The organism is Pseudomonas sp. P4_C8, from assembly GCF_056401975.1.
This window is the reverse complement of sequence record NZ_JBFUIH010000012.1, coordinates 1-57,671: the sequence shown is the minus strand read 5'-3', so window position 1 is coordinate 57,671 and position 57,671 is coordinate 1. Positions and strand designations below refer to the sequence as shown.

General features: G+C 59.9%; 46 protein-coding genes (1 of these 46 running past the window's edge). 17 read left to right on the top strand and 29 right to left on the bottom strand.

What is annotated here, in order from left to right; all coding sequences use genetic code 11:
• The 6 genes from AC1DWM_RS09895 to AC1DWM_RS09870 form a co-directional block, all read right to left on the bottom strand.
• Nucleotides 1–1,177 carry the 5' portion of an acetyl/propionyl/methylcrotonyl-CoA carboxylase subunit alpha gene (locus AC1DWM_RS09895; protein WP_477795114.1) on the bottom strand. 785 nt of this gene lie to the left of the window's left edge, so only the first 1,177 of its 1,962 coding nucleotides appear in the window; its start codon is at nt 1,175–1,177; its stop codon lies off the left edge, out of view.
• Between the two features lie 109 nt (nt 1,178–1,286).
• A complete protein-coding gene (locus AC1DWM_RS09890) occupies nt 1,287–2,084 on the bottom strand; it encodes an enoyl-CoA hydratase/isomerase family protein (protein WP_477795113.1) in 798 nt (265 codons plus the stop codon).
• Nucleotides 2,081–3,238: a citronellyl-CoA dehydrogenase gene (atuD, locus tag AC1DWM_RS09885; RefSeq protein ID WP_223519270.1), complete on the bottom strand. Its 1,158-nt coding sequence runs from the start codon at nt 3,236–3,238 to the stop codon at nt 2,081–2,083. Before atuD ends, AC1DWM_RS09890 begins: the two co-directional genes overlap by 4 nt.
• A 66-nt stretch (nt 3,239–3,304) precedes the next feature.
• A complete protein-coding gene (gene atuC, locus AC1DWM_RS09880; RefSeq protein ID WP_223519272.1) occupies nt 3,305–4,921 on the bottom strand; it encodes a geranyl-CoA carboxylase subunit beta in 1,617 nt (538 codons plus the stop codon).
• A gap of 3 nt (nt 4,922–4,924) precedes the next feature.
• Nucleotides 4,925–5,809, bottom strand: coding sequence for an SDR family oxidoreductase (locus AC1DWM_RS09875; protein ID WP_477795112.1), 885 nt, complete (start codon nt 5,807–5,809; stop codon nt 4,925–4,927).
• 12 nt (nt 5,810–5,821) lie between these two features.
• Nucleotides 5,822–7,612, bottom strand: coding sequence for an acyclic terpene utilization AtuA family protein (locus AC1DWM_RS09870; RefSeq protein WP_223519275.1), 1,791 nt, complete (start codon nt 7,610–7,612; stop codon nt 5,822–5,824).
• A gap of 190 nt (nt 7,613–7,802) precedes the next feature.
• On the opposite strand from AC1DWM_RS09870, the gene AC1DWM_RS09865 reads away from it, so the two are divergent.
• The 3 genes from AC1DWM_RS09865 to AC1DWM_RS09855 all read left to right on the top strand — a co-directional run bounded on the left by AC1DWM_RS09865 (nt 7,803) and on the right by AC1DWM_RS09855 (nt 10,436).
• Nucleotides 7,803–8,429 carry a TetR/AcrR family transcriptional regulator gene (locus tag AC1DWM_RS09865; RefSeq protein ID WP_223519277.1) on the top strand — a complete coding sequence of 209 codons (627 nt, stop codon included), beginning with the start codon at nt 7,803–7,805 and terminating at the stop codon, nt 8,427–8,429.
• Between the two features lie 92 nt (nt 8,430–8,521).
• The gene (locus AC1DWM_RS09860; RefSeq protein ID WP_223519279.1) at nt 8,522–9,316 is read left to right on the top strand and encodes a substrate-binding periplasmic protein; all 795 of its coding nucleotides are present in this window, start codon (nt 8,522–8,524) and stop codon (nt 9,314–9,316) included.
• 100 nt (nt 9,317–9,416) lie between these two features.
• Entirely contained in the window at nt 9,417–10,436 is a 1,020-nt protein-coding gene (locus tag AC1DWM_RS09855; RefSeq protein ID WP_477795111.1) for a GNAT family N-acetyltransferase, read from the top strand.
• 160 nt (nt 10,437–10,596) lie between these two features.
• Here the strand turns inward: AC1DWM_RS09855 and AC1DWM_RS09850 are convergent, their stop codons facing one another.
• Nucleotides 10,597–11,145, bottom strand: coding sequence for an RNA polymerase factor sigma-70 (locus tag AC1DWM_RS09850; protein ID WP_223519282.1), 549 nt, complete (start codon nt 11,143–11,145; stop codon nt 10,597–10,599).
• Between the two features lie 381 nt (nt 11,146–11,526).
• Between AC1DWM_RS09850 and AC1DWM_RS09845 the strand changes: the two genes are divergently transcribed.
• Nucleotides 11,527–24,510, top strand: coding sequence for a non-ribosomal peptide synthetase (locus tag AC1DWM_RS09845; RefSeq protein ID WP_477795110.1), 12,984 nt, complete (start codon nt 11,527–11,529; stop codon nt 24,508–24,510).
• A gap of 59 nt (nt 24,511–24,569) precedes the next feature.
• On the opposite strand, the gene dsbG is transcribed toward AC1DWM_RS09845, so the two are convergent.
• The 4 genes from dsbG to AC1DWM_RS09825 all read right to left on the bottom strand — a co-directional run bounded on the left by dsbG (nt 24,570) and on the right by AC1DWM_RS09825 (nt 28,696).
• Nucleotides 24,570–25,340, bottom strand: coding sequence for a thiol:disulfide interchange protein DsbG (gene dsbG, locus AC1DWM_RS09840; protein WP_223519286.1), 771 nt, complete (start codon nt 25,338–25,340; stop codon nt 24,570–24,572).
• Nucleotides 25,316–26,182, bottom strand: a complete 867-nt coding sequence (locus tag AC1DWM_RS09835; protein ID WP_223519288.1) for a TlpA disulfide reductase family protein — start codon at nt 26,180–26,182, stop codon at nt 25,316–25,318. Before AC1DWM_RS09835 ends, dsbG begins: the two co-directional genes overlap by 25 nt.
• Nucleotides 26,182–27,915 (bottom strand): protein-disulfide reductase DsbD, encoded by a 1,734-nt coding sequence (dsbD, locus tag AC1DWM_RS09830; protein ID WP_477795109.1) that lies wholly within the window; start codon nt 27,913–27,915, stop codon nt 26,182–26,184. Before dsbD ends, AC1DWM_RS09835 begins: the two co-directional genes overlap by 1 nt.
• Before the next feature lie 82 nt (nt 27,916–27,997).
• Nucleotides 27,998–28,696 carry a hypothetical protein gene (locus AC1DWM_RS09825; RefSeq protein ID WP_477795108.1) on the bottom strand — a complete coding sequence of 233 codons (699 nt, stop codon included), beginning with the start codon at nt 28,694–28,696 and terminating at the stop codon, nt 27,998–28,000.
• A 293-nt stretch (nt 28,697–28,989) separates the two neighbouring features.
• Here AC1DWM_RS09825 and AC1DWM_RS09820 point away from each other — a divergent pair, with 293 nt between their 5' ends.
• The 4 genes from AC1DWM_RS09820 to AC1DWM_RS09805 all read left to right on the top strand — a co-directional run bounded on the left by AC1DWM_RS09820 (nt 28,990) and on the right by AC1DWM_RS09805 (nt 32,843).
• Nucleotides 28,990–29,670: a response regulator gene (locus AC1DWM_RS09820; protein WP_223519294.1), complete on the top strand. Its 681-nt coding sequence runs from the start codon at nt 28,990–28,992 to the stop codon at nt 29,668–29,670.
• Nucleotides 29,667–30,992: an ATP-binding protein gene (locus AC1DWM_RS09815; RefSeq protein WP_477795107.1), complete on the top strand. Its 1,326-nt coding sequence runs from the start codon at nt 29,667–29,669 to the stop codon at nt 30,990–30,992. The genes AC1DWM_RS09820 and AC1DWM_RS09815 overlap by 4 nt, the downstream gene beginning before the upstream one ends.
• A gap of 130 nt (nt 30,993–31,122) precedes the next feature.
• On the top strand, nt 31,123–32,535 hold the full coding sequence (locus tag AC1DWM_RS09810; protein WP_223519298.1) for an aspartate aminotransferase family protein: 1,413 nt from the start codon (nt 31,123–31,125) through the stop codon (nt 32,533–32,535).
• Between the two features lie 80 nt (nt 32,536–32,615).
• On the top strand, nt 32,616–32,843 hold the full coding sequence (locus AC1DWM_RS09805) for an MbtH family protein (RefSeq protein WP_477795106.1): 228 nt from the start codon (nt 32,616–32,618) through the stop codon (nt 32,841–32,843).
• Between the two features lie 185 nt (nt 32,844–33,028).
• Here AC1DWM_RS09805 and AC1DWM_RS09800 read toward each other — a convergent pair whose 3' ends face one another.
• The 9 genes from AC1DWM_RS09800 to AC1DWM_RS09760 form a co-directional block, all read right to left on the bottom strand.
• Nucleotides 33,029–33,931 carry a metal ABC transporter substrate-binding protein gene (locus tag AC1DWM_RS09800; RefSeq protein WP_223519302.1) on the bottom strand — a complete coding sequence of 301 codons (903 nt, stop codon included), beginning with the start codon at nt 33,929–33,931 and terminating at the stop codon, nt 33,029–33,031.
• On the bottom strand, nt 33,932–34,831 hold the full coding sequence (locus AC1DWM_RS09795; RefSeq protein ID WP_477795105.1) for a metal ABC transporter permease: 900 nt from the start codon (nt 34,829–34,831) through the stop codon (nt 33,932–33,934).
• Nucleotides 34,831–35,667 carry a metal ABC transporter ATP-binding protein gene (locus AC1DWM_RS09790; protein ID WP_477795104.1) on the bottom strand — a complete coding sequence of 279 codons (837 nt, stop codon included), beginning with the start codon at nt 35,665–35,667 and terminating at the stop codon, nt 34,831–34,833. Before AC1DWM_RS09790 ends, AC1DWM_RS09795 begins: the two co-directional genes overlap by 1 nt.
• A complete protein-coding gene (locus AC1DWM_RS09785; RefSeq protein WP_477795103.1) occupies nt 35,664–36,581 on the bottom strand; it encodes a metal ABC transporter substrate-binding protein in 918 nt (305 codons plus the stop codon). Before AC1DWM_RS09785 ends, AC1DWM_RS09790 begins: the two co-directional genes overlap by 4 nt.
• 35 nt (nt 36,582–36,616) lie before the next feature.
• The gene (locus tag AC1DWM_RS09780; protein WP_477795102.1) at nt 36,617–37,189 is read right to left on the bottom strand and encodes a DUF6162 family protein; all 573 of its coding nucleotides are present in this window, start codon (nt 37,187–37,189) and stop codon (nt 36,617–36,619) included.
• Nucleotides 37,186–37,515: a hypothetical protein gene (locus AC1DWM_RS09775; protein WP_223519311.1), complete on the bottom strand. Its 330-nt coding sequence runs from the start codon at nt 37,513–37,515 to the stop codon at nt 37,186–37,188. Before AC1DWM_RS09775 ends, AC1DWM_RS09780 begins: the two co-directional genes overlap by 4 nt.
• Nucleotides 37,512–38,054 carry a thiamine pyrophosphate-binding protein gene (locus AC1DWM_RS09770; RefSeq protein WP_477795101.1) on the bottom strand — a complete coding sequence of 181 codons (543 nt, stop codon included), beginning with the start codon at nt 38,052–38,054 and terminating at the stop codon, nt 37,512–37,514. Before AC1DWM_RS09770 ends, AC1DWM_RS09775 begins: the two co-directional genes overlap by 4 nt.
• The gene (locus AC1DWM_RS09765; RefSeq protein ID WP_223519315.1) at nt 38,051–39,229 is read right to left on the bottom strand and encodes a PepSY-associated TM helix domain-containing protein; all 1,179 of its coding nucleotides are present in this window, start codon (nt 39,227–39,229) and stop codon (nt 38,051–38,053) included. Before AC1DWM_RS09765 ends, AC1DWM_RS09770 begins: the two co-directional genes overlap by 4 nt.
• Before the next feature lie 316 nt (nt 39,230–39,545).
• The gene (locus AC1DWM_RS09760) at nt 39,546–40,004 is read right to left on the bottom strand and encodes a VOC family protein (protein ID WP_223519316.1); all 459 of its coding nucleotides are present in this window, start codon (nt 40,002–40,004) and stop codon (nt 39,546–39,548) included.
• A 264-nt stretch (nt 40,005–40,268) separates the two neighbouring features.
• On the opposite strand from AC1DWM_RS09760, the gene AC1DWM_RS09755 reads away from it, so the two are divergent.
• The 3 genes from AC1DWM_RS09755 (at nt 40,269) to AC1DWM_RS09745 (ending at nt 43,008) form a co-directional block, all read left to right on the top strand.
• Complete coding sequence (locus AC1DWM_RS09755; protein WP_477795100.1) at nt 40,269–41,480, top strand: SfnB family sulfur acquisition oxidoreductase; 1,212 nt, start codon at nt 40,269–40,271, stop codon at nt 41,478–41,480.
• A 3-nt stretch (nt 41,481–41,483) separates the two neighbouring features.
• Nucleotides 41,484–42,149, top strand: a complete 666-nt coding sequence (locus tag AC1DWM_RS09750; RefSeq protein ID WP_123432572.1) for a methionine ABC transporter permease — start codon at nt 41,484–41,486, stop codon at nt 42,147–42,149.
• Between the two features lie 88 nt (nt 42,150–42,237).
• Complete coding sequence (locus AC1DWM_RS09745; RefSeq protein ID WP_477795099.1) at nt 42,238–43,008, top strand: MetQ/NlpA family ABC transporter substrate-binding protein; 771 nt, start codon at nt 42,238–42,240, stop codon at nt 43,006–43,008.
• Between the two features lie 147 nt (nt 43,009–43,155).
• Here the strand turns inward: AC1DWM_RS09745 and AC1DWM_RS09740 are convergent, their stop codons facing one another.
• From AC1DWM_RS09740 to msuE, 4 genes are all read right to left on the bottom strand, one after another.
• Nucleotides 43,156–44,259: a sigma-54 interaction domain-containing protein gene (locus tag AC1DWM_RS09740; protein ID WP_477795098.1), complete on the bottom strand. Its 1,104-nt coding sequence runs from the start codon at nt 44,257–44,259 to the stop codon at nt 43,156–43,158.
• 24 nt (nt 44,260–44,283) lie between these two features.
• Nucleotides 44,284–45,486 (bottom strand): acyl-CoA dehydrogenase family protein, encoded by a 1,203-nt coding sequence (locus AC1DWM_RS09735; RefSeq protein WP_477795097.1) that lies wholly within the window; start codon nt 45,484–45,486, stop codon nt 44,284–44,286.
• Between the two features lie 120 nt (nt 45,487–45,606).
• Nucleotides 45,607–46,752, bottom strand: coding sequence for an FMNH2-dependent alkanesulfonate monooxygenase (gene ssuD / locus AC1DWM_RS09730; RefSeq protein WP_223519326.1), 1,146 nt, complete (start codon nt 46,750–46,752; stop codon nt 45,607–45,609).
• A 10-nt stretch (nt 46,753–46,762) separates the two neighbouring features.
• The gene (gene msuE / locus AC1DWM_RS09725; RefSeq protein ID WP_223519328.1) at nt 46,763–47,326 is read right to left on the bottom strand and encodes an FMN reductase; all 564 of its coding nucleotides are present in this window, start codon (nt 47,324–47,326) and stop codon (nt 46,763–46,765) included.
• A gap of 397 nt (nt 47,327–47,723) precedes the next feature.
• On the opposite strand from msuE, the gene AC1DWM_RS09720 reads away from it, so the two are divergent.
• From AC1DWM_RS09720 to AC1DWM_RS09705, 4 genes are all read left to right on the top strand, one after another.
• On the top strand, nt 47,724–47,993 hold the full coding sequence (locus tag AC1DWM_RS09720) for a YgdI/YgdR family lipoprotein (protein ID WP_223519330.1): 270 nt from the start codon (nt 47,724–47,726) through the stop codon (nt 47,991–47,993).
• Nucleotides 47,994–48,096: 103 nt separating this feature from the next.
• On the top strand, nt 48,097–48,711 hold the full coding sequence (locus AC1DWM_RS09715) for a LysE family translocator (RefSeq protein WP_477795096.1): 615 nt from the start codon (nt 48,097–48,099) through the stop codon (nt 48,709–48,711).
• Between the two features lie 204 nt (nt 48,712–48,915).
• Nucleotides 48,916–50,073 carry a cysteine desulfurase family protein gene (locus AC1DWM_RS09710; protein ID WP_477795095.1) on the top strand — a complete coding sequence of 386 codons (1,158 nt, stop codon included), beginning with the start codon at nt 48,916–48,918 and terminating at the stop codon, nt 50,071–50,073.
• A gap of 65 nt (nt 50,074–50,138) precedes the next feature.
• Complete coding sequence (locus tag AC1DWM_RS09705) at nt 50,139–51,947, top strand: aminopeptidase P family protein (RefSeq protein ID WP_477795094.1); 1,809 nt, start codon at nt 50,139–50,141, stop codon at nt 51,945–51,947.
• Here AC1DWM_RS09705 and AC1DWM_RS09700 read toward each other — a convergent pair.
• A complete protein-coding gene (locus tag AC1DWM_RS09700; protein WP_477795093.1) occupies nt 51,940–52,860 on the bottom strand; it encodes a LysR family transcriptional regulator in 921 nt (306 codons plus the stop codon). The two genes, AC1DWM_RS09705 and AC1DWM_RS09700, sit on opposite strands and share 8 nt — an antisense overlap.
• Nucleotides 52,861–52,964: 104 nt before the next feature.
• On the opposite strand from AC1DWM_RS09700, the gene AC1DWM_RS09695 reads away from it, so the two are divergent.
• Nucleotides 52,965–53,963: a zinc-dependent alcohol dehydrogenase family protein gene (locus AC1DWM_RS09695; protein ID WP_223519339.1), complete on the top strand. Its 999-nt coding sequence runs from the start codon at nt 52,965–52,967 to the stop codon at nt 53,961–53,963.
• On the opposite strand, the gene AC1DWM_RS09690 is transcribed toward AC1DWM_RS09695, so the two are convergent.
• Nucleotides 53,960–54,550 (bottom strand): 2-hydroxychromene-2-carboxylate isomerase, encoded by a 591-nt coding sequence (locus AC1DWM_RS09690; RefSeq protein ID WP_223519341.1) that lies wholly within the window; start codon nt 54,548–54,550, stop codon nt 53,960–53,962. The two genes, AC1DWM_RS09695 and AC1DWM_RS09690, sit on opposite strands and share 4 nt — an antisense overlap.
• 33 nt (nt 54,551–54,583) lie before the next feature.
• Nucleotides 54,584–55,312 (bottom strand): SDR family oxidoreductase, encoded by a 729-nt coding sequence (locus AC1DWM_RS09685; protein ID WP_223519343.1) that lies wholly within the window; start codon nt 55,310–55,312, stop codon nt 54,584–54,586.
• 92 nt (nt 55,313–55,404) lie between these two features.
• Between AC1DWM_RS09685 and AC1DWM_RS09680 the strand changes: the two genes are divergently transcribed.
• Nucleotides 55,405–55,977: a TetR/AcrR family transcriptional regulator gene (locus AC1DWM_RS09680; protein WP_223519345.1), complete on the top strand. Its 573-nt coding sequence runs from the start codon at nt 55,405–55,407 to the stop codon at nt 55,975–55,977.
• Here the strand turns inward: AC1DWM_RS09680 and AC1DWM_RS09675 are convergent.
• Nucleotides 55,964–56,245 carry a hypothetical protein gene (locus AC1DWM_RS09675; RefSeq protein ID WP_223519347.1) on the bottom strand — a complete coding sequence of 94 codons (282 nt, stop codon included), beginning with the start codon at nt 56,243–56,245 and terminating at the stop codon, nt 55,964–55,966. The two genes, AC1DWM_RS09680 and AC1DWM_RS09675, sit on opposite strands and share 14 nt — an antisense overlap.
• Nucleotides 56,246–56,413: 168 nt before the next feature.
• The gene (gene rhtA, locus AC1DWM_RS09670; protein WP_223519349.1) at nt 56,414–57,301 is read right to left on the bottom strand and encodes a threonine/homoserine exporter RhtA; all 888 of its coding nucleotides are present in this window, start codon (nt 57,299–57,301) and stop codon (nt 56,414–56,416) included.
• Nucleotides 57,302–57,671 lie beyond the last annotated feature (370 nt).

Here is a 57,671-nt window from a genome sequence, read left to right as displayed (position 1 = left end):
CGATGATTTTGCCCAGCATCGGGTCATAGAACGGGCTGATGTCCTGGCCTTCAATCAGGCCGTGATCGATCCGTACGCCGCTCAGTAATGTCGGTTCCCACGCCGTGACTCGACCGGTCTGGGGCAGAAAGTCGCGAGTCGGGTCTTCGGCATACAGGCGCACTTCCATGGCATGGCCGTTGAGCTGTACCTGCTCCTGTCGTAATGGCAGCGGTTGTCCTTCGGCGACGAGTAATTGCCAGGCCACCAGGTCCAGCCCGGTGATCAGTTCGGTCACAGGGTGTTCCACTTGCAGCCGGGTGTTCATCTCCAGAAAGTAGAATTGCCCGCGCGCGTCCAGCAGAAATTCCACCGTGCCCGCGCCGACGTAATTCACTGCCCGACCCGCCTTGAGCGCGGCCTCGCCCATGGCCTGACGCAGCTCGCGGGTCATCACCGGGCAGGGCGCTTCTTCGATGACCTTTTGATGGCGCCGCTGGATCGAACAGTCGCGTTCGCCGAGGTAGATCAGGTTGCCGTGCTGATCGCCAAACAGCTGAATTTCGACATGGCGAGGGTCGATCAAAGCTTGTTCGAGGATCAGTTCATCGCTACCAAAACCATGCTGCGCTTCGGAACGTGCGGTGCGCAGTTGTTCACACAACCCGCTGGCGTCCCGCACCAGGCGCATGCCACGTCCGCCCCCGCCAGCGCTGGCCTTGATCATCAATGGATAACCGATACGTTCGGCTTCGCGGCTCAGGGTTGTGTCGTCCTGTTCCGCGCCTTGATAGCCTTTAACACAGGGCACGCCAGCGTCGATCATGGCGATTTTCGACAGACGCTTGCTGCCCATCAGCTCAATGGCTTCGGGGCTGGGGCCGATGAAGGTAATGCCAGCGTCACGGCAGGCAAGGGCGAAGCGGGCGTTTTCCGAGAGGAAGCCGTAGCCGGGGTGGATCGCATCAGCACCAGTGCGTCGGGCGGCTTCGATGATCGCCGGGATGTTCAGATAAGACTGCTGCACCGGGGCCGGGCCGATGTTGACGGCTTCGTCGGCCATTTGCACGTGAAGGGCGTCGGCGTCGGCATCGCTGAAAATGGCGACGGTGCGATAACCCAGCGCCTGGGCGGTGCGCTGGATGCGGCAGGCGATTTCACCGCGGTTGGCGATCAGGATTTTTCTGAGTCCGGGCATGGGTTCTTCCCTTGAGATTTGCGGTGAATGTGATGGCCTCATCGCGAGCAGGCTCGCTCCCACATTTGGAATGCAATCCCTTGTGGGAGCGAGCCTGCTCGCGAAGCTTTTAAAGAGCCCACCCCGGTTTACGCTTTTGCACAAAAGCCATAGTCCCTTCGACTCCTTCAGCCCCAGTCACCGCTTCGCTAAACCACTGCGCCGCGTCATCCAGCAACCCATCCGACGGTTGTCCGGCACTCGCCAGCAGGAGTTTTTTGGTCGTCGCATTAGCACCCGGTGCGCAACACAGCACATGGGCGAGGATTTCATCGAGGCGCTCGGCCAGCGCTTGCGCGTCATGCTCGACAAAATGCACCAGGCCCATCCGCCGCGCCTGTGTACCGTCAAAACGCGCGGCGGTCAGCGCCAGGCGCCGGGCTTGGGTCAGGCCAATGCGCTGGACCACAAACGGCGCTATTTGCGCGGGCAGCAATCCGAGGCTGGTTTCCGGCAACCCGAACTGTGCCAAGTGATCGGCCAAGGCGACGTCGCTGACGCAGGCCAATCCCAGACCGCCGCCCAACACTGCGCCTTGCAGCACCGTGATCACGACTTGGGGCGCGTGTTGCACCTCTTGCAGCAGCGCGCCGAATGCCCGGTTCAACTCGCGATAGGCGCTGGGGCCTTGAGCGCGTGCGCTGGCCATGTCCTTGATGTCGCCGCCGGCACAGAAATGCCCGCCAGCACCGCCGATCACCAATGCCCGAACCGCTCGATCATCGCGCACCGCCGCGAATACCGCACGCAGTTCGGCGACCATTTGCAGGCTCATGGCATTGCGACTTTCCGGGCGATTGAGGGTGATGTGCAACACGCCGTTATGCGACTCCAGCAGCAACGTCTGGCAATCAGGCAGGGTGCTCATTTCTTTTTCCCCGGCAGGATGCCCATGAGTTTGCAGATGATCCCCAGCATGATTTCGTCGGCGCCGCCGCCAATCGACACCAGCCGCACGTCGCGATATGCACGGGCGACCGGGTTGTCCCACATGAAACCCATGCCACCCCAATATTGCAGGCAGCTGTCGCTGACTTCACGGCCCAGACGCCCGGCCTTGAGTTTGGCCATGGAGGCCAGGCGGGTGACGTCCTGGCCTTTGATGTATTGCTCGGTGGCCTGATAGACCAGCGCCCGCAGGCATTCGATTTCGGTTTGTAGCTCTGCCAGGCGGAAGTGAATGACCTGGTTGTCGATCAGCGCATTGCCGAAGGTCTTGCGTTCCTTGCAGTACTCAATGGTGCTGTCGACGCAGTACTCCAGGCCCTTGATCATGTTCGCCGCGCCGAACAGGCGTTCCTCCTGGAATTGCAGCATTTGCATCATGAACCCGGCGCCTTCATGGCCAATGCGGTTGCGCTGCGGCACGCGCACATTGTCGAAAAACACCTGGGCGGTTTCCGAGCTGCGCATGCCGAGCTTGTCCAGGTGCGAACTGAGGCTGATGCCTGGCGTGTTCATCGGCACCATGATCAGTGACTTGTTGATGTGCGGTTTGTCGTCCGACGTGTTGGCCAGCAGGCAGATGAAATCGGCGCTGGGCGAGTTGGTGATCCACATCTTGCTGCCGTTGATCACATAGTCGTCGCCGTCCTTGCGGGCGATGGTTTTCAGCCCGGCGACATCGGAGCCGGCACCGACTTCAGAGACGCCAATGCAGCCGACCTGTTCACCGGTAATGGCCGGGCGCAGAAACTCATCGCGCAACTCATCGGAGCCGAACCGCGCCAGCGCCGGGGTGCACATGTCGGTCTGCACGCCGATGGACATCGGAATGCCGCCGCAATGGATGGTGCCGAACTCTTCGGCCGCGACGATCGAATAGCTGTAGTCGAGCCCCATGCCGCCGAATTTTTCCGGTTTGGAGATTCCTAATAAACCGAGATCACCGGCCTTGCGGAAGATGTCATGGATCGGAAAACGTCCGGCCTTTTCCCACTCCTCGACGTGAGGGTTGATCTCGTGATCGACGAATTGGCGGATGGTGCGACGCAGTGCTTCGTGTTCCTGGGTGAAGATCATTTTTATTGTTCTCCTTGATCGTTCCCACGCTCTGCGTGGGAATGCAGTCTTAGACGCTCTGCGTCGTCAAAATCTAGCGACGCCAAAACTGTTGGTTTGCAGCGGCCGCACGTCGGCCTCGTGGCATATATCCAGCAAGTAGCCGAGCAATGTCCGGGTGTCCCGTGGATCGATCAACCCGTCGTCCCACAAATTGGCACTGCCATAGAGGGCGGTGGACTGACTGTCGAGTTTCTGCGCGGTGACCTGTTCGAGCATGTCGAGCATTTTCGGGTCCGGCACCAGACCGTCCTTGAGCTGTTTGGCTTCGGTGACGATTCGCAGCACCTTGCCGGCCTGAGCGCCGCCCATCACAGCGGTGCGACTGTTGGGCCAGGCGAAGATGAAACGCGGGTCGAGGCCACGGCCGCACATGGCGTAGTTGCCGGCGCCATAGGAACCGCCGACGACAATCGTCAGTTTCGGCACCCGCGCGTTCGCCACCGCTTGAATCATCTTCGCGCCGTGCTTGATCACGCCTTGTTGTTCCGACTCGGTGCCGACCATGAACCCGGTGGTGTTGTGGAAAAACAGCAGCGGCGTCTGGCTCTGGTCGCAGAGCTGGATGAACTGCGCGGCCTTGCTGGCGCCCTTGGGCGTGATCGGGCCGTTGTTGCCGATGAAGCCGCAGGCACGTCCCTGAATTTTCAGTTGGCCGCAAACGGTCTGCTGATCGAACTCGCCTTTGAATTCGAGGAAGTTCGAACCGTCGGCGATACGGGCAATGATGTCGCGTACGTCATAGGGTTTTTTCGGGTCATCGGGGATCAGGCCCAGCAGCTCGTCAATGGGGTAGAGCGGTTCTTCCCAGCGATGTTCCGGGCGCCAGGGCAACTGATCGTTCCACGGCAGCAGGCTGACGATTTCGCGCACCTTGCGTACGCCGTCGGCATCGTTCTCGGCCAGGTACTCGGCGGTGCCGGCAGTTTGTGCGTGCATCTCGGCGCCGCCGAGTTCTTCGTCGGTCGCGACTTCACCGGTCGCCGCTTTCAGCAGTGGCGGGCCGGCGAGAAACAGCTTGGCCTTGCCGCGCACGACCACCACGTAATCCGATAAACCTGGCTGATAAGCGCCGCCCGCAGTGGCCGAGCCATGCACCACGGTAATCTGCGGCAGGCCCATGGCCGACATCCGCGCCTGATTGGCAAAACTGCGCGCGCCTTCGACGAAGATGTCCGCGGCGTAATTCAAGTTGGCGCCGCCGCTTTCGGCGAGGGTGATCACCGGCAGTTTGTTTTCCATGGCGATCTGTTGCAGGCGCAGGGACTTTTTCAACCCGCTGGGGGAAATGGTGCCGCCCTTGATCGCGCTGTTGTTCGCCACCACCAGCACCCGTACACCGGACACGTAACCGATCCCGGCGATCAAACCACCACCGGCCGCGCTGCCGTCCTTATCGTCGTGCAGCTTGTAGCCGGCCAGACTCGCCAGTTCGAGGAACGGCGCGCCGGGGTCAAGCAGCAGGTTGAGGCGCTCGCGCGGCAGCAGTTGCCCGCGCTTGTCGAATTTTGGCTTGGCTTCGGCCGCCTTGTTCAACAGGTTTTGTTCGAGCTGGCGAACGTGTTCGATCACGGCCAGCATCGCTGCGCGGTTCTGGGCGAACTGCGCGCTGAACGGGTCCACTTGCGACTGAATCACCGGCATGGCTTATTCCTTGTCCTGAAGCACGTCTGGCCCGAGCACTTCTGGTAAGTACGCGCGGTGAAAACCGTTATACGATTCGCTGTTCTGCGCCTTGTGGATCGGCCAGGCGCGTCCGCCAAGGCTGGCGGCGCCGTCGATGCGCAAGGTACTGCCGCTGACAAACGCCGCTGCCGGGCTGAGCAGGAACACAATCGCCGCACTGATTTCCGATTCGGTACCGATGCGTTTGAGCGGTACGTGTTCGCGCAAGGTTGGAATCACCGCTTTGAAGGCGCCTTCATAAGTGTCCATGCCACTGGACGCGACCCAACCTGGCGCCACCGCATTGACCCGCACTCCGGCGTAACCCCATTCAAAGGCAGCGGTCTTGGTCAGGTTATCCATGCCCGAGCGCGCCGCGCCCGAATGCCCCATGCCGGGCATGCCACCCCACATGTCCGCGAGCATGTTGACGATGGCGCCGCCATGCTTGCTCATGGATTGGTTGAACACTTCCCGGGCCATCAGGAAACCGCCCACCAGATTGGTGCGCACCACGGTTTCGAAACCTTTCTGATTGATAGAGGCCAGCGGCGCAGGAAATTGCCCGCCGGCGTTGTTGACAAGCCCATGTATCGGCCCGTATTTGCGAATCAGCTCGCTGATCAGGTGCTTGACCGCTTCTTCCTCGCGAATATCGCAGACCGCCCAATCAGCTTTGCCACCGTCTTCGGCAATCTCGACAGCGACGCTTTTCAACTTGTCGGCCTTGCGCCCAACCAACAGCACATGCGCGCCGAGCGCCGCCAGTTCATGGGCGGTGCATCGGCCGATGCCGCTGCCGCCACCGGTGACAATGATGGTTTGGCCCGCAAACAAATCGGTTTTGAAAATCGAATCGTAAGCCATGGCGACAGTCCTCTAGTTGACTTGGTCGGCGATGCGCTGAGGCACCGGAATCTGGATCTCCAGCAGCTGCTGGGCGAAGGCTTTGCCTTGCGGGTCGATCCGCAGGCTGGCCACGCCACCGCCGCCGAGGGCGTTTTCCAGTAGAAAATTAAGGCTGTGGGTGCCGGGCAGATACCAGCGTCCGACACGTCCGTGAACGGGATCGAGGACGTGACTCATCCAGTCGACAATGACCTCCGGCGTCAGCGCTTCGGCGATCCACGGCAGGTATTCGGGTTCGCGAGCCATGACCCCGATGTTGCTGTGATTGCCCTTGTCGCCAGAGCGGGCGACCGCGAGTTTGATCAGCGCCACGCTGGCGTCGGCGCGGTCTGTGGGCTGCGATGGGTCGAACGGGACAGGCAAGTCATCCGGGTCGAGCACATCGACGGCGGGCAGGGCGCAAGCGTGACGCTGGCCGTTGAAATTAATGTCCAGCGTGCAGGCGGTTTTGTCGATAAGGAAGGAGAACAGCCGGATCAGCGGATACACCGTTGGCCGCCCGCCGACGATCCCGGTCAGCCCTGGCGCCATGCCCGTTGCGGCCTGGGCGATTTCCCGGGAGAACACGATCAAAGCTTGTTTGCTCGGGTGGCGCACGGCAAGTTTGATCACCACTTCGCGGCTGTCCTGACGCTGGCCATGGGGGCCATACGTGGCCTCGCTGCCCAGCAGTTCAATGTTCACTTCGCTGTACGGCGCCCAGCCGCGCTGGCTGAAGATCTCCGAGGTCTTGTTGATGATCGCTTCGCTGACCCGCCGCGCCTTGTCGACAGCATCGATGCCCGCGATCAGGCAACTGGCGGTGCAGCGAAAACCGTCCAGATACGTCGCGCTGACCTTGTACTGATCGGTCGGCGGCAGGCCTTTGGCGCCGTGCACCTGAACTGCGTTTTTGCCCTGTTGCTGAAGTTTGACCTGAGTGAAATCGCAGACCACATCGGGCAGCAAGTAAGCTCGCGGATCGCCGATTTCATACAGCATTTGCTCGCCGACGGTCAGTGGCGTGACCAGGCCGCCGGAGCCTTCAGGTTTACTGACGATGAACTGGCTGTCGGCGCTGACCTCAACGATGGGGAAACCGATGTGTTCGTAATCGGGCACCTCGCGCCAGTCGGTGAAATTGCCGCCGGTGCATTGAGCGCCGCATTCGATGATATGGCCGGCGAGCGCGGCCTGTGCAAGTTTGTCGTAGTCGTGCCAGGACCAGCCGAATTCGTGCACCAGCGCAGCGCTGACCACGGCGCTGTCGACCACGCGCCCGGTGATGATGATGTCCGCGCCCAGGCGCAAGGCTTCGACGATGCCTGGCGCACCGAGGTAGGCGTTGGTCGAGACGCACATAGGCGGTAAGGGTGCGCCGCTGAACATTTCATGGAGGCCAAGGCTGCTCAGCTGTTTGAACTGCGGTTGCAGGTCATCACCCAGCAACACTGCGATTTTCAGCGCCACCCCGGCCTTGTCGCAGGCCGATTGCAGCGCGGCGGCGCAGGCCAAAGGGTTGACGCCTCCGGCGTTGCTGATGACGCGGATCTTCTGTTCAGCGAGTTGCCCCAACAACGGGCTGAGGACCTCAATGAAGTCGCCCGCATAGCCGGCCTGTGGGTCTTTCATCCTCGCGCCGGCCATGATCGACATGGTGATTTCGGCCAGATAGTCGAAGACCAGATAATCCAGACGCCCACCTCCCACCAGTTGCGCAGCGGCAGTCGAGGTGTCGCCCCAAAAGGCGCTGGCGCAGCCGATGCGAATCGTTTTAGGCACAGTCAACTCCATAGCCACCTCCCACTGAAGTGAATCGAGACTACCAAGCAAGCGCTTGGTTTGTAAATGCCTGAGATATCTTCTGCCCGAGCGCTTGCTAGGTTGTCGTCGCCAGCTTAAATTGCCCGCGCAACCCCGCAGTTTTAGCGGCAAGCGGTGTATTTGATTGATCGACTGTAGGAGAGAACGGGTGGACGAGCAAAAAGCCCTGAGGGTCATGCGTGAATTGGTCGACAACGGCCAATTGACCGACCCGGACAGCGCCCGCGGCAAACTGCTGCAAGTGGCGGCTCACCTGTTCCGCAATAAAGGTTATGAACGCACCACCGTACGCGATTTGGCGGGTGCGGTAGGCATTCAGTCAGGCAGCATTTTTCATCACTTCAAAAGCAAGGACGAAATCTTGCGCGCCGTGATGGAAGAGACCATCCGCTACAACATGGCATTGATGCGTGCAGCCCTCGATGAGGCCAACACTGTGCGCGAACGTGTGCTGGCGCTGATTCGCTGCGAATTGCAGTCGATCATGGGGGGGCGCGGCGAAGCCATGGCGGTGCTGGTCTATGAATGGCGCTCGTTGTCCGAAGACGGGCAGGCGCAGGTGTTGGCATTGCGTGACATTTATGAAGACATTTGGCTGCAGGTGTTGGGTGAAGCCAAGGAGGCGGGTTTTATTCGCGGCGATGTGTTCATCACGCGTCGCTTCCTGACGGGTGCGTTGTCCTGGACCACCACCTGGTTTCGCGCAGGCGGCAGCATGAGCCTCGATCAATTGGCCGATGAAGCCTTGATTCTCGTACTGGAAGAAAAGCAATAAGGTTGTGCCCGCCTAAGGGAACTGGCTAAGTGGCCGAAACCGCCTAGCTTGAATGCATTGATGCGTATTTTTTCAGGGAGTGCGTTGTTTTGATGTCTTCGCCAATCCGGACTGCTTCACGGTTACTGCTGGCATCGCTTACGACGCTATGGGTATTGCCGTCCCACGCTGCGCAAACGGTTCGGGTGGGCGCCGCCCATTTTCCGCCCTATGCCATCCGCCCGGAATCCGGTGTCGCCACGGGGCTGCTGCCGCAATTGGTCGAGGCTTTGAATCGCCTGCAAAGCGATTATCAGTTTGTCCTGGTGCCCACTTCCATTCCCCGGCGCTTCGGTGATTTGAAGCAGGGCCGGGTCGACATGGCGATTTTCGAGAACCCGAACTGGGGCTGGCAAGATATCCCGCATACCACTGTCGACATGGGCCTGGAAGACGCCGAGATCTTTGTCGCGCAACGCCTGCCGGACCGCCAGCAAAACTACTTTGTCGAGCTTGGCGGCAAGCGGCTGGCCCTGTTCAGCGGCTATCACTACGAATTCGCCAACTTCAATGCCGACTCGAAATTCCTCGCGCAAAACTACAACGCTACACTGACCTATTCCCACGACAGCAACTTGCTGATGGTGCTGCGCGGTCGAGCGGACATTGCCTTGGTAACACGCTCGTATTTTAGTGATTACTTGCTGCACAACGACAAAGTCGCCGATCAGCTGCTGGTGTCCCAGCGTATCGATCAGGTCTATCACCACTACGCAATCCTTCGTCCCGCTGCGCCCATCGGTGGTGTGGCGTTCGGCAAGTTGCTGCAAGAGTTGCGGGATAACGGACAGCTGCTGAAGATTTTCGATCCGTACAAAATTGCCGTGGTGCCGGTGCCCGGTAGCTGAAATCGCACCACAAGTCGCGTATTGAGCGACTTTCCTTAAATTTCCTGCCCCTGCACACGTCACTTCGTTGAACTGTCGACGATTATCGTGAGCCCGACCCATGCCCGATTTGAATGTTCTGACTGACCTGGCCTTGCCATCCGAAGGGATGCTTGTCGCGGATGAAACCGAAAGTCGCCTGCACTTGCATCTGGAAGGGCAGCCATTGATCCAGCTGCGCCTGACCCGTGAGCCCGAGTTGCAGGTGCAGGTGCAAGTAGAAGAATACTTTGGCCATCCCGTCGAACAGGCCATCCGGATGGCCTGTTATTGGCTGTTTGCCCGTGATCCAGCCTGCCAGCGCCTGACCTGGCAACTCGATGAAATTCCCACACAGGCCCTGCTCAGCGGCTTGCTGATTCCCGGCGAAGTCGTCGGCCAGTATGACTGCTTACGCACACTGTTCTGGCAATTGCCTCAGCCATGGCTGGGCGAGTTGCTTCCTTCCATTTATCCACAACACAAGGTCATCAGCGGTGGCAAACGCCATCCGTTGCGCCCGCTCAAACCGTGCGGTGAAGTCTACCGACGTTTTGATGCGCGCCTCGGTGCCTGGATTTCCCTGCGCACGGTGGACATTGAACAGGACCTGGAGCGTTTCAATCGCTGGCAGAACAACCCGCGCGTAGCGAGTTTCTGGCAGGAGGAGGGCAGTCTCGAACAGCATCGCGACTACCTGAGCAAACTGGCGGCGGACCCGCACACGGTGACCCTGATCGGCTGTTTCGATGATCAGCCGTTTGCCTATTTTGAAGCGTATTGGGCCAAGGAAGATCGCATCGCACCGTTCTATGACGCTGGCGTTTATGACCGTGGCATTCACATGCTGGTGGGTGAAGAAAACCACCGTGGTCCACACAAAGTGGCGAGCTGGTTATCGGCGCTGGTGCATTACCTGTTTCTCGACGATCCGCGCACGCAACGGGTGGTGGCCGAACCTCGCGCCGACAACGCCGGGATGATCGGGCACATGCAGGGCCAGGGCTTTTACTGCGAGAAAGAGTTCGACTTCCCGCATAAACGCGCGGCGTTGATGGTGTTGGGGCGGGAGCGGTTTTTTGATCGGTGCCGGTTGGCTTGATGTTTAAGGCTCAAGACCTGTACCGGTCTTGAGTCAGCCATCGCCGGCAAGCCGGTCTCGCTCCCACATTGGATCTGCTGTGAGCACACTATTCGTGAACACTGGAGATCCAATGTAGGAGTGAGCCTGCTCGCGATGGGGGCACCACAGAATCCAGATCTTAACGACGAGCAAAAGTATCCGCACGACTCCCCGATACCTTGCGGCAGTGCACCAGCGCATCGCGAATCATGAAATTCACCAGGGTCGGCGAAACACCGAGTTCCTTGGCAATGTCCTTTTGCGGAACCCCGTGCAGGCGATACATCTCGAAGGCGTAGCGGGTACGGCTCGGCAGCTCTGTCAGAGCATCGGCAATATGCTCAAGAGTCGAGAAATTGATGTGCGAGGTTTCGGGAGAGGCACCTTGAATCACCACGTTCAAGCCTTCCTCTTCAGGGCCGGAATACTTTTGCTCCAGCGCCTGCTTGCGGTAGTGGTCGATTGCCAGGTTGCGCACGATTTGGAACAGATAGCTGAGCTGTGCCTTGAACGAGGACGTGATCGGCGGTGCGGATTGCAACCGGAAAAACGCATCCTGTACCACGTCTTCAGCACGTGACCTGCACCCGGTGATGCGGGCTGCAATCTTGACCAGAATCAGTCGATTGTCGACGAACGCTTGAAGTAGCGGTGAATCGCACCTGCTTGTGGATACTGGTTCCATCATGGAAATCACCCTGCTGCAATAAGGTTGGCGGGACGACTCGCAACCTGAGTCGCCCTGCGCGTCGAGCGACAAATTATTCTGAATGATAATTATTGTCAATTGAGAAACAGAACCAATACGCCTCCGTGGTGCAAAGTGCGAACTACCGCACGTCGATGCCCTTGCATGCAGCACCCATCCCCGCTGGCTATCGGGCCTGCCGACTAATTATTTCAAGATGTCATCCGTTCTCATTGGTGAAAGGCGCAGGCTAAATCCCGGCCACACCCGCATTCCCATTGCCTTGCGCGGTCGGCGAAAACCGCGTCCTGCACGCCTACCCATGGGCGTGACGTTAGAAAACCGATTCCACTTGCAAGCCGAAATCAGGCAGGAAACCTCATGACCGACGCGTTCGAACTCCCAAGCACTCTGGTCCAAGCCCTCCAGCGCCGCGCGGCCCTGACGCCGGATCGGGTCGCCTTGCGTTTTCTCGCCGACACCCCGGATCAGGCTGTTGTACTCAGCTATCGCGAGCTGGATCAGCGCGCGCGAATCATTGCCGGTGCGTTGCAGGCCCAGGCGGAATTTGGCGATCGCGCGGTGCTGCTGTTTCCCAGTGGCCCGGATTATGTTGCCGCGTTTTTTGGCTGTTTGTATGCGGGGGTGATCGCAGTGCCGGCCTATCCGCCGGAGTCGGCCAAACGTCACCACCAGAAGCGTCTGCTGTCGATCATCAGCGATGCCGCGCCGTGCGTGCTGCTGACCAGCGTTGATCTGCGCGACGCATTGAAGCAGATTGAAGACGCGCCGTTGCTGCTCTGCGTCGACACCCTCGATGCGCAGTGGGCGAATCGCTGGATCGAGCCGAACCTCGAAGACGACCACATTGCCTTCCTGCAATACACCTCCGGTTCCACCGCGCTGCCCAAAGGCGTGCAAGTCAGCCACGGCAACCTGGTGGCCAATGAACTGTTGATTCGCCACGGCTTTGGCATCGATCTGAACCCCGATGACGTGATCGTCAGCTGGCTGCCGCTGTACCACGACATGGGGCTGATCGGTGGTCTGTTGCAACCGATTTTCAGCGGTGTGCCATGTGTGTTGATGTCGCCAGCGTACTTCCTCGGTCGGCCATTGCGCTGGCTGGAAGCGATCAGCGAGTACGGCGGCACCATCAGTGGCGGGCCGGATTTTGCCTATCGTCTGTGCAGCGAACGCGTCAGCGAGTCGGCCCTGGAGCGGCTCGACCTGAGAGGCTGGCGTGTGGCGTATTCCGGTTCCGAACCGATTCGCCTCGACACCCTGGAAGGCTTCGTCGAGAAATTCGCGCCGTGTGGTTTTACTCCGGACAGTTTCATGGCGTCTTACGGGCTGGCCGAAGCGACGTTGTTCGTTGCCGGTAGTCCTCGCGGGCAAGGCATTGGCAACCTGCGCGTGGACGATCAAGCCTTGGCACAAAACCTGGCGGAGTCGGGCGAGGGCCGCGCGGTCATGAGTTGTGGCATTAGCCAGCCGGACCACGCGGTGCTGATTGTCGATCCTGTCGCGCTCACTGAACGGGCCGACAATGCCGTCGGTGAAGTCTGGGCCAGCGGGCCGAGCATTGCCCTCGGCTATTGGCGTAACCCCGAGGCCAGCGCCAAGACTTTCGTGCAGCACGACGGCCAGACCTGGCTGCGCACCGGAGACCTGGGCTTTATGCGCGACGGTGAACTGTTCATCACCGGACGCCTGAAAGACATGCTGATCGTTCGCGGACACAACCTTTATCCGCAGGACATCGAACAGACCATCGAGCGTGAAGTGGACGTGGTGCGCAAAGGTCGTGTCGCCGTCTTCGCGGTGCACAACGACGGCCAGGAAGGCATTGGCATCGCCGCCGAAATCAGCCGCAGCGTACAGAAAATCCTGCCCCCCGAAGCGCTGATCAACGCCATCCGCCAAGCTGTGGCCGAGGCCTTTCAGGAAGCGCCGAGCGTGGTGGTACTGCTCAATCCAGGCGCGTTGCCCAAGACCTCCAGCGGCAAGTTGCAACGCTCGGCGTGCCGCAATCGCCTGGCGGACGGTAGTCTCGACAGCTATGCACTGTTTCCGTCAGCGCTCACCGAACGTGAAGGAAAGTCCGAGTCGGCGTCTGAATTGCAAACACTGATCGGCCAGATCTGGTGCGAACAATTGCAGGTCAAGCAGATCAATGCAGACGACCACTTCTTCCTGCTCGGCGGCAACTCCATCGCCGCCACCCAAGTGGTCGCGCGTCTGCGCGAAGCCCTCGGTCTGGAGCTGAACCTGCGCCTGCTGTTCGAAGCGCCGACCCTGGGCGCATTTGCTGTCGCTGTGGCTCAGCAGCAACAGGATGGCGGCGTGGCCCAAGGGGCGATCACCCCGTTGTCGCGCACCGAAGCCATGCCGCAATCGCTGGCGCAAAACCGCCTGTGGATCACCTGGCAACTCGACCCGCACAGCAGCGCCTACAACATACCGGGTGCGTTGCGTTTGCGCGGCGAGCTGGATGAACACGCGCTGCGCGCCAGCTTCCAGCAGCTGATCGAGCGCCACGAATCCCTGCGCACGCGGTTCTTCGAGCGCGACGGCGTGGCGCTGCAACAGGTGGATGCCGCCGCTGAGTTCATCCTGCAAGTGATCGACATCAGCGACCTGCCCGCTACCGAGCGTGAAACCCGCGCAGAGCAAATCCGTGAAGATGAAGCCCGTACTCAGTTCGATCTGGAGAAAGGCCCGCTGCTGTGGGTGACCCTGGTGCGCCTCGCTGACGAGGAGCATCAATTGCTGGTAACGATGCACCACATCATCGCCGACGGTTGGTCGTTGAACGTGCTGATCGATGAGTTCTCGCGCTTCTACTCCGCCGCATCCCAAGGACAAACAGCAGCGCCTGCGGCATTGCCGATCCGGTACGCCGACTACGGCAGTTGGCAGCGCCAATGGCTGGCGCAAGGCGAGGGCGAGCGTCAGTTGGCTTACTGGAAAGCCCGGTTGGGCGATGAGCACCCGACCCTAAGCCTGGCCACCGACCATCCGCGTTCGGCGCAGCACACGCATGGCGCTGCCCGTCATTCCGTCAAGCTGGACGCGACCTTGAGCGATGCCATTCGCCAGACCGCGCAGGCTCATGAATCGACACCGTTCATGCTGTTGCTTGCCGCGTTCCAGAGTCTGTTGCACCGCTACAGTGGCCAGCGCGACATCCGCATCGGTGTGCCGAATGCCAACCGTCCACGTCTGGACACACAAGGGTTGATCGGTTTCTTCATCAACACTCAGGTGATGCGCACCGAGGTGGATTCGCGGCAGCCTTTCGCTGAGTTGTTGGCGCAAGCCCGTCAGAGCGCATTGGGCGCCCAGGCGCATCAAGACCTGCCCTTTGAACAACTGGTCGAAGCGTTCCCGCAAGCCCGTGAACAAGGCCTGTTCCAGGTCATGTTCAACCACCAGCAACGGGATTTGAGCGCATTGCGCCGTCTGCCGGGATTACTTGCCGAAGAGCTGCCGTGGCACAGCCGCGAAGCCAAGTTCGACCTGCAACTGCACAGCGAAGAAGACCAGAGGGGGCGCCTCAGCCTGTCCTTCGACTACGCCAGCGAACTGTTTGACGCGGCGACCATCGAGCGTCTGGCCGAACACTTCAGCAACCTGTTGCGCGCCATTTGCGAACAACCCGACACCGCCATCGGTGACCTGCCACTGCTGACCCCGAAGGAACTCGACCAGCAAACAGCCTGGAGCGAGGCGCCTTGCATGCCAGCCGGCCAATGGCTGCCGCAACTGCTCAACGAACAGGCACGCCTGTTGCCTGAACGCACCGCCCTGATGTGGGACGGTGGCTCCATGGACTTCGCCGACCTGCACACCCAGACCAACCGCCTCGCTCATTACCTGCGCGACAAAGGCGTCGGCCCGGACGTGTGCGTGGCCATCGCGGCCGAGCGTTCGCCGCAACTGTTGATCGGCCTGCTGGCGATCATCAAGGCCGGTGGCGCGTACGTGCCGCTGGACCCGGACTACCCGGCCGACCGCCTGGCCTACATGCTCAGCGATAGCGGTGTCGAATTGCTGCTGACCCAAACCGCACTGCTCGAGCGTTGGCCGGCCGCCAATGGCGTCAGCGTAATTGCCATGGACGCGCTCAATCTCGACCGTTGGCCAAGCCATGCGCCGGGACTGCATGTGCACGGTGACAACCTCGCCTACGTGATTTACACCTCGGGCTCCACCGGCCAACCCAAGGGTGTCGGCAACACCCACGCGGCGCTTGCCGAGCGGCTGCAATGGATGCAGAACACCTATCGCCTGAACGACACCGATGTGCTGATGCAAAAGGCGCCGATCAGTTTCGACGTATCGGTGTGGGAATGCTTCTGGCCGTTGATCACCGGCGCACGTTTGCTGATTGCCGGCCCCGGCGAACACCGTGATCCGCATCGCATTGCGCAGCTTGTTCAAGAGCACGGCGTCACCACGCTGCACTTTGTACCGCCGCTGCTTTCGTTGTTCACCGACGAACCGCTCACCGCGCAATGCACCAGCCTGCGCCGTGTGTTCTCCGGTGGCGAAGCCTTACCGGCGGAACTGCGCAACCGCGTGCTGGAACAGTTGCCCGCTGTGCAACTGCACAACCGTTATGGCCCGACCGAAACCGCGATCAACGTCACCCATTGGCATTGCACCACGGCCGATGGCGAGCGCTCGCCAATTGGCCGTCCGTTGGGAAATGTCATTTGTCACGTTCTCGACAGCGACCTCAATCCTGTACCTGCGGGCGTACCCGGCGAGCTGTGCATCAGCGGTATCGGCTTGGCGCGCGGCTATCTGGGCCGTCCGGGCCTGACCGCCGAACGTTTTGTCGTCGATCCGCTGGGCGAGCAGGGCGCGCGTCTGTACCGCACCGGCGACCGCGCGCGCTGGACCGCTGATGGCGTGATCGAATACCTCGGTCGCCTCGATCAGCAGGTCAAACTGCGCGGTTTCCGTGTTGAGCCACAAGAAATCGAAGCGCGGTTGCTGGCGCAGCATGGCGTCGCGCAAGCCGTGGTGCTGGTGCACGAGACGGCGGTGGGCAGGCAGTTGATCGGCTACTACACCGCCACTGAAACCAGCGAAACCGAGGACGCTCAAACCGCACGCCTGAACACCACGCTGGCGGCTGAGCTGCCCGAATACATGGTGCCGGCGCAGTTGATGCGATTGGCCCAAATGCCCCTGAGCCCGAGCGGCAAGCTCGACCGCCGCGCGTTGCCCGAGCCACAATGGCAAGTACGTGAACACGTCGAACCGGTTACCGCACTGGAGCAACAGATCGCCAGCATCTGGCGCGAAGTGTTGGGCCAGGCTCAAATCGGTCTACGCGACGACTTCTTCGCCCTCGGCGGCCATTCGTTGCTGGCCACGCAAATCATCTCCCGCACCCGCCAGGCCTGCGACGTCGAGCTGCCGCTGCGTGCGCTGTTCGAAAACAGTGAGCTGGGCGCCTTCGCCGATCAGGTTCGGCTGATTCAAGTCAGCGGCAAGACCAACCAACAGCCACCGATAGACAAAGTCGACCGCAGCCAGCCGGTGCCGCTGTCCTATTCCCAGCAGCGCATGTGGTTCCTCTGGCAGATGGAGCCGGACAGCCCCGCGTACAACGTGGGAGGCATGGCGCGGCTGCGCGGGGTGCTCGATGTCGGGCGTTTTGAGGCCGCGTTGCAAGCGCTGATCATGCGACACGAAACCCTGCGCACCACGTTCCCGAGCGTCGATGGCGTGGCCCGGCAACAGGTCCATGCGCAAACAGGCCTGCGCATGGAGTGGAAGGATTTTTCGGCACTGGCTGGCGAAGTCCGCGAGCAACGAGTCCAGCAACTGGCTGACGACGAGGCACATACACCTTTCGATCTGGAAACCGGCCCTTTGCTGCGCGCCTGCCTGGTCAAGACCTCCGGGCATGAACATTACCTGGTGCTGACCCTGCACCACATCGTCACCGAAGGCTGGGCGATGGACATTTTCGCCCGCGAACTGAGCGCGCTCTACGAAGCCTTTGTCGATGACCGCGAATCACCGCTGGCGCCGCTGCCAGTGCAGTATCTGGATTACAGCGTCTGGCAGCGTCAATGGCTGGAGTCCGGCGAACGTCAGCGCCAGCTTGACTACTGGACCGCGCAACTGGGCCGTGAACACCCGCTACTGGAATTGCCGGCGGACCGTCCGCGTCCACCCGTGCAAAGTCATCAGGGCGAACTGTTCCGTTTTGACCTGAGCGATGACCTCGCTGTACGAATCCGCGCCTTCAATGCGCAAAACGGTCTGACCCTGTTCATGACCATGACTGCCGCGCTGGCCGTGCTGCTTTACCGCTACAGCGGCCAGACCGACCTGCGCATCGGTGCTCCAGTGGCCAACCGGATTCGCCCGGAAAGCGAAGGGTTGATCGGTGCCTTCCTCAACACCCAAGTACTGCGTTGCCGGCTCGACGGGCAGATGTCCGTCGGTCAATTGTTCGCGCAGGTGCGCCACACGGTGATCGAAGGCCAGTCCCACCAGGACCTGCCGTTTGATCATCTGGTGGAAGCGTTGCAGCCACCGCGCAGTGCCGCTTACAACCCGCTGTTCCAGGTGATGTGCAACGTGCAGCGCTGGGAGTTTCAGCAGAGCCGCACTCTGGCCGGCATGACCGTCGAGTACCTGGCCAATGATGCGCGAGCGACCAAGTTTGACCTCAATCTGGAAGTCACCGATCTCGATCATCGCCTTGGTTGCTGCCTGACCTACAGCACGGATCTGTTCGATGAACCACGCATTGCGCGCATGGCCGGGCACTGGCGCAATTTGCTGGAAGCGCTGCTGGCCGACCCGCAACAGCGCCTCAGTGAACTGCCTTTGCTGGACACCAGCGAACAGCAAACACTGCTCGATAGCCTCGGCATCGAGCCGGGTGAGCATCGCCTCGACCAGTGCATTCATCACTTGTTCAGTGAGCAGGCGCTGGCCCGTCAAGACGCGCCGGCCCTGATCTTTGCCGGGCAGACTCTGAGTTACGCCGAACTCGACAGCCGCGCCAATCAACTGGCCTGGATGCTCCGCGAGCGCGGCGTCGGTCCGCAGGTGCGCGTTGGTCTGGCGCTTGAGCGGTCGCTGGAAATGGTCATCGGCCTGCTGGCAATCCTCAAGGCCGGCGGCGCCTATGTGCCGCTGGACCCGGAATATCCGCTGGACCGTTTGCATTACATTATCGAAGACAGCGGCATCGGTTTGCTGCTCAGCGATGCGGCGATGTTAGAAGCCCTCGGTGAGTTGCCGACAACGGTCGCTCGTTGGTGCCTGGAAGAGGACACTGTCGGGCTGGCCAATTACCCGACCACCGAGCTGCCGTTTATCAGCCTGCCGCAGCATCAGGCCTATCTGATTTACACCTCCGGCTCCACCGGCAAACCGAAAGGTGTGGTGGTGTCTCACGGCGAGATCGCCATGCATTGCCAAGCCGTCATTCAACGCTTCGGCATGCGCCCGGACGACTGTGAGCTGCACTTTTATTCCATCAACTTCGACGCCGCGACCGAGCGTTTGCTGGTGCCCCTGTTGAGCGGCGCGCAAGTGGTTTTGCGGGCGCAAGGGCAGTGGGATGCGCAAGAAATCTGCGGTTTGATCCGTCGACACAACATCAACATCCTCGGCTTCACCCCAAGCTACGGCAGCCAATTGGCGCAATGGCTGGCGACCCAGGGCGAAACCCTGCCGGTGCGCATGTGTATCACCGGCGGCGAGGCCCTGACCGGCGAACACCTGGCGCGCATCCGCGCCGCGTTCAAGCCGGGGCTGTTTTTCAACGCTTACGGTCCGACGGAAACCGTGGTCATGCCACTGGCCAGTCTCGCGCCCGAACAGCTGGAAGAAGGCTTGGGCAGCGTGCCGATTGGCAGCGTGATTGGCGCGCGGGTGGCGTACATTCTCGATGCGGATCTGGCCCTCGTACCGCAAGGGGCGATCGGCGAGTTGTACGTCGGCGGCGCCGGTCTGGCGCAAGGTTATCACCAGCGTCCGGGCATGACGGCCGAGCGTTTTATCGCCGACCCTTTCGCCGTGGATGGCGGGCGTATTTACCGCACCGGCGACCTGGTGCGCCAACGGGCCGATGGGCTGGTGGAATACCTCGGACGCATCGACCATCAAGTGAAGATTCGCGGTTTCCGCATCGAATTGGGCGAGATCGAAACCCGCCTGCTGGAACATGCATCGATCCGTGAAGCAGTGGTGCTGGCGCTTGATGCGCCGAGCGGCAAACAACTGGTGGGCTATCTGGTTACCGAGGTGGCGGAACAGGACGAAGCGCAACAAGCCACACTGCGCGAAGCCCTCAAGACGCACCTCAAATCACAACTGCCGGATTACATGGTGCCGACGCACCTGATCCTGCTGACCAGCATGCCGCTGACCGCCAACGGAAAACTGGACCGCCGTGCATTGCCGGCGCCGGATCTGGAGCTGAACCGTCAGCACTATGTGGCGCCGAGCAATGCGCTTGAACTGACCCTGGCCGCGATCTGGTGCGAAGTGCTGAACGTCGCGCAGGTCGGCCTTAACGACAACTTCTTCGAGCTGGGCGGCGATTCGATTCTGTCGATTCAGGTGGTCAGCCGGGCACGGCAGCAGGGCATCCATTTCAGCCCCCGCGACTTGTTCCAGCACCAGACCGTGCAAACCCTGGCCGCCGAGGCGACCTGCACCGAACAGGTCACCGCCGAGCAAGGCTTGCTCACTGGTGAATCGCGTCTGACACCGATTCAGCATTGGTTCTTCGATACCGACATCCCCGAGCGCCAACACTGGAACCAGGCGTTGCTGCTGGAACCGACCGTGGCGCTGGAACCTCATCGCCTGGAACAAGCGTTGCTGGCGGTGATCGAGCAGCATGACGCCTTGCGCCTGCGTTTCACCGAAGTAGCCGGGCAATGGCGGGCCGAACACCAACCGGTGTCCGACACCGAGTTGTTGTGGCAAGTGCGCGTGCCGGCCATGGACCAGTGCGAAGCGTTGTTTGCCGATGCCCAGCGCAGCCTCGACCTCGAAACGGGGCCGTTGCTGCGTGCGTTGCTGGTCGATGGCCCCGAGGGGCAACAACGGCTGTTGATCGCCATTCACCACTTGGTGGTCGACGGTGTTTCGTGGCGGGTACTGCTGGACGATCTGCAAACGGTTTACCGTCAACTGGAGGCCAGGCAAGCGGTCAATCTGCCGGCCAAAACCAGTGCCTTCAAGGACTGGGCGGCACGTTTGCAGGCGTACGCCGGCAGCGAGTCCCTGCGTGAAGAATTGAACGGGTGGCAGTCGCAACTGGCCGGGCCTGATGTCGCGCTGCCGTGCGATTGTCCCGATGGCGGCCGGCAGAATCGCCATGCACAAACCGTCAGTGTGCGCCTCGATGCAGAGCGCACACGGCAATTGCTGCAACAGGCCCCGAGTGCTTACCGCACGCAGGTCAACGACCTGTTGCTGACGGCGCTGGCCCGCGTGGTGTGTCGCTGGAGCGGCGATGAATCGGCACTGATTCAACTGGAAGGTCACGGCCGCGAAGCCCTGTTCGACGAGATCGACCTGACCCGCACCGTGGGCTGGTTCACCAGCGCCTACCCGCTGCGGCTGACCCCGTTGGACGGGCAGGGCGCCTCGATCAAGGCGATCAAGGAACAACTGCGCGCCTTGCCGCATAAAGGCTTGGGTTATGGCGTGCTGCGTTATCTGGCCGACGACTTGTGCCGCCAGACCATGGCGGCGCTGCCGGTCGCTCCGATCACTTTCAACTACCTCGGTCAGTTCGACCAGAGCTTTGGTGCTGATGCCTTATTCCGTCCGCTCGATGAACCGGTCGGCGCGGCCCACGATCCGCACGCGCCGCTGCCCAATGAGCTGAGTGTCGACAGTCAGGTCTATGGCGGCGAATTGGTGCTGCGCTGGACCTTCAGCGCCGAACGTCACGACCCGCAAGCCATTGCTGATTTGGCCGATGCTTATCTGTGCGAACTGCAAGGCCTGATCGAGCATTGCCTGCAAGACGATACGGGCGGCCTGACGCCGTCGGACTTCCCGTTGGCGAAACTGACCCAAGCGCAACTCGACGCATTGCCGGTTCCGGCGGCCGTGATCGAAGACGTCTATCCGCTGACCCCGATGCAGGAAGGCATGCTGCTGCACACCTTGCTGGAGCCGGGCACCGGACTCTATTACATGCAGGACCGTTACCGCATCAACAGCGAACTCGATCCGCAGCGATTCGCCCAGGCCTGGCAAGCAGTGATCGCCCGTCACGAAGCCCTGCGCGCCTCGTTTTGCTGGAACGTCGGCGAAGACATGCTGCAAGTGATCCACAAACCGGGCAGCACGCCAATCGAGTACCTCGACTGGAGCGCGATGGCCGAATCCGAGCAAGAACCGACGTTGCAGGCCTTGCTGAAAAGCGAGCGCGAGGCCGGGTTCGATCTGCTCAATCAGGCACCGTTCCACCTGCGCCTGATCAAGGTCGGCGCGGCGCGTTACTGGTTCATGATGAGCAACCATCACATCCTGATCGATGCATGGTGCCGCTCGCTGTTGATGAACGATTTCTTTGAGATCTACACCGCCCTCGGCGAGGGACGCGAAGCGCAATTGGCCGTGCCACCGCGTTACCGCGACTACATCTGCTGGCTGCAACGCCAGAGTCTGGCCGAAGCGCGGCAGTGGTGGAAAACCAACCTGCAAGGCTTCGAACGGACCACGCCGATTCCGAGCGATCGACCGTTCCTGCGCGAACACGCCGGCGAAAGCGGCGGCATGATCGTCGGCGACCGCTACACCAGGCTTGATGCCCGTGACGGTGCGCAGCTGCGTGAACTGGCGCAGGCACATCAGCTGACCATCAACACCTTCGCCCAAGCGGCGTGGGCGCTGGTGCTGCGGCGCTTGAGCGGTGATCGCGACGTGCTGTTCGGCGTCACGGTGGCCGGGCGTCCCGTGGACATGCCGCAGATGCAACGCACGGTCGGGCTGTTCATCAACAGCATTGCGCTGCGGGTGAAAATGCCCGAGGACGATCAGCGTTGCAGCGTCCGCCAATGGCTCAGCGCTTTGCTCGACAGCAACATGCAGCTGCGCGAGTACGAATACCTGCCGCTGGTGAGCATTCAGGAAAACAGCGAACTGCCTAAAGGGCTGCCGCTGTTCGACAGCCTCTTTGTCTTTGAAAACGCCCCGGTGGAAGTGTCGGTGCTGGACCGGGCACAAAGCCTCAACGCGACCTCTGATTCGGGCCGCACCCACACCAACTTCCCGCTAACGGCGGTGTGCTATCCGGGCGATGACCTCGGCTTGCACCTGTCTTACGACCAGCGCTACTTCGATGAGTCGACCATCGAACGAATGCTCGGTGAGTTCAAGCGTTTGCTGCTGGCGCTGGTCGAAGGGTTCCATGGCGACATGGCCGATTTGCCGCTGCTGGGTGCCGAGGAGCAGGACTTCCTGGTCCATGACTGCAATCAGAGCGAACACGAATACTCACTGGAGCAAAGCTACGTTGCGTTGTTTGAAGCTCAGGTGACTGAGCATCCGCAGCGGATAGCCGCTAGTTGCCTGGATCAGCAATACAGCTACGTTGAGCTGAACCAGCGCAGTAACCGCCTTGGTCACGCCCTGATCGCCGCCGGTGTCGGGCTGGATCAACCGGTGGCGTTGCTGGCCGAACGTAATCTCGATTTGCTGGGCATGATCATCGGCAGCTTCAAGGCGGGGGCGGGTTATTTGCCGCTGGACCCAGGCCTGCCGAGCCAGCGCCTGAGCCGGATCATCGAATTGAGCCGCACGCCGTTGCTGGTGTGCACTCAGGCCTGCCGCGAACAAGCGCTGGCGTTGCTGGACGAGTTCGCTTGCGCCCAGCGGCCCAGGTTATTGGTCTGGGAAGAGGTGCAGGCGAGCGCCGTTTCGGTGGCTAATCCAGGCATCTACAGCGGGCCGGATAATCTCGCCTACGTGATCTACACCTCGGGCTCCACCGGTTTGCCCAAGGGCGTGATGGTCGAGCAGCGCGGCATGCTCAATAACCAGTTGAGCAAGGTGCCGTACCTGAATCTGAGTGATAACGATGTGATCGCTCAGACGGCTTCGCAAAGCTTCGATATATCGGTCTGGCAGTTCCTTGCCGCGCCGTTGTTCGGTGCGCGGGTAGACATCGTGCCGAACGCCATCGCCCATGATCCACAAGGCCTGTTGGCGCACGTTTCGGCGCAGGGCATTACTGTGCTGGAGAGCGTGCCATCGTTGATTCAAGGCATGCTCGCCCAGGAGCGCATGAGCCTGGACGGCCTGCGCTGGATGCTGCCGACTGGCGAAGCGATGCCGCCGGAACTCGCGCATCAATGGCTGCTGCGTTACCCGGAAATTGGCTTGGTGAATGCCTATGGCCCGGCGGAATGTTCGGATGATGTGGCGTTCTTCCGCGTCGATCTGGCCTCGACGCGCGGCAGCTATTTGCCGATTGGTACGCCGACCGACAACAACCGTTTGTACCTGCTCGATGGCGCGCTGGAACTGGTGCCGTTGGGCGTGGTGGGCGAGTTGTGCGTGGCAGGCACCGGGGTCGGACGCGGGTATGTCAGCGATCCGCTGCGCACGGCGCAAGTGTTTGTGCCGAACCCGTTTGGCGCGCCGGGGGATCGACTGTATCGCACCGGCGACCTGGCCCGTCGGCGCAGTGATGGTGTATTGGAATACGTCGGGCGTATCGACCATCAAGTGAAGATTCGCGGTTACCGCATCGAACTGGGGGAAATCGAAGCGCGCCTGCACGAACAGCCGGAAGTCCGCGAAGCGGCGGTGGGTGTGCAGGACGGGGTGAACGGCAAGCACCTGGTCGGCTATTTGGTAGCGGCCAATTCTGCGCTCAATCCGACCGAACGCCTGGAGCGGATCAAGCAACAACTGCGCGCCGAGCTGCCGGAATACATGGTGCCGTTGCACTGGTTGTGGCTGGATCGCCTGCCGCTCAACGCCAACGGCAAACTCGATCGCAAGGCGTTGCCAGCGCTGGGGATAGGCCAGTTGCAAAGTCAGGATTATCTGGCGCCACGCAATGAGCTGGAGCAGACGTTGGCGGATATCTGGGCGCAGGTTCTGAAGGTCGAGAAGGTCGGTGTGCGCGACAATTTCTTCGAACTGGGCGGGCATTCATTGCTGGCGACGCAGATTGCATCGCGGGTGCAGAAAGCGCTGCAACGTGATGTGCCGCTGCGGGCGATGTTTGAATGCAGCACGGTGGCGGAGCTGGCTGAGTACATCGAAGGGTTGGTGGCGAGTGACATCACCGAGGAGAAGGTGGATCGGCTGAATGACCTGATGGCAGCTTTGGAGGGGCTCTAAATATCTAGCGTCTGTACTGGCCCCTCCGGGCGGCGTTCCGACGAAGGGGCCGGTAAGGCCTACTTCGGCCCGAGAATCTTCGCCAACTTGTCCGGCGAAGGCGCGCCTTGCTGCTGTTGCAGCTCGCCCTTGTCATCCATGTAGAAAATCGCCGGGGTTGCCTGCAACTCCAGGTCTTCCATCAACTGCATGTTCGCCGCCAGTTTCATCTGAATCGCCGGCGGCACCTCCTTGAGGGCCTTGAGCGAACTCTCCTTGCCAGCCTTTTCGTGTTCTTCCAGCGCTTTGCCCGGGTCTTTGGCCGCCAGCAACGCAGCCGATTTGCCTGGACTGTCTTCGCGAATGATCCCGACCATGATGTGCCGCAATTGCACCTTGCCGGCCTTCACCCACGGGCGCGCTTGTTCCCAGAACACGTTGCAATAAGGGCAGTTCGGATCGCTGAACAGATACACCACACGCGGGGCATCTTTTTTGCCATCACCGATCCAGTTGCTGGCTTCCATCTTGCCCCAGACTTCCTTGGACATTGGCGCGTAAACCAGTTTCTGCAACGGTGCGGTGGTCAGGTCTTTGCCGTCGGCATCGTAGAGGTTGCCGAGCAATACATGCTTGCCATCCGGGGTCAGGTACAGCGCCATGCCACGGTTCTGGTATTGCGCTGCATAGCCGCGCAAGCCGTCGGGTGCATCGAACTGGCCGACGATTTTCGCGCCCTTGGCTTCGATCTTCTTGATCGCTTCAGGCAGTTCTTCAGCGGCCTGTACCGACGGCAGGTGCAGCAGGGCTGCGCACAGGGGCAGCGTCAGCAGGTGGCGGAGGCGGGGCATGGCAGTTTCCTTGAAGAGGGGGACGGTGTGGCAGAAGTAGGGGTGTCGAAGTTTTCCAGGGCGCGGGCCAGGCTGGCTTGCGAGAGTTCGCCCAAATGGCTGCCCAGCAGGCGACCGTCATTGCTATAGAACAGCGTAGTCGGCAACGCCATCGAACCCACGGCCTGACTCAAACGACCGCCGCCATCGAACAGCACGTTGGTCAGGCTCAGGCCCTGGGTTTCGAGAAAGGTGGCAACGCTTTGCATGCTTTCGGCCTGATTGACGAACAGGAACGTCAGGTCTGGCCGGTGTTGCTGGGCATTTTCCAGTACCGGCATTTCTCGACGGCACGGCGGGCACCAGGTGGCCCAGAGATTGATCACCAGCGGACCGCCCTGGTAATCGGCCAGTTGCACGGTTTCACCGGCGGCATTGCGCAAGGTGATTTCCGGCAGGCGCGTGCCTTGTTCGTAAATGCCCAGGGAGACGGTCGCCAGTAGCCAGAACGCCAGACCGCTGCCCACGCCGAATCCTAGTGGCCGGCGCAAACCCGGACGACGCCAGCCGCGATACAACGCCGCGAGCAGCAACACGATCACCCCCGGCCAGGCGAGAAAGCCACCGTCGCGCAGGTCGATGATTTGCCACGGATCGTTGCGATAGTGCGCCCAGTAAACGGCGACGAAACTGACCCGGGCTGCCAGCATGCCCATCAGGAACAGGCTGAACAGCACCGACTCGGGGTTCTCGCCACCCCGCTTGGCCACCCGCCAGCCGACAAACGTCGCCAGCGCCAGGGCGCTGATCAGCAGCAGATGGTTAAGCGCGATGGCAAAGGTGCCGAGGGTGAAAGTCAGCATTAACGGGCGTCTCGGGTAGTGGTCCAGCGTTGCAGGAAGGTGTCGGCATCGACCTCGCCGGTGATGCGCTGGCTGCGACGCTCTTCGCCGTCGGCGCCGATCCACAGAAAACTCGGTGGCCCCGGCACTTTATAACGGCCGAGCAGGTCGCGGCTGGCGGCATTGTCGGCGGTGACATCCAGCCGGAGCAAGCGCACATCGCTCAACGCTTGCATCACGTTGGCTTTGCCGAAGACCTGTTTTTCCATGACTTTGCACGAGACGCACCAGTCGGCGTAGTAATCCAGCAGCACCCACTGGCCCTGAGCCTTGGCCGCGTCCAGTTCCCGTTGTAGCGCTTGCGGGTCTTTGATCGTGGTGAAGGCTTCGTGGCCGACAGGTGCGGCGGCACTGGCCGTGTTTGTACCGCGATAGACCTGCAGTGGTTGAAACAAATCGTCGCTACCGCCCGCTGCACCGATTACCAACAGACTGCCCCACAAACCCAACAGCCATGAGCTGGCGCCGAACACGTGCGCCGTACGACCAAAACCGCTGGACTGCAGCCAGGCGCTGTAAGCCGCCATCAACAGCAATGCGCCGCACAAACCGATCCACAGCGATTCATTCAACACCGGGCGCAACATCAGTAACGCCGTGGCGAGGAACAGGAAACCGAAGATGCCTTTGAGCAGATTCATCCACGCACCGGGTTTGGGCAAGAAGCGGTTGCCGATGGTTACCAGCAGCAACAACGGCACACCGATGCCGATGCCCATGGCGAACAGAATCAACCCGCCATGCAGCGCATTACCGCTTTGCGCGATGTAGAGCAGGGCACCGGCCAACGGCGCGGTCATGCATGGACCCACCAGTAAACCGGACAAGGCGCCCAGCGCACCAGCGCCAACCAGACTGCCTCCACGCTGATTGCGCGACACGTTTTCCAGACGGTCGCGCACGGCCACCGGCAATTGCAGTTCGAAAAAACCGAACATCGGCAACGCCAACAGCACAAACACCGCCGCGAAGCTACCCAGAAGCCACGGGTTTTGCAGCAACGCTTGCAGGTTCGCACCCAGCAACGCGGCCAACACGCCCATCGCCGCATACACCAGCGCCATGCTCACCACGTAGCTGCCCGCCAGGGCAAACCCACGTTTAGGCGTGGCGCCGCTGCCAACAACCAAGCCGGCCAGAATTGGCAGCATTGGCAACGAACAAGGCGTGAACGCCAGCAGCAGACCCAAACCGAAAAACACCAGCAAACTCCAGCCCAGCGCCCGTTGTTGCAGGTCGCTGGCCAGGGTTTGATCCGGTGCTTCGTTGGCGGCGACCGTGACGTCGCCGCCCAAATCCACCACCTGCGTTTGCGGCGGGTAGCACAAGCCGGCATCGGCGCAGCCCTGGAAACCCACCTTTATCTGACCGGTCGCACCCGCCGGGATCTTCAGTTCCAGGCCCTGGCGGTAAACCTGTTGTTCGCCGAAAAACTCGTCGCTGTGTGCTTCGCCTTCTGGCAAGGCGGGATGCTGTTCAGCAGGCAATCCATCGAATTTCAGGCGCTTCTGATAAAGGTAATAACCGTCGGTAATCTGCCAATAGAGCTGTGTTTCACCGGATTCAAGGCGTTCAGAGGTAAACACGAACGCCTTTTCCACCGGCAAAAATTCAGGTTTGGTATCGAACGGATTGGTCCCTGCCTGGGCCAGACCCGAGATCAAGAGGACAAAAAATAGAAACAGACGACGCATGGGTGAGCCTTATCCCTGTGCAGGTGAGGTGCACAATGGGAGGCGGCGATTAACCGATGATTAACCGCACGCCGGCGGATTCTCAGCCGCTTAGCAATCCCGGCCAATTCACATCATTGACCGCGTGCGGACCGGACTGCACGCTGTTAAGTTGCAGGTTATAGATGAGGTATTGGTTGTCAGTCAAAAAGATATAAAAGTAGTTGTCGGCAAAGGTTCGGTCTTTTTGTACACCTGTAATAACTCGATTGTTGAAACGATTCAGGCCATTCCAGGAGGTGGGGGAGATCGCTGGGTAGTTTAGAAGGCTCTTTTTGTAATCAAAGATAAAGTGGTTTCCGTCGCTCATGATGAATTTAAATACGAACGACTTGCCGGTCAAGTCCAGCCATGTCCCTGCGACGATACGATCGAAGTAAGGAAGTAATGGCGCCCATACGGTATCTTTTACAAATTTTGTATAACTGACTTTGTCGGTATCCTGATCATATTTGCAGACGGCAGGCATATCGTCTTCATAAAAGAACAACCACGAAACGTCCGAGTCGAATCCTGTGATTTCACCGGGCATGTCGGTCGTGGTGAAGCCAAAGCGCAGTTTTTTTGCGTAACTGTGAAAGCTATCCCATCGGTCTATCGTTATTTCGCGAGGATATCCTTTCGGGATCTCATTATCACCGGTGTTAAATCGAGAGTATTGATTGGTGTCTTTAAAAAAGAAGTGGATTGCGTCTGCTCCGGAGCGCCAGTCGACTGTGACGAAGTTTTTTAAAGTTGGCATATGCTGATTCCTTTCAATGGGTGGAAGACTTTTTGATTTTCTAAATGGAAAGTCTTCGATGTTTAAAATTTTGGTTGTTGAGGGTTTGCTGCGGGATGAAGCTTATCGTTTAACGAGTATTTGTTAGTGTATTTTTTTCAAGTTGTTTGTTTCGCTTTGCAACTAAACGATATTAAAAATACTTTCAAGGAAGTCGATATTAGAAATCAATACTGTTCGTCAGTCGTTACGCTTGCCATAATTGCGCCTTAATCCTCACCTGTTTGACTCGCGTTTTTGCTCATGGAGCGCCCATGCACGTACTGGTTTGTGAAGACGATGAGCTGATTGCCAGCGGCATTGTTGCCGGGCTTACCGCACAGGGCCTGACGGTGGAGCACGTCGCGACCGCGTCGTCGGCACGAGCGATGCTTAAGGTCGCTGAATTTGACGTCATGGTGCTCGACCTCGGTCTTCCCGACGAGGACGGCCTGAAGCTGTTGCAGCAGCTGCGTCACAACGGTCTGGAGATTCCGGTGTTGATTCTCACCGCGCGCGATTCCGTGACGGATCGCGTCGATGGCTTGCAAGCCGGCGCGGATGATTACCTGCTCAAACCGTTCGATCTGCGTGAGCTTGCCGCACGCCTGCACACGTTGCTGCGCCGGGTAGCCGGGCGCAGCGTCAACCTGATCGAACATGGTGCCCTGACGTACGACCCAAGCAGCCGCGAAACCCTGCTCGGTGGACAACCGGTGGACCTGTCGCGGCGTGAGCAGGCGTTGTTGCAGGCGTTGCTGCATAACCGCGGTCGCGTGCTCTCCACCGAACAACTCAAGGACAGCGTCTACGGTTTCAACGACGAACTGGAAAGCAACGCCCTCAACGTTCACATCCATCACCTGCGGCGTAAACTCGGTAACGGCATCGTCGAAACCGTGCGCGGCCTGGGCTATCGCCTGGGCCCTGCTGATGGCGGAGAACACTCAAAGTGATGAGCCTGCGTTTGCGCCTGAGCCTGACCCTGGGCGCCGCTTTTGCCTTGATCTGGGCTCTGGCGGCGGCCTGGATGCTCAGCGACCTGCGTAATCAAATGATGTTTTCCCTCGACCAGCGGCTGGTGGCGTCAGCGCGGATGGTCGCCGGATTGCTGGAGCAATTGCCGGCACTGCCGAGCAAAGGCGAGGGCACGCATTTCAGCGCGGAGCAATTGAACATTCCCGGCGGCATGGCCTGTCAGGTCAGTTCGTTGCGTGGGGAAATTCTCGCCCGCAGTCACAGTGACCCCGAGCAAAAACTGGAAGCCGAGAAAATGGGCTTCCACGATCAGATGATCGACGGCGCGCCATGGCGCAGCTTTACGCTGGCGCGGGGCGATCTACGCATCACCACCGCCGACCGGCAAATCGAGCGCGAGGCGCTGAACATGTCGATCCTGCTGGCGGCGTCGGTGCCGGTCGGCGTGGCGTTGCTCGGTTGCCTGTGCCTGCTGTGGCTGGGCATCGGCCAAGGCTTGGCACCACTCAACCGAATGCGCGATGCGCTGATGCGGCGCAGCGCCGATTCCCTCGAACCGTTGCAGATCCAGCCGCTGCCCAGCGAGCTGCAACCGTTGCTGGACACCCAGAACCAGCTGCTCCAGCGGATCGGCAAGACCATCGAGCGTGAGCGGCGTCTGACCGGTGATGCGGCGCACGAACTGCGCAGCCCGCTGACCGCGATCAAGACCCACCTGCAAGTGGCGCGAATGACCGATGGCACGGCACGGGATCAGTCCCTGGCCCGGGCCGAAGAGGGCGCCGACCGTATGCACCGGACCCTTGAACAACTGCTGTTGCTGGCGCGGGTCGAGGGCAGCCTGTCGTTCGATGACGGCGTACAGTGCAGCGCTGAGCAAGTGGCGAAACTGGCAATTCAGGACGCCGCCAGCGGGGATCGACAGCGAATCAAACTGCAAATGCCGAGCAAATTCTCCAATGCGCCGGTGCAAATGCCCGCCGTGTTGTCGATTGCAGCATTACGCAACCTGCTCGACAACGCCCTGCGCCACACGCCGGGCGATGGGGCCGTGGAATTGAGCCTGGAAACCACCGGCAATCGTGCGCGTTTTCTGGTGCGCGACCATGGGCCGGGGATTGCCGAAGAAGATTTGCAAAACCTGACCCAACGCTTCTGGCGCAATGGCCAGAGCACCGGTTGCGGGTTGGGACTGGCGATTGTTCAGGCGATTGTCCAGCGTTGCGGCTGCACGTTGCGTTTTGACAGTCAGCCAGACGGGTTGCGGGTTGAGCTGACCATGCCATTGCAAACCCTCTGACCCGCACCTGTAGGAGCTATGCAGTGGCGGGGCTTCATGCCTTTCCCATGCACAAAGCGTTGTCGAAAGTGTAAATCCTTGAGCCCCTGATGCGTTTCCAGAACAGGAAACCTTATTGAGGGGTCGAGAGATGTCAGTCGCTACCAGCCTTATCGAAGATCAGCCGGCCCGGATTGTCCCGGCGCCTGCCGAGTCGCTTTATCAATTCAACGAATCGCCGCTGCTGGCCCGTCAAAACCAGCAGGAATCCAATGCCCGCAGCTACCCGCGGCGCATTCCCCTGGCACTGAAACGCGCCAAGGGCATTTATGTGGAAGACGTCGAAGGTCGCCATTTCATCGATTGCCTGGCCGGTGCCGGCACGCTGGCGCTAGGGCATAACCACCCGGTGGTGATCGAAGCGATCCAGCAAGTGTTGAGCGATGAACTGCCGCTGCACACCCTCGACCTGACCACGCCGGTCAAAGACCAATTTGTGCAGGACCTGTTTGGCTTGCTGCCGGCAGCCTTGGCTGCCGAGGCGAAGATCCAGTTCTGTGGCCCCACCGGCACCGACGCGGTGGAAGCCGCGCTGAAACTGGTGCGCACCGCCACCGGACGCAGCACCGTGTTGTCGTTCCAGGGCGGTTATCACGGCATGAGCCAGGGCGCATTGAGCCTGATGGGCAGCCTGGGGCCGAAAAAGCCGCTGGGCGCCTTGCTCAGCGGCGGCGTGCAGTTCATGCCGTACCCCTACGATTACCGCTGCCCGTTCGGCCTTGGTGGTGCGCAAGGCGTGAAGGTCAACCTCAGTTATCTGGAAAACCTGCTGAATGACCCTGAGGCCGGCGTGCAATTGCCTGCCGCTGTGATTGTTGAAGTGGTGCAGGGCGAAGGCGGGGTGATCCCGGCTGATCTGGACTGGCTGCGTGGCGTGCGTCGTATCACCGAAAAGGCTGGCGTGGCGCTGATCGTCGATGAAATCCAGAGCGGGTTTGCCCGCACCGGCAAGATGTTCGCCTTCGAGCACGCCGGCATCATCCCGGACGTGGTGGTGATGTCCAAAGCCATCGGTGGCAGCTTGCCGCTGGCGGTGGTGGTTTACCGCGACTGGCTCGACACTTGGCTGCCGGGCGCGCATGCCGGGACCTTCCGTGGCAATCAGATGGCCATGGCCGCAGGTTCCGCGGTGATGCGTTATCTGGTCGAACACAAGGTGTGTGAACACGCAACTGCCATGGGCGAACGCTTGAGCGAACACCTGCGCATCCTGCAGCGGGACTTCCCGCAATTGGGCGACATCCGGGGGCGCGGCTTGATGCTTGGCGTTGAACTGGTCGACCCGACCGGCGCGCCGGACGCTCAGGGCCATCCACCGATATTTGCGCGTCTGGCGCCGCTGGTGCAGCGCGAATGCCTCATGCGCGGGTTGATTCTTGAGCTGGGCGGGCGTCACGGCGGCGTGGTGCGGTTCCTGCCGCCGCTGGTGATCACTGCTACGGAAATCGATCAAGTGGCCGAGATTTTCGGCCGGGCCATGGCGGCCGCCACCGCCATTCTCTAAATTTTTTAGTCCCCTGAACGTTCTTTCTACATAACGGCTGCGCACGCCGCGCAGCCCACCCTACAGCGATGGAGAAATACATGACTTCAGTATTCGACCGCGAGGACATCCTCTTTCAGGTCGTGGTCAACCACGAAGAGCAATACTCGATCTGGCCTGATTACAAAGCCGTACCGGCCGGCTGGCACACGGTGGGCAAGAGCGGTTTGAAAAAGGAATGCCTGGCATACATCGAAGAGACCTGGACGGACATGCGTCCACTGAGTTTGCGTCGCAAGATGGAAGAGCAGGCGACATTGGCTCACTGATTGACCGCGCAAAAAGAAGCCCGCTGGACCGAGAAGGCCAGCGGGCTTTTTCGTGTCCAGACTTTGTGTTGCCTATCAGGTCGCCTTCGCTGGCAAGCCAGCTCCCACATCGGATTCAGGATGTGGCACAAATCCCCTGTAGGAGCTGGCTTGCCAGCGAAGAACGATAACGCGGTCCAATGGATTTACGCTCCGCTCAACCCCTTGATCACCAAATCCACATTCCCTTCCAGCTCCTCCACCGGATCCGCCGCATCCACACTCAACACCACCAACCGGCTACCTGCCTCGGCAATCACCGCTTTCACGGCGTCCGAAGGCTGCCGATGATGCAACACCACCGCTACATCGTTCTCCTTCAACATCGCGCCCAATTGCTTGAGCGCGTCGGGCGTCCATTCGGCATCCGGGCGCGCGTCGATCCCGATCAGCTCCAGATTGAGCCCGCCAATCAAATAGCCAAAGTGATCGCTGAGGCTCATCACACTGAGGTTGTCAGCACTGGCCAGTCGCGCTTCGCTGTCAGCGCTGAACTTGAGTAGTCGTTGCTTCAATGCAGCGAGGTTGGCCTCGATTTTGGGTTTGGCCTCCGGCGCCAAGCGCACCAGATCAGCGGCCATCACATCGGCCATCCGCCCCATGTTGTTGCTGGAGAACCACGGCTGACTGTTCAACCCGTCGACCTTGTTATCCGGCTGCACGGCGATGCCAGGCAGGGCTCCGTCCACCGGGCGGGCGGCGTCGACCTCTATAATGCGAATGTTACTGCGACGGGAGATCGGGTACAGCGGATCATCCGGCCACAGCGAACGCAGGCCGATCACGGCATCGGCGTCGGTCGCCAGTTTGGCCAGCGCCGGGGCACCACGGCCGGTGAAGTAGGCGGTTTGACGGCTGCCGGGCAGGTTCGCCGGTGCGGCACGTTCGAGGTTGACGTCGGTGCCTTTGAGCAAGACTTCGCCCAGCCCGTAAGTGATCGGCAAGGACGCCAGCACTCGCAGCGGTTTGGCGTTGTCTGCCGCAAAGGAAGTGTTGACCAGCCCACACAGGGCAACGGCCAGGGTCAGTTGACGCAGAGAAAAAGACATTTATCCGAGATTCCCTTTCAGGCTGGGGACGACACCGCGCGCGATTGCGGACAGGGCGAAGGCGATACCGGCCACCAGAATGATCGCGGCACCGGACGGAATCGGCAGATCAAAGACAATCGGCGCCAGAATCCCGCAAAGCGTGCTGACCGTGGCGATCAGCACCGAGCACCAGAAAAAGCCTTTCAGTGACTGACTGAGCAACCGCGCGGCTGCCGCTGGTATCACCAAAAGCGCGCCGACCAGAATCGCACCGATGACTTTCACCGCCGCCACGGTGATCAGCGTCACCAGAATCACAAACAGATAATCCAGGGTCTTCACCGCCACCCCACGCACCGCCGCCAGTTGCGGGTTGAAACTGGCCAGCACAATGCGGTTGTACAGCGGCAAGGCCAGCGCCATGACCAGCGAACCGACAATGGCCAATACCGCCAAGTCATTGCCGTTGACGGTCAACACCGAACCGAACAACACGTTTTCCAGAATATGCACGTTGATCTTGCCCGCCAGAATCAGCAGCAGGCTCGCGCCCAATGCCAGCGACACCGACAGGAACACACCGATCAATGTATCCGGCGCCAGGCCGGTGCGGTTGCGCAGGTAGTTGAGCAAAATGCCGAACAGCAGGCAGTAACCGAACAGGCTGCCGTAAGGCCCGGTGTAGGGTTCGCCGAGCAGAATGCCGATGGCCACGCCGGTCAGTGCCGCGTGACCCACCGCTTCGGAGAAAAACGCGAAGCGCTTGACCACCACCAACGTGCCCAACCCGCCCAGTACCGGGCCGATCAACAAGCCGGCGAGCAACGCGTTGACCACAAAACCATAGGCCAGCGCCTCGGGCAGGTAACCCGAAGTCGCCCAACCCTGAATCATCAAACGAAAGGCTTCATAACTCATCAGGCAGCGCTCCGTGGATGAGTGGAGAACAGGGTCAGCAAGCGTTCCGGGGTCAGTGCCTGTTTCGGCGTGGCATCGAACAACACCCGGCGATTGAGCCCGGTGACCCGATCCGCCAGACGTCCCACGGCTTCCAGATCGTGCTCGATCCACAGCACCGTGATGCCGCTGCGGCGCCAGTCGCCGAGCAGCCGTTCAAACACTTGAATACCGGCTTCATCCAGCGCCGACATTGGTTCGTCGAGTACCAGCAGTTGCGGTGCCGGGATCAGCCCTTGAGCCAGCAACACCCGTTGACGCTCGCCGCCGGACAGCGCACCTATACGCCGTTTGCGTTTGTCCTGCATGCCGACCCGTTCCAGCGCTTCGCCTATCGCGGCGGCGTAGTGCTTGCTCAAACCGAGAAATGCCGGACGGCGCTGACACATGGCGGCCATGAAATCGTCGACGGTCATTGGCAAACCGCGATCAAACTCCAGCGCTTGCGGCACGTAGCCGATGGTTCCGGGATCGCCCGGCCACTGCAGGCTCAGGCGACCCTGATGCGGCATTTGCCCCAGCAAGGTTTTGATCAGCGAACTTTTGCCGCCACCGTTGGGGCCGACCAGCGCATGCACGCTGCCGGGCTGGACCTGAAAAGTGACGTTGTCGAGGATCGTTGTGCGGCCGAGGGTCAGGCTGACGTCGGCGAAATCCAGCGTCGGCCCCGATACTTGTGGGAGCGAGCCTGCTCGCGAATGCGGTGTGTCATTTAACGATGATGTTGACTGACTGGACGCCTTCGCGAGCAGGCTCGCTCCCACAGGGGATTCGCTGAGTGTTTCTTTGGCGGTCATTGGCCCGACTCCTGTATCGCCCGGACCACGGTGTTGAGATTGCCGGTCATTTCTTTTTCGTACTTGTCGGCGGTGTATTCGCCGTAGGAAATGTGTGACAGCGGATACAGTTTCACCCCGGATTCACGCTGGATGGTGTCGACATAGGTGGAGGGGAAATCCATCTCTGAAAAAATCACTTTCACGTCCAGCTCGCGCAGTTGGTCGATGGTTTTTTTCAGCTGGCTCGGGCTCGGTTCGATGCCGTGGGCCGGTTCGACCACGGCGGTGACTTCGAGGCCGAACTCTCGCAGCAGGTAATCGTAAGCCGCGTGAACCGTGGCCACTCGCAGTTCGGCGTTTGGCGCCTGAGTCAGCTTCGCCAGGGCGTCGGCGCGCATCTGACGCAGACGCTTGCCGTAGGCGCGGGCGTTCTGGGTGTAGGTTTTGGCATTGACCGGGTCGAGCTTGCTCAGCTCCCGGGCAATGTTGTTGACCTGGGCAATCGAGGCGCTGATCGACAGGAACGTATGCGGGTTCACCACCTTGCCGGCACCGCGTGCGGCAACCCCGGTGGCGGCGAGCAACGGCACGTTTTCGTTGGCTTCGATCACCAGGATGTTCGGCGTTTCGCTGGCGGCGATCATACGGTCGGCGAAGTCGTCATGGCCGACGCCATTGAGCACGATCACATCCAGCCCGCTGATGCGTTTAATGTCCTCGGCACGAGGTTCGTAGGCGTGCGGATTGAAACCGGCGGGAATCAGTGGCACGACGTCGGCCTTGTCGCCGACGATGTTGGCCACGTAGCTGTAATAAGGGTGCAGGGTGATGCCGATGCGCAAGCGCTTGGCTTCGTCGGCATGGGCCAGTGGGGTCAGCAGGCAGGCCAACAAACCGACCAACAGCGGGCGCAAGAAAGATGAAATAGGCATGGGAAAGCGTTCTTCTCTCGGGTGAAGGCGAGGGTTCAGTGCGGGTGCTGGCGGGTCACGCCGGCATCGAATTGCGCGACGATCTGCTGCCAGCCGGCGCTTTCGAGTGCAGCGTCCGCCAGATCAGTCGGGGCTTTGAGGTCGGCGGCGCGGTTGAGCCAGATGTCCGGTGCCTCGTCGCCAGCGGTAAGGCGCATCAAAAAAGAACCGGCTACAGCGGGCGTCTGGCTCTGGCCGAAGTACGCCTTGGCGTCGAGCAATTGCCATTTATGGGCGCCACGTCTGACGGAGCTGGCGTCCTGGGCGAACGGTGCAAAACCTTCATCGGCGAGGGTTGCAGGAGTTGGCAGGGTTTGCTGTTCCTGGCGCAGCAGGTGAATCTCGTCCAGCGTCACCCGCAGGTCGGCGTAGATACCTTGCTCGGAGGCGCTCAAGTCGCGGCGGGCATCCAGTTGATGGCTGCCCACGTTGCTCACTGCTTGAGACTCGTGGCGCCAGGCGACCACTGAGCCGGCCACCGCGAGAATCATCAGGCACAACAGCAGCACATAAAGGGTTTCATGGCCGGCACCGGCCGGGCGGACGATTTGAGTGGTTGGCGTACTCATGGAGTTTCGATGTCCGCTTGGTCGATCTCGACAACGTGGCCGGGGCCTGCGTCGAACAGCACGTAAAACTCAGCGCCGGGTTTCTTGAAAATCAGTGTGGAATCGGCGCCGAGCTTGCCCGGCACCAGAATGGTTTCGTCGTAACCGATCACGTCCAGGGTCACGCCCGGCGCACCGCTGCCGTCGGAGAATCCGCCGGTGCATTTGATCTGTTCGGCATCGATGGCTTTGCACTCGCACATCGGGTTGTGCGCCAGCGTGCTGGCGCTGAAGCCGGCGCAGAGCAGCAGCAATAAGGAGTGGAGCGGGCGAAAAACGTTGATCATGGTTTGCCTCCTTGTTGGTTCAGCCACGCGAGGGTGGCAGGCGATGCCTGACTCAGGGGCAGGGAGGCTTGGTGCATCGCGCCATCCCAGCCTTCCATGGTGATCCACAGTTCAGCGTCAGCCTTGGTCTTTTCCGGGATCGGCACCATGGCGCCCATGCGGTGCGGCGTGCCGAAGAAAATCACCCCGGCGGCACGCAGGCTGCGCGGTTTACCGATGCGCAGGTAAGTTGCCTTGACCTGTTCACGACAGCGCTCGCACAGCGCGGCGGTGAAGCTCTTCATGTGGCCGGCCGGCCCGTCGAGCGTGGGTGCCTCATTGCGCAGCTCGGCCAGACGCAGGCTCCACGGACCGACCTGAACCTCTCCGATTTCTCGCTCACCCAGCCCGGTGTCGCCGCGAAACAGCGCCGCATCAGCGAAGTACTTGGGCATGAACCCCAGCGGCACCAACAACAGCAGCACGTTGAGGTGGAAGCGCCATTTGAGCCAGAAGCGGCGCAGTGTCGAGCCCGGTGTTTGTTTGGCGCGCGGGCTCATTGGCTGACCTCCGTGGTGGCTTGCACCCGTGGCTGTTTATGGCTGCGTTTGAGGGCATTGGCCGTGGCGAGGGCGGTGCGTTTGGTCCAGATCAGCAAGCCGCTGAGGACCATCATGCTCAGGATCAATCCGAAGAAGAACCAGATCAGCTTGATCCAGATCCCGCCGAAATCACCGGTGTGCAATGGACGCATGGACTCGGTCACCAGCTCCAGGCCGGAGCGGTCCGACAGCAGGCGCGTGGCGGCAACGTCACCGGTGTACGGGTTGATGTCGGCGGTCTGGTACATCAGCGGATACCAACTGCGCCCGCCTACCGAGAGGTAGCTGTAGGCATTGGCGGGCAGGCTGACGAAGCTGTCTTCCAGGCCGGGAATGCGTTCCTTGGCCTGGGCAATCGCGGTTTCGAGGCTGATCGTCGGTGCTGGTGAGCCATCGGTGGTCACCGGCACACTTTCACGCGGAACCACCTGTGCCACCGGCGCGGTGGAAATCGAGACCTGGTTATCGAACATGAACGCCTGTATCAGGAACCAGGTGCTGGTGATGGAAATCACCGCAATGAACCAGATCGACCAGATGCCACTGAGGCGATGAAAGTCGCCCCAGAAAATCCGTGCGCCGTGACGAATGCGCAGGGTCGGTCGGAAGAAGCCTTTCCAGAATTTTTTGTAGACCACCAGTCCGGTGACCAACGAGGCCAGCAACGGCAGGCTCAGGAAGGACACCAAATACCAGCCCCAGCTGTAACCGTTGGTGAACGGCACCAGCCACCAGCCGTGCAGCGCGCGGGTAAAGGCCTTGAAATCGAAGGCCGGGGCGGTGCCCTGAATGACGCCGCTGTACGGGTTGACGTACACCGTCACCGAGCGACCGTCGGGGTAGCTGACGCTAACGTCGAGGGCGAAGTGGGATTCGTCGGGGCGGCTGATGGACTCGACCAGCGTATCGGGTTCGGCCTGTTTGATCGCCGCGATGATCTGGTCATAGCTGAGCAGCGGCGCATCGTCCGATGGCTGGCTGGCGCGCATTTGCGGGTTGGCCAGCCAGACGATTTCCTGACTGATCACCGCCAGCGTGCCGGTAACGCAGACAATCAGCACGAAAAACCAGATCGGTAACGCCAGCCAGCTATGGACCAGAAACCAGAGTTTTGAGCGGGATTTCTTCGACATGATTGAAGGTCTTGTATCGATGAGAGGGCCTCTGCTGCGGGCTTCCCAGCGTTGAGGTCCATGAAAAGGCCGGCGATGGCTGTGCGTGCGCACGCCGACTGCATCTCTATAAGACGGATGAGGATCGGAAATCCCGAAGGGGGAGATGAAAGTAAATGTTTCTTATTGGCGGGTAGTTGTTACAGGAGGGGATTTGCGGTGTTGGGGATGGCCCCTTCGCGAGCAGGCTCGCTCCCACAATGGATCTTTGGTGTGGCATAGATCCCCTGTAGGAGTGAGCCTGCTCGCGATGAGGCCCGATCAGGCGACAAAGATGTCAACCCTGCTGAAACATCTCCATGGCCCGCTGCTCAATCTGCGCTTGAGTCAAATCCTCCTTGCGCGTGGCCAGAAACCACAAGTGCCCATACGGATCCTTCAACGTTCCGGAACGATCACCGTAAAACTGATCCTTGACCTCGGACACTATCGTGCCGCCCGCCGCAATCGCTTGTTTATAAGACTTGTCCACATCCGTCACATACAGATGCAGGCCCACCGACGGTGACTTGTCAGGATTGCTCAACGGCCCCTGATCACACGGCGTGCCGAGCATGATCGGGCAGTCGCCGATCCTCAGTTCGGCATGCCCGATACCGCCGTCCGGCATGGCCAGGCGCATGACTTCGATGGCGCCAAAGGCCTTCTTGTAGAACTCGATCGCTTCAGCCGCTTTTTGAATGCCCAGATACGGGGTGATGCTGTGATAACCCTCTGGAATGGGTTTGACGCTCATGATGAATCTCCCTGTTTGTTGTTGTGGGTGAATAGGTGTCCTGTGCCGATTTCCGGCCGGATAAATATAGGTCAGCGTTTTGTTGGCTACCGAACGCCCGACGAGCTGCAACGCTGTTCAGCCAACAACAGCGCAGCAACAAATTGCTCTGCTGCGTCATGCCAGAACCTGAAAAACTCCCTTCAACTGCCCGAAAACATTAGCGCTGGACCTCGGCACAGAAGCTGCAATGGCTCTGCTAAACACTGCTGCCCGGAACCTCACATGCCTGAATCTGCCGTTTATCCGATCAACCCACCGGCCGCCCGAATTGCCGACGAAGCCGAAGCCTTGCGCGTTGCCGAGCGTGTCGCTGCTGTATTGCTGGAGCAGGACGCCGAACGCGACCGCACGCGCCAGGTGCCCGCCGAGATCGTCGATCTGTATTCCAACAGTGGGTTATGGGGCATTAGCGTGCCTCGAGAACTTGGGGGGGCGCAGGTGTCTTACGCCGTGCTGGCGCAGGTCATCGCGATCATCTCGGCCGCCGATCCGTCGTTGGGGCAGATCCCGCAAAACCACTATTGCCTGCTCGAAGACATCCGCCTGCAAGGCACGCCCGAACAACAGGCACACTTCTTCGAACTGGCACTGCAAGGCCATCGCTTTGCCAATGCCTTGTCAGAAACCGGCGGCAAAAATGTGCAGGACATCCAGGCGACGATTCGCCGCTATGGCGACGGCCATGTGATCAACGGGCGCAAGGGTTACTGCACCGGTTCGCTCTACGCCCACTGGCTCGCGGTGTTGGCGCTGGATGAGGAACAAAAGGGCCAATTGGCATTCGTTGAGCGCGGGACCCAAGGGCTGGTGATCGTCGACGACTGGGACAGCATCGGCCAGCGCACCACGTCCAGTGGCACCGTGCTCGCCGAGGACTTGCACGTCTCGGCGTTCAATCTGTTCCCGACTTACCGTTCCTATGAAACGCCAACGCTGGCCGGCCCCTTCGCGCAATTGACCACTGCGGCCATCGACGCCGGCATCGCCCGTGCGGCGCTGCGCGACACCATCGTCTTCGTCCAGCAATTCGCTCGGCCGTGGATCGATGCCGGCGTGGAAAAGGCCAGTGAAGATCCGCTGACCATCATCCAGATTGGTGGCCTGGAGATTCGCCTGGAAGCCGCCGAAGCCTTGCTGGAACGGGCAGGACGAGCGCTGGATGCGGCGCGTCCGGCACCCGATGAAGACAATGTCGCCCAAGCCTCCCTCGCAGTGGCCAAGGCCAAAGTGCTGACCACTGAAATTGCGATCGAAGCCAGTAACAAACTGTTCGAACTCGGCGGCACCCGCTCAACCCTGAGGAAGCACAACTTCGACCGCCACTGGCGCAACGCCCGGGTTCATACGCTGCACGACCCGGTGCGCTGGAAATACCACGTTATCGGCAACTGGCTGCTCAACGGCGTGAAACCGCCACGCCACGACTGGTCGTGATCCATGGCCGAGTTGCTGAAACATATCTATTGGGCCGACATCGCCCAGGCCTGTCTCGACACGCTGAGCATGCTCGGCGCTGCACTGGGGTTTACCGTGCTGCTGGGGCTGCCGCTGGGCGTGGTGTTGTTCCTCACCGGCAAGCGCCAGTTGCATGAGGCGGTCGGCGTTTACCGCGTGCTGTCGGTGATCGTGAACATGCTGCGCTCGCTGCCGTTCATCATTTTGCTGATCGTGCTGATTCCCCTGACCACGCTGCTGGTCGGCACCTCGCTTGGCGTGCCGGGGACCATTCCACCGCTGGTGGTTGGCTGTACGCCGTTCTTCGCGCGGCTGGTGGAAACCGCGTTGCGCGAAGTGGATCGCGGGGTCGTGGAAGCGACCCAGGCCATGGGCGCGAATACGTGGCAGATCATCCGCCACACCTTGTTGCCCGAGGCGCGGGGAGGGTTGTTGGCGGCGGTCACGGTGACCGCGATTGTGCTGGTCGATTACACGGCGATGGCCGGTGTGATCGGCGGCGGCGGACTGGGCGACCTGGCGATCCGCTACGGCTACCAGCGTTTTCAGACGGACGTCATGGTGGTCACGGTGGTGCTGTTGCTGATCCTGGTTCAGGCCCTGCAAATGACCGGCGACCGGCTGGTGGCGCGTTACAGCCGACGATAAAAATTCGATCCCGTTTTTTATTCAAAAGAACACCATCAGGCCTCACGTCCACCTTACGACGGCCATTCAATCTGCCTAGGAGCACCACATGAAAAAGACCCTGGCCATTCTGGCTGCCTTAGTGTCGTTGAGCGTTCACGCCAACGAAAAACTCATCGTCGGCGCGACCCCGGTGCCGCACGCGGAAATCCTCGAATTCGTCAAACCGACCCTGGCCAAGGAAGGCGTGGACCTGGACATCAAAGTCTTCACCGACTTTATCCAGCCCAATCAGCAGTTGGCGTTGAAGAACCTCGACGCCAACTATTACCAGTACCGGCCGTTCCTCGAGGACTACAACAAAACCCGCCACACCGACCTGATACCGGTAGTCGGCGTGCACATTGAACCGTTTGGAGCCTACTCGACCAAGATCAAAAACATCGCCGAGCTGAAAGACGGCGCCACCGTGTCGATCCCCAACGACCCGGTGAACACCGGCCGCGCGCTGGTGCTGTTGCACGAAGCCGGACTGATCAAACTCAAGGACCCGAGCAACACCCTGGCGACTCAACGGGACATCATCGACAACCCCAAACACCTGAAAATTCGTGAACTGGAAGGTGCGTTACTGGCGCGCTCGGTGAGTCAGGTCGACCTGGCGTTTGTCTTCGCCAACTACGCCCTGGAAGCGGGGATCGACACCAACAGCGCATTGATCGTCGAGAAGGGCAAGAGCCTGTACATCGAGTTTTTGGTGGCGCGACCGGACAACATCAATGATCCCGGTTTGCAGAAACTGGCCAAGGCGTTGAATTCGGATGAGGTTCGGCAGTTCATCTTGACCCGCTATAAGGGGCAGATCGCGCCGGGGTTCTAAAACTTCATTGGTTGTCAGTACGCTTTCGCGAGCAGGCTCGCTCCCACAAGGTCACCGCTGTACCTGTGGGAGCGAGCCTGCTCGCGAAGGTCGTACCGCTATTTCTGATCTGCATTTGATTCCAGCAGCTACGCTCCCGCCGATAGGCTAAATCGACAACTGCATCACGCGCTCGCCCTGAACATTTTCCATCACCCGGCGCTTGTTCACGGCCAGCTCGCCGATTTTGATCAGCCGCGTGCGGGTCACGTTACGGCTCAGGCCCAACAGGGCGGCGGTATGGACCTGGTTGTAATGGCAGAAGCGATAGGCCGCGCGCAACAATGCGTCTTCGACTTTTTCATGCAGCGCACCGGCCTGTTCTGCGAAGAGTTTCTGAAAGGCTCGATCCAGTAGGGCTTCCGGTGAATCGTCGATGTTGGCGTGGTAATCGTCCTGGCGCTCGATGCGCATGTTGGACAGGCGCAGGTCATCGCGTTCGATTACGCCGTTACGGCAGATCAGCAGCGTGTGGTGAATGACGTTTTCCAGTTCGCGGATGTTGCCCGGCCAACTGTAGCTGCGCAGTTTCAGTTCGGCGTCTTTGCTAATGGTGATGCTGCCGTAACCCAGGCGCTGACTGTAGGTTTCGACGAAATGACGGGTCAGTGGCAGGATGTCGCCGGGACGCTCGCGTAAGGGGTTCAGCTCTAGGCTGACCACGTCGAGACGGTAATAAAGGTCTTCGCGAAAATGCCCGGCGTTGATGGCTTTTTCCAATTGCACATTGGTCGCGGCCAGTACGCGCACGTCGATGGGAATGCTCTTGCGCGAGCCGAGCCGGACCACTTCTCGCTCCTGCAACACGCGCAGTAACTTGACCTGAATCGCCATCGGCAGATCACCGATTTCATCGAGGAACAGCGTGCCGCCATCGGCTTCCTCAAACCAGCCGGCCTTGGCGCTCAACGCGCCGGTGAAGGCGCCTTTTTCGTGGCCGAACAGTTCAGCCTCGACCAGCGATTCGGAGAACGCGCCGCAGTTCACTGCTACGAACGGCCGATTGCGCCTGCCGCTGAGGTTGTGGATGTGCCGCGCCACCAACTCCTTGCCGGTGCCGGTTTCGCCGATGATCAGCACGCTGGCTTCACTGGGCGCGACTTGTTGCAGATGGGCGAGCAAGGCCTGGGATTTCGGGTCCTCGAATACCTGCGCCGTGGCGCGGATCGAAGTGGCCAGCGCGGGCGAGGGCGGTAAGGTCAGCAGTTGCATGGGAATCGCTCCATGAAGAGAAGGCTATGAATAGAAAGTCGGAATCGGCAGGGCCTGGTTCAGCGCCCAGTCACCCAGTTCATGGAGTTTGTAATCCACCGGGTCGTGCAGGGTTTGCGTGCGCAAGTTCCGCCAGTGGCGGTCCAGTCGCAGGGAGGCGTGAGTCGAGCGCGCGCCGGTCACTTCGAACAGCCGGCTACACAGATCCAGGCCGTTGCGCGTGGCGGCGACCTTCGCGGTCGCGATGGCCGTGGCCAGATGCCCACGTTCTTCGGCGCTGAGATTCGGGCCTTTCGCCCAAGCCTTGTCGAGCAGTTCGGCGGCGCGTTCCACCAGCAATCGAACGCCTTCGAGAGCGACCCAGAATTCGCCGTAATGGCCGAGTAAATAAGGGTCCTGACGCACATCCTGAACAGTGGATTTGTGCCATGGCCGGGTTTCGGTGAGCGTGTACTGCCGCGCTTCTTCGAAGGCGCCTTCGGCGATGCCGAGGAACATGTGGGTGAACGTCAATTGCGCAATCAACGGCCGCAGGCAAGCAAATGGTGTGCTCAACGGGCCTGGATCGAGCAGCAATTCCGACTCTTCGACCCGCACCCGTTCGAACGTGGCGCTGCCGCTGTCGGTCTGGCGCTGGCCCATGTTGTTCCAGTCGTTGTGCAAGGTGATGCCACTGCGACCGCTGGGAATCGCGGCGATCAACAGCTTGCCGCCGGCGCTTTCATCGACGGCGGAGGCGATCAGCATCTGCGAATCGCTGGCGCCGGAGCAGAAGCTTTTCTTGCCGGAAAACTCACGCCAGCCACCGAGGTTTTTCACTACCGTGCGGGTGTCCAGCGGGTTGAGGGCGTTGCCCCAGAACCAGTTCTTGCGCGCAGTCTGTTCGAACCAGGGCTGCCATTGTTCAGGTTTGGCGAACAGACGCACGGTGGCGAGCATCAAGTGATGAAAGCCGAAGATATGCGCAATCGAGCTGTCGACCTTGGCGAATTCACGCACGATGGTCAGGGTTTCAGTCCAGCTGGCGCCGAGGCCGCCGTACTGAACGGGAATGCTTAAGCCCAGCAGCCCGCTGTGGCGCAAGGCGTCACGTTCAACCTTGGGCGTACCGCCGCGCTCGTCGCGCTCGACGGCGGTCAGGGCAAACCCGGCGGCCAGTTGGCGGGCGGTTTGCAAAGGGGATAACAGAGTGCTGTGTGGCTTGGCGGTCACGCGGGGGCTCCTCATAAAATCGACACAAATCCCCTGTGGGAGCGAGCCTGCTCGCGAAGGGGGCGGAACATTCAACATCAATGTCGACTGTCTGGACGCCTTCGCGAGCAGGCTCGCTCCCACAAGGGTTGTTCGTCAGGCCGTGGCTTTGGCGGGCAGCACATCATTGGCAATCATTTCGCCAAACGGCCCGGTGAGGTTGGTAACGCCGCGCCCGGCCAGACTCGCGTAGGGCTCCGGCAACAGCGGAAACACCAACTCGGCAAAGCGATAAGCCTCTTCAAGGTGCGGATAACCGGAAAAGATGAAACTCTCGATCCCCAGGTCCGCGTACTCCTTGATCCGCGCAGCCACTTGCTGTGGATCGCCCACCAATGCGGTCCCGGCCCCGCCACGCACCAGACCGACACCGGCCCAGAGATTGGGGGCAATTTCCAGGTTGTCCCGACGTCCGTCATGCAGCGCCGCCATGCGTCGCTGACCTTCGGAGTCGAAGCGCGAAAACGACTTCTGCGCCGCCGCGATGGTTTCGTCGCTGATGTGCTCGATGAGTTTGTCGGCAGCTTTCCAGGCCTCGTCGGCGGTCTCACGCACGATCACGTGCAAACGAATACCGAACTTCACCGTGCGACCGTTTCGCGCCGCGCGCTCACGTACATCGGCAAGCTTTTGCGCCACGGCGGCCGGTGGTTCGCCCCAGGTCAGGTAGACATCGACCTGTTCGGCAGCCAGTTCATGGGCTGCTTCGGACGAGCCGCCGAAATACAGCGGCGGATAGGGTTTTTGCACAGGCGGATATAGCGCCTTGGCGTTCTGCACTTGAAGGTGTTTGCCTTCGAAATCCACCGCTTCGCCTTGCAACACCCGGCGCCAGATCTGCAGAAACTCGTCGGTGACTTCGTAGCGCTCGCTGTGATCGAGAAAAATACCGTCGCCTCGGTTTTCGTCCGGGTCACCGCCGGTCACCACGTTGATGAGCAAACGGCCATTGGACAAACGATCCAGCGTGGCCGCCATGCGCGCCGAGACCGTCGGCGAGATGATCCCCGGACGGATGGCCACCAGATAGCGCAGGCGTTCGGTCAGTGGCACCAATGCCGAAGCAATCACCCACGAGTCCTCGCAAGAACGCCCGGTGGGAATCAGCACGCCGTGAAAGCCAAGGCTGTCCGCGGCCTGGGCCACTTGTTTCAGGTAGTTGAGCGTTACCGGGCGTGCGCCCTGAGTAGTGCCCAGGTAATGGCCGTCACCGTGGGTCGGCAGGAACCAGAAAACATCCATGAAGAATTCCTTAAGCGATTTTCAGCAAATTTTTGGGGTGCACGCCGAACAACTGCGCGGCGCGTTCTGCAGCAAGACGGATGCGGGCCTTCAAGGGCTCACTGGTTATTTGGTAGTTGGAGAAATCGGCTTCGGTGGCGTAGACACCRATCGGCAACGTCAGGGCCTGGAAGAAACTGAGCAGCGGGCGCAACTGATGATCGAGGACCAGCGCGTGACGTTCGCTGCCACCGGTGGCGGCAAGCAACACCGGCGTGTCGATCAGGGCATTGAGGTCAATCAGATCGAACAGGTGCTTGAGCAATCCCGGATAGGAACCGCGATAAACCGGCGCGGCGACGATCAGCAGGTCGGCGTTCTCGATCGCTTGCAGCTCGGCTTCAATCTCGGCGCTCAACTCCTGTCGCGAGAGTGCCGCACCCAAGGGGCGGGCGATGTCGCCGAGTTCGATCAGCCTGCTCTCGATTGGCAATTGTGCCGACAGTTCGCTCAGAAGCGCCTGAGTCAGCACCAAGGTGCGAGACGGACGCCAGGTTCCGCCGGAGAGGGCAACGACTTTCAGTGCATGGGACATGATCAGTTCCTTTTTCAACAGTTGCTCAGGGGGCAGTGAGTAGTCCTTGGCTAGAGCAAGTGCTGTACCAATCCTTCGGGCCCGTGTTTATGGGGCTTTGAGCATGTTTGTCGGTGGGCGCTGTGCTGTTTTCAGAGCTGTTTGCTGGATGACTGTTGCCCGGCAAACAGTTGTTCAGGCAACAGTTCGTGAAGCGATGGGGTTGTTATAAAGGCTGTTTTATATTCCGCAAAAGACATTAAGTAAATATTTATAGATCGTTTGGGAATATATGTGGATGCAACGGGAGAGTGTTTACCAAAGTCGATAGCCACTATTGAGAGCGTTGATTTCTGCCCGTGAAGTAGCGCGAGTAGCCTGTGTTCATTCCCCCGAACCCAGTTGCAGGACGCCAAAAATGAAACCTCTAATCGCCACTTCCTTGCTGCTAGCGATGGCCGTTCTTGCCGGATGTGCCAGCCATGTTTCACCGGAACTACGGCCCTACACCGCCGAAGAATCCAGGGAATTGGCGCTTGAGGAGTTGAACCGTCGTGGCCTGTCCTTCGAGGAGTACCACGCGAAGAAAGCGGCATTGCTCGGTCAACCGCAAAAATCGTTTGGTTTCGATAAACAAGGCGAGATGAACGCCGAACGTGCTGTACAGCTTCACGGTCGTCCAAGCTGAGCGAAAACTGTACCGCTCGAAGTTTTACGTAACTGTCCGTGGGTTTCCCGCAAGGCGTGCGATAGGGTCTTAACACCCGACTGACCCTAATGGACTGCCGCACATGACGCTCTCACTCGATCTGCTGATGGGCTTCGCCCTGTTTGCGCTCGTTACCTCGATCACTCCCGGCCCCAACAACACCATGTTGCTAGCATCGGGTGTGAACTTCGGCTTTAACCGCACCATCCCGCACATGTTGGGTATCACCTGTGGTTTCTTTGTCTTGGTGGTCGCTGTCGGGTTCGGCCTCGGTGCTGTGTTTAAAACCTATCCCATGCTCTACACCGTGCTGCGCTATGTCGGCGCGGCGTATTTGCTGTACCTGGCGTGGAAAATTGCCCATTCAGGTCCGGTCTCCGAAAGCGAGAAGGGCGATAGCAAGCCCATCAGCTACCTGGGCGCAGCGGCGTTTCAATGGGTCAATCCCAAGGCGTGGATCATGGCCATCGGTGCCATCAGCACCTATACGCCGATGCAGGGCTACTTCACTAACGTGCTCGTGATTGCGGCGGTGTTCGCGTTGATCAACTTGCCTAGCGTCAGTGTCTGGGCCGGCTGCGGCACGCTGTTACGCAATGTGTTGAAGGATCGTCGCTGGTTGCGTGTGTTCAATTGGGGCATGGCGGCGCTGTTGGTGGCTTCGCTGTATCCGTTATTTCTTGAAAGCATTAGCTGACGCATTGCTTCAACCGCTTGCCCGATGCCTGTTAAGCTCGACTTCAGGAGCGTTCCTACGCACTTTTAAATGAAGTTGTTCTTCTTTAACGGCCTCCGATCAGGTATTTCTAACGTACTGAGATATCGGCGCAGCTCACAAGGCTGCGCTTTGACGTTTCCGTTACGAGCTTCCTGATCCCGGAACACGCTCTGCGAGTCTTTTATGAATAAACGTCCGTTGTATTTCGATTACGCCGCCACCACACCGGTGGATGAGCGGGTCATCAAGGTCATGGTCGAGTGTCTGGGTTTTACCGGCAATTTCGGCAACCCGGCGTCCAGCTCCCATGCCTTTGGCCAGCAGGCCCGACAGTCGGTCGAGCACGCCCGGCAGCAGGTCGCCGAACTGGTCGGCGCACAGGCTGCGCAGATCGTCTGGACCTCCGGCGCCACTGAATCCAACAACCTCGCGCTCAAAGGCGTGGCCCAGGCGCGCGGTGTCGGCGGTGGGCACATCATTACCAGCCAGATCGAACACAAGGCGATTCTCGACACGGCGAAACAATTGCAGGACGCCGGTGTTGCGGTGACGTATCTGGTGCCTGACGCCGATGGTTTGATCACGGCGCAAGCGGTCAGCGAAGCGATGCGCGACGACACCTTTCTGGTGTCGCTGATGCTGGTCAACAACGAACTGGGCACGGTCAACGATATCGCCGCCATCGGCGAAGTCGTGCGGGCACGCGATGCGTTGTTCCATGTCGACGCCGCTCAAGGTGCCGGCAAAGTGGCCATCGATCTGGCCCGCTTGCCGGTGGACCTGATGTCGTTCTCCGCGCACAAGATCTACGGCCCCAAAGGCATTGGTGCGCTGTACGTCGGTCCGCGTGCGCAGCAACGCTTGCAGGCACAGATTCACGGCGGTGGTCACGAGGGTGGATTGCGTTCCGGCACCCTGGCGACTCATCAGATTGCAGCCATGGGCGTGGCCTTCGCATTGGCCGCTGCTTCGTTCGATGAAGAGAAAGCCACGATCGTGCGCTTGCGTGAACGTTTGCTGGAGCCATTGCTCAGCCTTCCCGGCGTTCGCCTCAATGGCAGCCCGACCCAACGCATTCCTCATACCTTGAGCCTGACCTTCAGCGAAGGTGAGTTCAATTCTGCGGCGTTGAGCCATTCGATCGCCTTTTCTGCGACGTCGGCCTGTAACTCCGCCAGCAATGTTCCATCCCATGTGCTGCTGGCCCTGGGGCATGACGCCCGCTCGGCGAGTCGTACTATTCGTTTGAGTCTCGGCCGGTTCACCACCGAGCAAGACATCGACCAAGCGGTGCACCTGATCAAAGCGGCCTGCGCCAGCGCCCCGGCATTCTGGCAGTAGCGCCTTAAAGCGCCGACTCAGATCGGCACTCAACAATAAAGCTAAAGTGATTAGCAGGAGACACGATGAGTACGCAGCCTTCGATCAATGGATCGGTGCCCCAGCGCCTGGCGCAAACCCGCGAACTGATGAGCCGCGAAGGCATTCATGCCTTGCTGGTGCCGTCGGCCGATCCGCACCTGTCGGAATACTTGCCAGGCTACTGGCAGGGGCGTCAGTGGTTATCGGGCTTCCATGGCTCGGTCGGCACACTGATCGTGACGCCGGATTTTGCCGGCGTCTGGGCCGACAGCCGTTATTGGGAGCAAGCGACCAAGGAACTCAAGGGCAGCGGCATCGAGTTGGTCAAGCTGCAACCGGGTCAACCCGGCCCGCTGGACTGGCTGGCCGAGCAAACCCCTGAAGGGGGCGTCGTCGCGGTGGATGGTGCGGTGATGGCCGTGGCCTCGGCGCGTACGCTGGGTGGCAAACTCGAAGAACGCGGCGCACGCCTGCGTACCGACATCGATCTGTTGAGCGAAGTCTGGAGCGGCCGCCCGACACTGCCGAATGAGCCGATCTATCAACATTTGCCACCACAGGCGACGGTCAGCCGTGGTGAAAAACTCGCGAAGCTGCGCGAGGTTTTGAAAGACCGTGGCGCTGACTGGCATTTTGTCGCCACCCTGGATGACATCGCCTGGCTGTTCAATCTGCGCGGCGGCGATGTGTCGTTCAACCCGGTGTTCGTGTCCTTCGCCTTGATCAGTCAGGACCAGGCCACCCTGTTCGTGGCCCTGAGCAAAGTTGATGCTGAACTGCGTGCGGTGCTTGAACAAGACGGCGTAACCCTGCGCGATTACAGTGAAGTGGCCGCCGCCTTAAGCGCCGTGCCGAGCGGCGCGAGTCTGCTGGTCGATCCGGCGCGCGTCACCGCCGGTTTGCTGGACAACCTGGGCAGCGGCGTAAAACTGGTCGAAGGCCTGAATCCGACTACGCTGGCCAAGTCGCAGAAAAGCCTGGCCGATGCCGAGCACATTCGTCAGGCCATGGAGCAGGACGGCGTTGCGCTGTGCGAATTCTTCACTTGGCTGGACTCGGCCCTGGGTCGTGAGCGCATCACCGAGCTGACCATCGACGAACACCTGACCGCCGCGCGTACCCGACGTCCTGGCTACGTATCGCTGAGCTTTAACACCATTGCCGCGTTCAACGCCAATGGCGCGATGCCGCACTACCATGCGACCGAAGAAGAGCATGCGGTGATCGAAGGGGACGGTCTGTTACTGATCGACTCCGGCGGTCAGTACCTGGGTGGCACCACCGACATCACGCGGATGGTGCCGGTGGGTACACCGACGGATGAACAGAAACGCGACTGCACACGCGTCCTCAAAGGCGTGATCGCACTGTCCCGTGCGCAATTCCCTCGGGGGATTTTGTCGCCGTTGCTCGATGCCATCGCGCGCGCGCCGATCTGGGCTGAAGGCGTCGACTACGGTCACGGTACCGGCCATGGCGTTGGCTACTTCCTCAACGTTCACGAAGGTCCGCAGGTCATCGCCTATCAGGCCGCTGCTACTCCGCAGACTGCGATGCAACCGGGCATGATCACCTCCATCGAGCCAGGCACTTACCGGCCGGGGCGTTGGGGGGTGCGGATCGAGAACCTGGCGCTGAACCGTGAGGCGGGCACCAGCGAATTTGGTGAGTTCCTCAAGTTCGAAACCCTGACGCTGTGCCCGATCGACACCCGCTGTCTGGAGCCGTCGCTGCTGACGCTGGAAGAGAAACAGTGGTTCAACGCCTACCATGCCGAAGTGCGCGAGCGCTTGAGCCCGTTGCTCGATGGCGCGGCCCTTGAGTGGTTGAATACCCGCACCGCGGCTATTTGACGGGTTGGAGTTCAGGCGCTTGTTCGAGCGCCTGACTCATGTAGTCGACAAAAGCTCTGACCCTGGCGGATTGGCGACGATTCGCCGGGGACACCGCATGAATCGGCAGAGACTGAGCCGTGTAGTCTTGCAAAATGGCCTGCACTCGGCCGRCTTTCAGATCCTCGCTGAAAAGCCACACCGGCGACAGCGCAATCCCCAATCCCCCCAGCACCATCTCGCGAATCGCCTCGGAGTTGTTGCTTTGCACATTACCCCTGATGCGCACTTCGTGGCGTTGGTTGCCTCTTTCGTAATTCCATAGGTTCTGACTGTTGAGCAAATTGAATTGCAGGCAATTGTGCGCGTCGAGTTCTTCCGGGGTTTGCGGCAGGCCGTGTTGCTTGAGGTAGTCCGGTGCCGCAACGGTGATCCGGTGGGTGGTACCGATGCGGCGCGCGAGCAGGCCACTGTCGGTCAACTCACCGATTCTGAACGTCACGTCGAGCCCTTCACTGACCAGGTCCTGATTTTGATCGCTGAGTTGCAGATCGATCTGAACCTGAGGGTACGCTTTGAGGAACTCAGGGAGTCGCGGTGCAATCTGCAAGCGCCCGAAACTCACGGATGAACCGATTTTCAGGTTGCCGGCCACGGATTCGCGTCCCGATCGAAAACGCTGTTCTGCTGCGTCCACGGCGGCCAGGATTTGCCGGCATTCGTTGTAGTAGCGCTGACCTTCATCGGTCAGTGACAGTTGTCGAGTGCTGCGGCTAATCAGCTTTGCGCCCAGTCTGGTTTCCAGCGCCCTTAATAGTTTGCTGATAGTCGGCTGGCTGGTCTGCATCTCCCGGGCAACGGCCGAGAAGCTGCCACGTTCGACGACCCGGACGAAGGTGGCCATTGCGTTGAGTGTGTCCACGAAGTCTCTCATTGATGCCATATGGGCATGATTACTATAGCTATATAGCGTCTTATCGGTATGAGTGAACTGGACGAAGATTAATCCCACACTCACTTCTGACGGAATTTGGCGAAATGTCTGACTCACTTGAAATGCGCGCTCTGATTGTTGACTCGGCCAATGGACCTTTACGCTTGGTTTCCCTGCCGCGGCCGGTGCTGAGGGCGGGTCAAGTGTTGGTGAGGATCAAGGCCAGCGGGGTGAACCCGTTGGATGCGAAGATTCGTTCGGGAGAGGCGGCTCATGCACGTCAGCCACTACCGGCCGTGTTGGGCATGGATCTCGCGGGGACCGTTGAGGCGTTGGGAGAGGGCGTCAGCGAGTGGCTGCCGGGTGATGAGGTCTACGCGATGGCGACCGGAATCGGCGGTGCGCAGGGCTCTCTTGCGGAGTTCGCGGTGGTTGATTCGCGGCTTCTGGCGCACAAACCGAAAAATCTGAGCATGCGCGAGGCCGCAGGGTTGCCATTGGTATTGATCACTGCGTGGGAAGGACTGGTTGATAGGGCTCGGGTACGAGCCGGTCAGAAGGTGCTGATTCACGGTGGCGCGGGTGGCGTCGGGCACGTGGCTGTGCAAATTGCCCGGTCTTGCGGTGCTGAAGTGTTTGCCACGGGTTCAGCGGGTCATAAGGGGATTATTGAAAGCTTCGGTGCAACGTTTATCGATTATCGCGCGTCTTCGGTGGAGGACTATGTAGCTGAGTTTACTTCGGGGGAGGGCTTCGATGTCGTCTATGACACAGTGGGCGGTGGGGTGTTGGATGATTCATTCAAGGCAGTTCGGGTTTATGAAGGGCATGTAGTGAGCTGTCTGGGCTGGGGGCAGCACAGCCTTGCGCCGCTGTCGTTTCGTGGGGCGACTTATTCCGGGGTGTTTACGCTGTTGCCGCTGTTGACCGGTAAAGGGCGTGAGCATCATGGCCAGATTCTTCAGGACGCGACGCGGTTGATTGAAGCAGGTCAGTTGAAACCGTTGCTCAATCCTCGGCAGTTCACGCTGGAAACTGCCGAGGCCGCTCATGAGTTGCTCGTTTCGGGATCTTCGCAGGGGCGGTTAGTAGTCGAGATTTAACTCAGGGCTTCAACAACGAACTCCAACCGATCCTGGCCGAAGAACAGCTGATTGTCGACGAACATGCTCGGCGCCCCGAATACACCGCGCTGTACCGCTTTCTCGGTATTGTCCTTGAGTGCGGCTTTGACTTCCTCATCGGCAGTCAAGGCCAGTACTTCATTGGGGTCAAAACCGTTTTGTGTCAACACGGCGGCGACGGTGGCGGGGTCATCAAGGCTGCGACCTTCGACCCAGAGAGCTGTGAACAGGCAGTCGATAAACGCAAGGAAGCGCTCGGGGTGACGCAACTGAATCCCGGTCACGGCGCGCATGAGCATCAGGGTGTTGATGGGGAAATGTGGATTGAATTTCAGTGGCACGCCATAGCGTTTTGCATAGCGGTCGAGGTCTTGAAACATGTAACGGCCTTTGGCCGGGATCATCGCCGGCGAAGCGTTGCCGGTGGCTTTGAAGACGCCACCCAGCAGCATTGGCGTGTAAATCAGTTGGCTGCCGGTTTGCTCACAGATTTTTGGTAGCTGGGTATAGGCCAGGTAGGTGGCCGGGCTGCCGAGGTCGAAAAAGAACTCCACGGTTTTGCTCATGGTCGGTGCGCTCTGTTTATTGTTGTAGGGGGCTTACCAGCGTTCGCTCCAGGGCCGTAAATCCAGTTCGAAAGTCCAGGCGTCCCGTGGCTGGCTGTGCAGGTACCAATAGTTCTCGGCGATGTGCTCGGGATTGAGGATGCCGTCTTCATCTTTGGTCGCGTATTTCTCCGGGAAACTCTCGCGGATGAAGTCGGTATCGATAGCCCCGTCGACGACGACGTGTGCAACGTGAATGTTCATGGGGCCGAGTTCACGCGCCATGCTTTGGGCCAACGCACGAATTCCGTGCTTGGCGCCGGCGAACGCTGCAAATCCTGCGGCACCGCGCATGCCAGCTGTAGCCCCGGTGAAAAGGATAGTGCCCCGTTGACGCTTGGCCATGCGCTTGGCAACTTCACGAGCATTAAGAAAACCTGAAAAACAGGCCATTTCCCAAATCTTGAAATACTTGCGGGCCGTTTCTTCAAGAATGCTGCAGGGCACATTGGCTCCAATGTTGAAGACAAACGCTTCGATAGGCCCGATCTCGCTTTCGATCTGTTCGACTAATGCAATCACCTCTTCTTCCTTGCGCGCATCGCAGGCAAAACCGTGGGCGTCACCGCCGTTGGCTTTGATGGCGTCGACCAGCGGCTGAAGTTTGTCTGCGCTACGTCGGGTGACGCAGGCGACGTAGCCTTCCTGTGCAAAACGTTTGGCAATGGCGCCGCCGGTAGCATCACCTGCGCCGACAACCAGTACGACCTTCTTGTTATTCATCGGTTAATCCCTTTGCTAAACGATCGTTAACTAAACGAACGTTATGCTACGATTCGGCAGGCGTCAAGAAGATCAATCCTGGGGAAAGGGCAATGCGCTACTCGGCCAGTCACAAGTTGGAAACCAAAGAGAAGCTGCTGGAAAGCAGCGCGGTGTCAGCCAAGAAGTCAGGTTTTTCTACGGTTGGTGTCGACGGTTTGATGAAGGCGATTGGCTTGAGCGGCGGGGCTTTCTATAGTCATTTTTCGTCGAAGGACGAACTGTTCGCTTCAATCGTCGAACGTGAGTTATGTCAAAGCGTGGAACGATTAGGCGCCGACCAGGGGGGTGAAAAGCTTGAGCGTTGCCTTAAGCATTACCTGAGCATGGCGCATGTCGAGCATCCAGAGTCCGGATGCGCATTGCCAGCGTTAGGCGCAGAGATCGCTCGTTCGGATGTGCTGGTTCGCCAACAGGCGGAACGCTGGATTTGTCAGCTACAGGAGAATTGGGCGCGCATTCTAGAGAGCGACAGCCTGGCTTGGGCCATTCTGTCGCAATGTATCGGTGCTTTGGTTGTCGCCCGGATGCTGGCGACGCCAGACATCCAGCGTAATGTGTTGAAGTCCAGCTACGATGAGATTGGCCGCCAGATTGCCGGACGGAATCAAACTATTTGCAAATGACGATCATGCTGCGGCTGGTGTAGCCGGCAGGATTGAGCCCGAACGGATAGTCTCCAGGTTCTTCCACCGCGTCCCCCGACTTGGCGAGAACCTTGTACCCCTTGGGTGCGCACGAGTTGGCGGCGCTGGTGTAGCACTTGTCCCACGAAGATGTGAGTCCTGAACAGTTGATATGCAGCCCTTTTTTGCCGTGTTTGACTTGTGTTTTCGAGGTCGCCGCACATCCCGCAATTGCAAGTACGGCGACCAATATCAAAATTCGTTTCATTGCTGTCCTTATAGCGTTCCCGGATCTTGTGCCCGGGTCTCGCTGCATTCGCACTCGCTTAAAGCTTCGTGATATCCCTGCTCTGAAAAATCCTTGCCTGACACTAGGTTACGGGTCTAAACATGGCCTAATTGAACGGTAATTACCAGACCCGCGTAAAACCCTGTATCAATCTGCCGCAGCCGCTGGCTTGGCAGCACTGCCCATGGTCATGGTTGCGCCCACGGAAGCGAGAATGATGCACAAGATGGCCATCCACTGTGACAGTGATAGGTATTCATTGAGGAACAACAGGCCTGACAATGCGCCGAACGCAGGTTCAATGCTCATTAATGTGCCGAATGTGCGGGCTGGCATGCGGGTGAGCGCTACCATTTCGAGCGTGTAGGGCAGGGCGGTGGACAGAATGGCAACACCGATGGCCACGGGGATCAGCGCCGGACTCAACAGCGCAGCGCCAGCATGGACGATGCCGATAGGGGCCACGAACAATGCGGCAATCATCACGCCCAATGCGGCTGTTTGTACGCCATTGTCGGCGCCAGCCCTCTGGCCGAATAGAATATACAGTGCCCAGCAGACGCCGGCGCCTAAAGCATAACTTGCACCTGTCAGGTCAATCCCCGCAGATGTGGCTCCTGTTGGAACCAGCAGCAGCAATCCTGCAACGGCCAGTGCTATCCACAAAAAGTCGATCGCGCGGCGCGAGGCATAGATTGCCACCGCCAACGGCCCGGTGAACTCCAGGGCTACGGCAATGCCCAACGGGACGGTGCGTAAAGACATATAGAAGAGGAGGTTCATGCCGCCCAGTGCCATACCGTAAATGATCACGGTGCGTAGGGATTTTGCAGTGAGCTTAGCCCGCCATGGGCGCAGCAGAAGCAGCATGATCACACTGGCGACAATCAGGCGTAGGGTGGTGGTTCCTTGAGCACCAATAACAGGGAACATGCTTTTAGCCAAAGACGCTCCGGACTGGATCGACGCCATGGCTATTAGTAGCAGGCCTACCGAGAACAGGGTCGAGGCAAGACTGCGAGGCTGATCATTCATTGAGAGGCATCGTCCGAGGTGGGAAGCAAGAGTATTGCTCATTGCATTTGAGCAATATAGTGCGCATTCGTGGCGAGCACGTCTATATATAGCTGTGATTTTGAATTAGCTGATAGAAAATCCAAATCAGTGCTTGACGGCAGATTCTGGATGTCTATAATTCGCCCCACTTCCGGCGCAGTCGAAACGGAAAACTCCTTGGTAAACAAAGAGTTACGCAGTTTTCGGCAGCAAGCGGCTTCAGTTCATCGAAGCCCGAAAGGAGTTGAAAAAGAGGTGTTGACAGCAGCGTGTAACGCTGTAGAATTCGCCTCCCGCTGACGAGAGATCGAAAGCGCAAGTGGTTGAAGTTACAAAGGAAACTTTGAAA

Excerpts from the sequence above, each read along its gene's own strand:
- AC1DWM_RS09890 (WP_477795113.1), bottom strand. The coding sequence starts at position 2,084 with ATGAGCACCCTGCCTGATTGCCAGACGTTGCTGCTGGAGTCGCATAAC.
- atuD (WP_223519270.1), bottom strand. The coding sequence starts at position 3,238 with ATGATCTTCACCCAGGAACACGAAGCACTGCGTCGCACCATCCGCCAA.
- atuC (WP_223519272.1), bottom strand. The coding sequence starts at position 4,921 with ATGCCGGTGATTCAGTCGCAAGTGGACCCGTTCAGCGCGCAGTTCGCC.
- AC1DWM_RS09875 (WP_477795112.1), bottom strand. The coding sequence starts at position 5,809 with ATGGCTTACGATTCGATTTTCAAAACCGATTTGTTTGCGGGCCAAACC.
- AC1DWM_RS09860 (WP_223519279.1), top strand. The coding sequence starts at position 8,522 with ATGTCTTCGCCAATCCGGACTGCTTCACGGTTACTGCTGGCATCGCTT.
- AC1DWM_RS09855 (WP_477795111.1), top strand. The coding sequence starts at position 9,417 with ATGCCCGATTTGAATGTTCTGACTGACCTGGCCTTGCCATCCGAAGGG.
- AC1DWM_RS09850 (WP_223519282.1), bottom strand. The coding sequence starts at position 11,145 with ATGATGGAACCAGTATCCACAAGCAGGTGCGATTCACCGCTACTTCAA.
- AC1DWM_RS09845 (WP_477795110.1), top strand. The coding sequence starts at position 11,527 with ATGACCGACGCGTTCGAACTCCCAAGCACTCTGGTCCAAGCCCTCCAG.
- dsbG (WP_223519286.1), bottom strand. The coding sequence starts at position 25,340 with ATGCCCCGCCTCCGCCACCTGCTGACGCTGCCCCTGTGCGCAGCCCTG.
- AC1DWM_RS09835 (WP_223519288.1), bottom strand. The coding sequence starts at position 26,182 with ATGCTGACTTTCACCCTCGGCACCTTTGCCATCGCGCTTAACCATCTG.
- dsbD (WP_477795109.1), bottom strand. The coding sequence starts at position 27,915 with ATGCGTCGTCTGTTTCTATTTTTTGTCCTCTTGATCTCGGGTCTGGCC.
- AC1DWM_RS09825 (WP_477795108.1), bottom strand. The coding sequence starts at position 28,696 with ATGCCAACTTTAAAAAACTTCGTCACAGTCGACTGGCGCTCCGGAGCA.
- AC1DWM_RS09820 (WP_223519294.1), top strand. The coding sequence starts at position 28,990 with ATGCACGTACTGGTTTGTGAAGACGATGAGCTGATTGCCAGCGGCATT.
- AC1DWM_RS09810 (WP_223519298.1), top strand. The coding sequence starts at position 31,123 with ATGTCAGTCGCTACCAGCCTTATCGAAGATCAGCCGGCCCGGATTGTC.
- AC1DWM_RS09805 (WP_477795106.1), top strand. The coding sequence starts at position 32,616 with ATGACTTCAGTATTCGACCGCGAGGACATCCTCTTTCAGGTCGTGGTC.
- AC1DWM_RS09800 (WP_223519302.1), bottom strand. The coding sequence starts at position 33,931 with ATGTCTTTTTCTCTGCGTCAACTGACCCTGGCCGTTGCCCTGTGTGGG.
- AC1DWM_RS09795 (WP_477795105.1), bottom strand. The coding sequence starts at position 34,831 with ATGAGTTATGAAGCCTTTCGTTTGATGATTCAGGGTTGGGCGACTTCG.
- AC1DWM_RS09790 (WP_477795104.1), bottom strand. The coding sequence starts at position 35,667 with ATGACCGCCAAAGAAACACTCAGCGAATCCCCTGTGGGAGCGAGCCTG.
- AC1DWM_RS09785 (WP_477795103.1), bottom strand. The coding sequence starts at position 36,581 with ATGCCTATTTCATCTTTCTTGCGCCCGCTGTTGGTCGGTTTGTTGGCC.
- AC1DWM_RS09780 (WP_477795102.1), bottom strand. The coding sequence starts at position 37,189 with ATGAGTACGCCAACCACTCAAATCGTCCGCCCGGCCGGTGCCGGCCAT.
- AC1DWM_RS09775 (WP_223519311.1), bottom strand. The coding sequence starts at position 37,515 with ATGATCAACGTTTTTCGCCCGCTCCACTCCTTATTGCTGCTGCTCTGC.
- AC1DWM_RS09770 (WP_477795101.1), bottom strand. The coding sequence starts at position 38,054 with ATGAGCCCGCGCGCCAAACAAACACCGGGCTCGACACTGCGCCGCTTC.
- AC1DWM_RS09765 (WP_223519315.1), bottom strand. The coding sequence starts at position 39,229 with ATGTCGAAGAAATCCCGCTCAAAACTCTGGTTTCTGGTCCATAGCTGG.
- AC1DWM_RS09760 (WP_223519316.1), bottom strand. The coding sequence starts at position 40,004 with ATGAGCGTCAAACCCATTCCAGAGGGTTATCACAGCATCACCCCGTAT.
- AC1DWM_RS09755 (WP_477795100.1), top strand. The coding sequence starts at position 40,269 with ATGCCTGAATCTGCCGTTTATCCGATCAACCCACCGGCCGCCCGAATT.
- AC1DWM_RS09750 (WP_123432572.1), top strand. The coding sequence starts at position 41,484 with ATGGCCGAGTTGCTGAAACATATCTATTGGGCCGACATCGCCCAGGCC.
- AC1DWM_RS09745 (WP_477795099.1), top strand. The coding sequence starts at position 42,238 with ATGAAAAAGACCCTGGCCATTCTGGCTGCCTTAGTGTCGTTGAGCGTT.
- AC1DWM_RS09740 (WP_477795098.1), bottom strand. The coding sequence starts at position 44,259 with ATGCAACTGCTGACCTTACCGCCCTCGCCCGCGCTGGCCACTTCGATC.
- AC1DWM_RS09735 (WP_477795097.1), bottom strand. The coding sequence starts at position 45,486 with ATGAGGAGCCCCCGCGTGACCGCCAAGCCACACAGCACTCTGTTATCC.
- ssuD (WP_223519326.1), bottom strand. The coding sequence starts at position 46,752 with ATGGATGTTTTCTGGTTCCTGCCGACCCACGGTGACGGCCATTACCTG.
- AC1DWM_RS09720 (WP_223519330.1), top strand. The coding sequence starts at position 47,724 with ATGAAACCTCTAATCGCCACTTCCTTGCTGCTAGCGATGGCCGTTCTT.
- AC1DWM_RS09715 (WP_477795096.1), top strand. The coding sequence starts at position 48,097 with ATGACGCTCTCACTCGATCTGCTGATGGGCTTCGCCCTGTTTGCGCTC.
- AC1DWM_RS09710 (WP_477795095.1), top strand. The coding sequence starts at position 48,916 with ATGAATAAACGTCCGTTGTATTTCGATTACGCCGCCACCACACCGGTG.
- AC1DWM_RS09705 (WP_477795094.1), top strand. The coding sequence starts at position 50,139 with ATGAGTACGCAGCCTTCGATCAATGGATCGGTGCCCCAGCGCCTGGCG.
- AC1DWM_RS09695 (WP_223519339.1), top strand. The coding sequence starts at position 52,965 with ATGTCTGACTCACTTGAAATGCGCGCTCTGATTGTTGACTCGGCCAAT.
- AC1DWM_RS09690 (WP_223519341.1), bottom strand. The coding sequence starts at position 54,550 with ATGAGCAAAACCGTGGAGTTCTTTTTCGACCTCGGCAGCCCGGCCACC.
- AC1DWM_RS09685 (WP_223519343.1), bottom strand. The coding sequence starts at position 55,312 with ATGAATAACAAGAAGGTCGTACTGGTTGTCGGCGCAGGTGATGCTACC.
- AC1DWM_RS09680 (WP_223519345.1), top strand. The coding sequence starts at position 55,405 with ATGCGCTACTCGGCCAGTCACAAGTTGGAAACCAAAGAGAAGCTGCTG.
- AC1DWM_RS09675 (WP_223519347.1), bottom strand. The coding sequence starts at position 56,245 with ATGAAACGAATTTTGATATTGGTCGCCGTACTTGCAATTGCGGGATGT.
- rhtA (WP_223519349.1), bottom strand. The coding sequence starts at position 57,301 with ATGAATGATCAGCCTCGCAGTCTTGCCTCGACCCTGTTCTCGGTAGGC.